The organism is Streptomyces sp. NPDC056347 (assembly GCF_042262625.1).
GTDB lineage: Bacteria > Actinomycetota > Actinomycetes > Streptomycetales > Streptomycetaceae > Streptomyces.
In genome coordinates this window covers 1-43,929 of the sequence record NZ_JBHJQP010000054.1, presented here as the reverse complement: position 1 = coordinate 43,929, position 43,929 = coordinate 1, and the positions used below count along the sequence as shown (strand labels likewise).

Here is a 43,929-nt window from a genome sequence, read left to right as displayed (position 1 = left end):
GCGGGTCGTGGTTCTGTTGGTTTATTTCGCCCGCGGGGGGGGGGGGGGGGGGGGCGGTGTGCCGCGGGGTGCCCGGGGGGCGCCCGGGGGGGCCCACCACGGAGTGACCGACCGGCTACTCGACGATCTTCAGCAGCTTGTTCGGGGTGCCCTCGGTCGCGTCGGAGATCGCGTCGGGGGTGGCCCCGTCGGTGAGCGCCGTGGCGACCTCGTCCGGTGTGGCGTCCGGGTGACCGGAGAGGTAGACGGCGGCGGCGCCGACGACGTGCGGGGTCGCCATGGACGTACCGGAGATGGTGTTGGACGCGTCGTCGCTGTCGTTCCAGGACGAGGTGATGTCCGAGCCCGGGGCGTAGATGTCCACGATCGGGCCGTAGTTGGAGAAGTACGACTGCGTGTCGTCCACGGTGGACGACGCGACCGTGATGGCCTCGGGGACGCGGGCCGGGGAGGTGCTGCTCGCGTCGGAGGAGTCGTTCCCGGCGGCGACCGCGAAGGTGACGCCGGAGGCGATGGCCTTCTGGACCGCGGCGTCGAGCGCCTCGTCCGCGCCGCCGCCCAGGCTCATGTTGGCGACGGAGGGGCCCTCGTGGTTCTCGGTGACCCAGTCGATGCCGGCGACGACCTGCTCGGTGGTGCCCGAGCCGGAGTCGTCGAGCACCCGGACGGCGACGATCTTGGCCTTCTTGGCGACGCCGTAGCTCGCACCGGCGATGGTGCCCGCCACATGGGTGCCGTGGCCGTTGCCGTCGTCGGCGCTGTCGTCGTTGTCGACGGCGTCGTAGCCGGAGCTGGCCCGGCCCTCGAACTCCTCGTGCGTGGTGCGCACACCGGTGTCGATGACGTACGCGGTCACGCCCTCGCCCGCGCTGTCGGGGTAGGTGTAGGCGTTGTCGCCCGCGGTCTCGGTCTGGTCGATCCGGTCCAGACCCCAGGACGGCGGGTTCGTCTGGGTCCCGTCGATGTGGAACTTCTTGTTCTGGACGACCTTGGAGACGGCCGGGTCGGCGGCCAGGCGCTTGGCCTCGGTGAGTGTGAGGCCGGAGGCGGAGAAGCCGTTGATGGCGGAGCTGTAGTTGCGCTTCAGCTTTCCGCCGTACTCCTTGGCGAGCTCGGCCTTGTCGGCCTTCTGGTTCAGCATGACGATGTAGCTGCCGGAGACGGCGTCCGCCGCGTCGGCGCCGTAGACGACGCCCATCGCGGGGGCGGGCTCGGCGCCTGCCGGCGAAGTGCTGAGCAGGGCGACTCCGGCCGCCGCGGCCACCGCGGTTATCGCCGCGGTGAGCTTGAAGCTGCGGGCACGCTGGTGAATAGCCATGAAGAGGGGTCTCCTCGTCATTCTTTGTGGGGGGATTCGCCCCCGGCCGGAAGATCTCCGGGGACTGGTTCGAAACCCTGACCGATTGACGAGCTCAGATCAAGACCTTCATGCGGCTGTGACTTACTCAACAAACTTTCGTAATAAGAAACCGGCCAGCGGCACCCAAGTCGGGCGCGGTCACCAGGACTTATGCCGTTCTCCCCGGAGCCGCAGTGCCACCGGCGGTCTTCGCGGACGGTGCGGCGCGCCCCGCCCGACCCCGCGGCCGGGCGGGGTCGCGGCCGGATTTGGCCCCCACGTTCACCGACCTCTCACCTGGTGGTCACATTGCGGCGGTGCGGGGCGTTCCGGTGCTCCGGGGCCGGTCCCCGGGACCTTTCGCACGGGGTCCCGGGGCCGTCCCTGGCGGCTGCGTCAGCGCTGGTAGCGGGCCAGGACCCGGTTCCCGTCGTCGACCAGACGCTTCCTCAGCTCCTTGGCTCCGATGGCCCCGCTGTAGTACTCCTGGAGCGCGGGCGTGGCCACCTTGTCCTTCCATTCCGGGTAGCCGCGCACCGACTGGGCGGGCGCCGGCCGGAGCGCCTTCGCGACGGCGACGCCGGTCGCCCAGCCGTTCTCGGCGGTGTGCAGGGAGGGGTCGGCAAGGGCCTTCGTGCCGGTCGGGAGCATCCAGTCGCCCTTGGCCAGGCGCACCGTGTTCGGCGGCCGGAGCAGGAAGTCGATGAACCGCGCGGCCGCCTTCTTGTGCGGGCTGGCCTGCGACACGGACAGGGTCTGCGGACTGACCCCCTGGGCGAGCCCCGCACTGCCCGCGGGCGCCGGGAGCACCGTCCACTCGAAGCCCTCCGGGGCCTGCTCGACGACCTGCTGGCGGTACGAGAAGCCGAGCGGAACCATCGCGTACTTGCCGCCGAAGAAACCGGGGAGGGTGTCGGAGCCGCCCATCCCGAGGGTGGTGCGCGCGGCGCTGCGGTCGGTGTTGACCTGGTCGTGAATCGTGCCGGGGACGATCCGGTCGCCCGCCTCCGCACGCAGGGTGACCCTGCCGTCGGCGCCCCGGTGGAAGAGCCGGCCGCCGTCGGAGAGGCCGAGGTTGAGGGTGACGGAGACCGGCTCCTTGAGCGGCCAGGCGACCCCGTACCGTCCCTCGCCGGTCAGCTCCTTGGTGACCTGCCGGAACTTCGCCCAGCTCCAGGGCTTCCCGGGGGTCGGGACCCGGACCCCGGACCGCTCGAGGATCTCGGTGTTGGCGATCAGGACGCGGGGTTCCTGGAGGAAGGGCACGCCGTAGACGCCGTCGCCGAAGGTGGTGGTGGACCAGCTCTGCCGCGGGATGTCGGCCGTCAGCCGGTCCGGGAGCAGCCCGCGCAGGTCGGCGAGGAAGCCGCCGTACGCGAAGTCGGCCAGGTCGTCGGAGGCGTCGTGGATGATGTCCGGTGCCTCGCCGCCCTCGAAGGAGGTGAGCAGCTGGTCGTGGACGGTGTCCCAGCTGCCCTGCACGTAGGTGACATGGATGTCCGGGTGGCTCGCGTTCCACTCGTCCACCAGCTGCTTGTTGGCGTCGACGGACTCCTTCTGCCAGGCCAGCGACTGGAAGCTCAGCTCGATCCGGCCGCGCTCGCCCCGGCCGTCGTCCGTGCCCGCGCAGCCGGTGAGGAGCAGGGCGAGCGCGGTGGCCGCGGCGGCGGCCGTCCTGCGTGGCGATGCCCGCATCAGCTCTTCACCGCCCCGGCCAGCATGGAGCCGGTGATCCGCCGCTGGATGACCGCGAAGATCACCAGCGAGGGCAGGGTGGCGAGGAAGGCGGCGGCGGCGAGCGGCCCGAGGTCGGCCGCGCCCTCCGCGCCGATGAAGTGGGTCAGGACGACCGGCAGGGTCTGTTTCTCCGGGGTCTTGAGCAGGACGAGCGCGAAGAACAGCTCGTTCCAGGCGGTGATGAAGGCGAAGAGCGCGGTGGCGACGATTCCGGGGGCCAGCAGCGGGGCGGTCACCGACACCAGGGTGCGCAGCCGTCCCGCGCCGTCTACCGCGGCGGCCTCCTCCAGTTCGACGGGCACGGCGCGTACGTATCCCACCAGCATCCAGAGCGCGAAGGGCAGCGCCCAGACGGTGTACACCATGACCAGCCCGGTCAGGGTGTTGATCAGGTGCAGGCCCTTCAGGACCAGGAAGAGCGGGATGATCAGCAGGACCAGCGGGAACGCCTGGCTGACCACCACCCATCCGGTGGCCGCTGTCGAGAGCCGGGAGCGGCGGCGGGCCATCACGTACGCCAGGGGCGTGGCGACCACGACGGCGAGGGCGGCGGCGCAGAGCGCGGCGGTCAGCGAGTTGGCGGCGGCGCGGAGCAGCGGCTGCTCGTCGAAGGCCTGGCGGAAGTTGTCGAGCGTCGGGTGCTCGGGGATCCAGGTGGGGTGGAGCGAGCCCAGTTCGCGTGCCGGTTTGAACGCGGTGGACACCAGCCACAGGAACGGGAACGCCAGGAAGGCGAGGTAGCCCAGGAGCGCGGCGTACTGTCCGGCGCGGGCCGGTGCGCTGGTACGCGTGTTCATCGGTCCTCGCCTCCCTTGAGCCGTCCGGCGAGGTACACGGCGAGGATCACGGAGATCACCGCGACCATCACACAGCCCATCGCCGCGGCGTATCCGAACTGCCCGTAGTGGAAGGCCTCCTCGTACGCGAAGAGCATCGGCAGCCGGGTACGGCCGCCGGGGCCGCCGTTGGTCAGGACGTAGACCAGGGCGAAGGAGTTGAAGTTCCAGATGAAGTTGAGTGCGGTGACGGCGAGCGCGACCGGCCTGAGCACCGGCCAGGTGACGGTACGGAAGCGGCGCCAGGCACCGGCACCGTCCAGGGCCGCCGCCTCGTGCAGCTCCTGCGGGGCGTTCTGGACCCCGGCGAGCAGGGCGACGGTGGTCTGCGGCATGCCCGCCCACACCCCGACCACGATCACGGCGGGCAGCGCGGTGGCGAGTCCGGTGAGCCAGTCCCGCCCCTCGCCGAGGCCGAGGTCACGCAGGGTCTCGTTGAGGACGCCCGCGTCCGGGTGGTAGACCAGCCGCCACATGACGCCCACCACCACCTCGGGCATCGCCCAGGGGATGATCGCCAGCGCCCGCGCCAGCCAGCGCAGCCGCAGCCGCTGGTCGAGCAGCAGAGCGAGGCCGAGTGACAGGAAGAACTGCGGGACGGTCACGCCGAACGCCCAGACCAGGCCGATCCGGAAGGAGTCCCAGAAGAGGGTGTCGTGGAGCAGGTCCTGGAAGTTCAGGGCGCCCACCCACTGGGTGGCGCGGGTACGGCCGGACTGGGCGTCGGTGAAGGCGAGCGCGATGCCGTAGAGCAGGGGGCCGACGCTGAGGACGAGGATCGGGATCAGCGCGGGCAGCACCAGGAACCAGGTGCCGGCGCTCCGGACCGCCGGCCGGGGCGGGGCGGCCTTCGGGCCGCCGGGCGGCCCGTGTCTCCCCGGACGTACGGTCGCACTCGCTAACGTCACAATTAGCCCCCTTGCGTCATTTGATCGGCTTCGTACCGTTCTGGCCGCTCAGGTGGCCCCCGTCATGGTGCTGACGGGTCGTCGGTTCGTCAAGGAGGCCTGCGCGGGTGCGAAAATCGCAGACATGAACGACATGCTTGCGCGCGAGGTGCTCGCCGCCGCCGGTCTGCCCGGCGACGCGGAACTGCTCGCGCTGGGTGAGAACGCGGTCTTCGCCGTCGACGACCTGGTGGTCAAGGTGGGCCGGGACGCCGTGCGCCACCCGGAACTGCGAGAACGGGCGGACCGTGAGGTGGCCGTCGCCCACTGGCTGGCCGGGGCGGGCGTCCCGGCCGTGCGGGCCGCGGAGCCCGAGGCCCGGCTGGTCGAGGGCCATCCGGTGACCCTCTGGCACCGGCTGCCAAAGGCCGTGCGCCCCGCCGAGCCGAAGGACCTGGCCGGGCTGCTGACCCTGGTGCACGCGCTGCCGGCCCCGGACGGCTTCGTACTGCCTCGCCGCGAGCTGCTGGGCGGGGTCGAGCGGTGGCTGCGGCTCGCGGGCGACGCGATCGACCCGGCCGACGCCGCCTATCTGCGCGAGCGCCGGGACGGCTTCGCCACGGCCGCGGCCGCCCTCGTCCCGCATCTGCCGCCGGGGCCGATCCACGGCGACGCACTCCCCCGCAACGTCCATGTCGGCCCGGACGGTCCGGTCCTGGTCGACCTGGAGACCTTCTCCGCGGACCTGCGCGAGCACGACCTGGTCGTACTGGCCCTGTCCCGGGACCGGTACGGACTGGCGCCCGGGGCGTACGACGCGTTCACCGCCGCGTACGGCTGGGACGTGCGCGCGTGGGAGGGCTGCGCGGTGCTGCGCGGGGCACGGGAGACCGCCAGCTGCGCCTGGGTGTCGCAGCACGCGCCGACCAACCCGAAGGCGCTCGCGGAATTCCGCCGCCGGGTGGCCTCGCTGCGCGACGACGACCCGACGGTGCGCTGGTATCCCTTCTAGACGGTGACCGCGGCCGGCTCCCGCAGCGGCCAGTGGCCGTCGACCACCGCGTCCGCCGTGCCCTTGCGGCGCAGGAACCGCTGGAAGTCCGCCGCCCACCGCGCGTACCACTCCACCTGGCGCTCGTGCAGCTCCGCGGCGGACAGCGCGGCCACCGAGCCGTGCCGTCCGGCTATCGCATGGGCCACCCGGACCGCGGCCAGCGCGTCCGCCCCCGCGTCGTGGGCGCCGCCGTGGACCACGCCGTACTCGACGCAGACCGCCTCCAGCGTGCGCTTGCCCTTGCGGTAGCGGTCCACGGCGCGGTCGATGGTGTACGGGTCGATGACGGGGCCGATGCCCGCCCCGTCCAGCCGGTCGCTCAGCGAGGGCAGGCCGTGCCGCCGCAGCTCGGCGGTGAGCAGGGTCAGATCGAAGGCCGCGTTGTACGCGACGACCGGGACGCCCCGGCGCCAGTGGGCGGTCAGCGTCTCGGCGATCTCGTCGGCGACCTCGCGCACCGGGCGGCCCTCCGCCACCGCGCGCTCGCTGCTGATGCCGTGGATCGCCGAGGCCTGCGCGGGGATCGCGACCCCCGGATCGGCCAGCCAGGTGCGCTCCTGGACGGGCTCCCCGCCGCTGCTGCCGACGCTCACGACGGCGGCCGTCACGATGCGCGCCTTCAGCGGCTCCGTGCCCGTCGTCTCCAGGTCGAAACCGACCAGCGGCTCCCGGTCCCAACTCATCGGGTACCTCCTTCGTGTGCTCCCCCATGTGGTGACCACCCTTGCACGCACCACTGACAGAGCGGCCGGGACCCCTCACCGGCACCCCCCGGGAGACGTCCCGGGAGCAGCCGGTCAGGAGACGGGCCGGGAGTCCGTCCAGACCGACTCGAACTCCTCGCGGTACGTCTCGAACAGGCCGTTCTCGTTCTCCTGCCCCGCGCGGAACACCGCACGCCCGCCGCCGCGCAGCACCAGCACCGGCGCCTCCATGCCGCGTGCGCGCCGCAGATAGGTCTGGACGACCCCCACAGCGTCCGTGCCGTCGCCGTCCACCAGATAGGCCGTGAAGCGCGGGGTCTCGTCGAAGACATGGATCTCGAAGGCACCCGGATCACGCAGTTTGGAGCGGACCCGGCGCATGTGGAGGATGTTCATCTCCACCGACCGGCTCAGTTCGCCCTTCTTCAGGCCCAGCTCCCGCTCCCGGCGCTTGACCGCGCTGCTCGCCGGGTTGATGAAGAGCAGCCGGATGCGGCAACCCGACTCGGCCAGCCGGACGAGCCTGCGGCCCGAGAAGTTCTGCACCAGCAGATTGAGCCCTATGCCGATCGCGTCGAGCCGCCGCGAACCGCCGAAGAGGTCCTCGGCCGGCAATTGGCGCTGGAGCCGTACCCGGTCGGAGTGGACGGACACCACGTCCGCGTACCGGTCGCCGACCAGCTCCTCGACGGCGTCGACCGGCAGCCGGTCGGCCGACGGAACCGCGGCGCCGCTGCCCAGGATCTCCAGGAGCCGGGCGGAGGCGCGCTCGGCCTGGGCGAGGACCGGCTCGTTCAGGGCGCGGTTGCGGGAGACCACGTTGCGCGCGACCTCCAGCTCGTCGAGGGCCAGCTCCACCTCGCGGCGGTCGTCGAAGTACGCCTCGAAGCAGGGCCAGTGCTGGACCATCAGCTCACGCAGCTGGGGCAGCGTGAGGAAGCTGAGGACGTTGTCGTCGGCCGGGTCCAGCAGATAGCCCTTGCGGCGGGAGACCTCCCGCACGGCAACGGCGCGCTGCACCCACTCCTGCCCGGCGGGCCCGGCGGCGGCCACCACCCAGTCCTCGCCGTGGACCGGCTCGTAGACCGGCCGGAGCACCGCGGCGACCACGGCACGCAGCCGCTGCTCCACGAGATTCAGCCAGATGTAGGCCCGGCCGGCCCGCTGGGCGCGCATCCGCACCTCGCTCCAGGCGTCCGCGCCCCAGTCCAGCTCCGCGCCGATCTCCATGGGCTGCGCAAGCGATACCGCCCCTGGGGGGACATCGGTGGATTCCCCCTCGTGACCTGGGTCACCTGGGGGCAGCTCGAAGCCTCCCGAGCTCACCCGCGCACCGCCTTCCACTCCCCCACCAACGATCAAGGAAGGGTACTCCGGGAGCGGGAGCCGGTGCAGCAGGATGCGCATGCTGCTTCGTCAACTCCCCAGTGACGCAGGCTTGTTCCCAACGGCCGGATCGGCCGGAGTGAGGGGATTCATAGTGATTAAGCACCCCATCCCGGGCCGGGTGCCGGACAGGGGCGCGGGCCCGGGGTCCGGATCGGGGCTCCGGGCGACACGCGGAGGCCCGATGTTGACCGGACGGGTGACGTCCCGGACACCTCCTAGGTCGGCGCACTTCTTTCGGGAAGGATCTGCCTGATCAGAGGTGGAGGAGTCGAGCCCATGCAGGTCTGGCCGGGACAGGCATACCCCCTCGGCGCCACGTACGACGGTGCCGGGACCAATTTCGCGGTCTTCTCGGAGGCCGCCAGACGGATCGAGCTGTGTCTGCTGCACGACGACGGCTCCGAGACGGCGGTGGAGCTCAGGGAGACCGACGCCTTCGTCCGGCACGCCTATCTGCCCGGGGTGATGCCCGGTCAACGGTACGGGTTCCGGGTCCACGGGCCGTACGAGCCGGAGCGCGGGGTCCGGTGCAATTCGGCCAAACTGCTGCTCGACCCGTACGCCCGTGCGGTGGCCGGGCAGATCCGGTGGGGGGAGGCGGTGTACGGCTATCCGTTCGGCCGCCCCGACGCCCGCAACGACCTGGACTCGGCCCCGCACACCATGTCGTCGGTCGTGGTGAACCCGTACTTCGACTGGGGCGACGACCGCCGCCCCCGTACGGACTACCACCGCACGGTGATCTACGAGGCCCACGTCAAGGGCCTGACGATGCTTCACCCCGCGCTGCCGAAGGAGCTGCGCGGCACCTACGCCGGGCTGGCCCATCCGGAGGTGATCGCCCATCTGACGGAGCTGGGGGTCACCGCGATCGAGCTGATGCCCGTTCACCAGTTCGTCCAGGACCACCGGCTGGCGGACGCGGGGCTGGCCAATTACTGGGGTTACAACACCATCGGGTTCTTCGCCCCGCACAACGCGTACGCGTCCTGGGGCGACCGGGGCGAGCAGGTGCTGGAGTTCAAGCAGGCCGTGCGGGCGCTGCACCAGGCGGGCATCGAGGTGATCCTCGACGTGGTCTACAACCACACCGCGGAGGGCAACCACCTGGGGCCCACGCTCTCCTTCCGGGGCCTGGACAACGCCTCGTACTACCGGCTGGCGGAGGACCAGCGGTACTACACGGACACCACGGGAACGGGGAACTCGCTGCTGATGCGGTCGCCGCACGTGCTCCAGCTGATCATGGACTCGCTGCGGTACTGGGTGACCGAGATGCATGTGGACGGGTTCCGCTTCGATCTGGCGGCCACCCTGGCCCGGCAGTTCCACGAGGTGGACCGGCTGTCGTCGTTCTTCGACCTGGTGCAGCAGGATCCGGTGGTCAGCCAGGTGAAGCTGATCGCGGAGCCGTGGGACGTCGGTGAGGGCGGATACCAGGTGGGGAACTTCCCGCCGCTGTGGACCGAGTGGAACGGGAAGTACCGGGACACCGTGCGGGACCTGTGGCGCGGGGAGCCGCGGACCCTCGCGGAGTTCGCCGGGCGGCTGACCGGGTCCTCGGACCTGTACCAGGACGACGGGCGCCGCCCCCTCGCCTCGATCAACTTCGCCACCTGCCACGACGGGTTCACCCTGCACGACCTGGTCGCGTACAACGACAAGCACAACGAGGCCAACGGCGAGGGCAACCGGGACGGCGAGAGCCACAACCGGTCCTGGAACTGCGGGGTCGAGGGCGAGACGGACCGGCCGGAGGTGCTGGACCTGCGGACGCGGCAGATGCGCAACTTCGTCGCCACGCTGATGCTCTCGCAGGGTGTGCCGATGCTGAGTCACGGCGACGAGTTCGCCCGTACCCAGCGGGGCAACAACAACGCGTACTGCCAGGACAGCGAGCTGTCCTGGGTGCACTGGCCCGAACCGGCCGGGAAGGCGCGCGGGAACGTGGTCGGAGCGGACGGGGCGGACGACGCGGAGGGGGGCGGCGGCGGGGCGGGCAGCGGTCTGCTGGAGTTCACCCGGGCGATGGTCTGGCTCCGCCGCGACCATCCGGTCTTCCGCCGCCGCCGGTTCTTCCACGGCCGCCCGGTGCAGGGCACCCACGACGAGCTGTCGGACATCGCCTGGTTCACCCCGGAGGGCGGGGAGATGACGCAGCGGGACTGGCAGGCCGCCCACGCCAAGGCGCTGACGGTTTTCCTCAACGGGCACGCGATCTCCGAGCCGGGGCCGCGCGGCGAGCGGATCTCCGACGACTCGTTCCTGCTGATGTTCAACGCGAGCGCCGAGACGCTGGACTTCCGGGTGCCGGTGGACCACGGGCGGCAGTGGCTGCTCGTGGTGGACACGGCGCGCCCGGTCGGGGTCATGCCCGGTTCGGGGCCGAAGGTGGCCGCGGGCGAGCGGGTGAAGCTGGTCGGGCGCAGCATGGCGGTGCTCCAGCGGCCCGCGTAGTACGCCCGGCGCGGGACCGCGGGTTCCGGGGACACCGCCGGTCGGGCCCTTTGCGGCGTTCTCTGTCACAGACGGCGCCGGGCCGGGTACGAACGATCGCATGACGCCCACCGCCACCTACCGGCTCCAGCTCCAGCCGGACTTCCCGTTCCCGGCCGCCGCGCGCGCCGTGCCGTACCTCGCCGGGCTCGGCGTCTCGCACCTGCACCTGTCGCCCGTGCTGGAGGCCGTCCCCGGCTCCCGGCACGGTTACGACGTCGTCGACCACGGCCGGGTACGCGATGAGCTCGGCGGCGAGGAGGGACTGCGGGAACTGGCCCGTACGGCGCGGTCGCACGGGCTCGGGCTGGTCGTGGACATCGTGCCGAACCACATGGCCGCCGACCCCCGGCACAACCACGCCCTGCGGGAGGTGCTGCGCGAGGGCCCGGCCTCCCGGTACGCCCGCTGGTTCGACATCGACTGGGAGGCGGGCGGCGGCAAGGTGCTGCTGCCGGTGCTCGGCGGCCGGATCGGTGAGGAGATGGGCCGGTTCCGGGTGGACGCGGACCGGGAGGTGCTGTGCCTGGACGGTCAGGAGTTCCCGCTGCGGGCGGGGACGGCCGGGCTGCCGCTGCCGGAGCTGCTGGACGCCCAGCACTACCGGCTCGGCTGGTGGCGGCTGGCCCGTACCGAGCTGAACTACCGGCGGTTCTTCACCGTCTCGGGGCTGATCGGGGTGCGGGTGGAGGACCCGGAGGTGTTCGACGCGACCCACGCCACGATCCTGGGGCTGGTCCGGGACGGGGTCGTCGACGGGCTGCGCGTCGACCACCCGGACGGGCTGGCCGACCCGGCGGCCTATCTGGAGCGGCTGTCCGCGGCCACCGGGGGGCGGTGGACGGTGGTGGAGAAGATCCTCACCGGCGAGGAGCAGCTGCCCGCGCGGTGGGCCGTCGCGGGCACCACCGGGTACGACGCGCTGCACCGCATCGACGGGCTGTTCGTCGACCCGGCGGGCGCGGCGGAGCTGACCGGCCGCTTCCGGGAGTACGCGGGTCCGGCCGCCGACCGGGGCGGCGACTGGACGGCGACGGTGCGCCGGGCCGCGTACGAGGTGGTGACGGACGAGCTGGCCGCCGAGACCGCGCTGCTGACCCGGATGGCGGTGCGGATCTGCGCGGCCGAGCCCGCGCTGCGCGACCACGCCCCATGGGCGCTGCGCACCGCCGTCCGGGAGCTGCTGGTGCGGGTGCCGGTCTACCGCCCGTACGTGAGCCCGCCGTCCTCCCGGTCGGGGGAGGAGGCGTTGCCGGAGGCGGCGGTCCGGGACGCGAAGGCGGTGTTCGCGGTCGCGGAGGAGTCGGCGGCGGTCGATGTGGTCCGGGATCTGGCGCTGGGGCGGCTGGGCGGGGGGCCGCGGCGGGCGGCGTTCTGTGCCCGGTTCGCCCAGACGGCATCGGCGCTGCGGGCCAAGTCGGTCGAGGACACGGCGTACTACCGGTACACACCGCTGGTGTCGGCGAACGAGGTGGGCGGCGATCCGGGGCGGCCGGCGACGGATCCGGACGAGTTCCATGCGTTCTGCGCCCGGCTGGCCCGGGACTGGCCGGGCACCGGCACGGTGCTGACCACCCATGACACCAAGCGGAGCGCCGATGTCCGGGCCCGTGTCGCGGTGCTGACCGAGTGTCCCCGGGCGTGGTCGGAGCTGCTGACCGAGCTGGGGCGGGCTGTGACCGCCACCGCTCCGGACGCGCAGTTCGGCTGGCTGTCGTGGCAGACGGCGGTGGGGTGTACCGGGGTGCCGGACGGGGAGCAGGCGGGGCGGCTGGAACCGGCGCTGCTGAAGGCGGTCCGCGAGGCGGGGCTCTTCACCAGCTGGACCGAGTCCGATCCGGTCTACGAACGGGCCGTGACGGACTTCGTCGCGGCGGGCCCGGCCGCGGCGGGCGGTCCGGTGCGCGAGGCCCTGGAGCGGTTCGCGCACACGCTCGCCCCGTACGTCCGGGCCAATGTGCTGGGCGCGGCGCTGGTGCAGCTGACGATGCCGGGTGTGCCGGATCTGTACCAGGGCACCGAGCGGGAGTACCTGGCGCTGGTCGACCCGGACAACCGGCGGCCCTTCCGCGAACCGGACCGGGCCCCGTACGGCGCTACGGACGGGGCTTCGGGCGGGGCGGACGAGAAGGCCGTGCTCACCTCGGTGGCGCTGCGGCTGCGGCGGGAGCGGCCGGAGGTGTTCGGCGCGTCCCGTACGTACGCCCCGCTGGGCGCCCGGGGTCCGGCGGCCGCGCACTGTGTGGCGTTCTGCCGCTCCGGCGAGGTGGTCACGGCGGTGACCCGGCTGTCGTCGCGGCTGGCGGAGTCGGGCGGCTGGCGGGGGACGGAGCTCGCGCTGCCGGACGACGGGGAGTGGGCCGATCTGCTGGCGCCGGGCCGGAAGTTCTCCGGGGGTTCGGTGGTGCTGGCCGAGCTCTTCGCGAAGCGGCCGGTGGCGCTGCTCAGCCGGGCCTGACGAGCAGGGTCCGCGGGCCCCGGGTGAGCAGCCCGGTCCGGGCCGGGCGGAAGCCGTCGGCCCAGCGGAGATCGGGCATCGCGTCGAGCAGGGCGCGCGGTCCGTGCCGGGCCTCCAGCCGGCCGAGCAGGACGGCCGGGCAGGACGCGGGTCCGGTGAGGGAGTGGCCCTGGTCCGTGCGGAGGGGGTCGAAGAGGTCGGGGGCGGCGAAGCGTCCCGGGTCGCGGCCCGCCGAGCCGGTCAGGCAGGCGACATACGCCCCGGCGGGCAGGGTGCCGCCGCTGAGGGTGACCTCGTGGGTGGTGCGGCGCAGCACGAGCTGGACCGGTGGGTCGCGGCGCAGCGACTCCGTCCAGGCCCGGTCGGCGAGGGAGGGCTCGGTACGCAGCGCGGCGAGCAGGTCGGGGGCGTCCAGCAGGTTGGCGAGGAAGGAGGCGAGCGCGATGGTACGCAGTGCGGTGTGGCGCGTGCAGGGGCTGTGGTCGGGCGGATCCGGGTACCGGTGGACGCCGGCCCCTGCGGTCGCGCCGGCGCTGGGCGTCGCACTGGTCCCGGCGATCGCGCCGACGGGCAGCCAGCGGCAGAACTCCTCGACCAGATCGGCCTGTTGGCGTCCGGCGATCCGGCGGGCGAGTACGTAGGCGGTGCGCTCCGTCCGGGCGACGGCGGGGTGGGGCGGGGTGGCGGGGCCGGGCGGGCGGGGGGTGGCGCACCGCGGGCCGCCGTGGCAGAGGCCGAGCGGCGCGGGGCCGCCGCGGGGTGCGGCGTCGTGCGGGAGGCCGGTGAACCGGGGGTCGGTGAGCGCGGTGACGACATCGGCGTACCGGCTGACCAGCCAGGCTCCGAGGAGTGCGTCGTAGCAGAGCGGGTGCGTCTCGCGCAGGACCCGGTAGAGGCGGTGCGGGTCGCGGACGGCGCCGGGGGCGAGGAGGCTGGGGCCGGTGCGGGGGCGGCGGACCGGTGGGGATATGCCTTCCGGTGCGTCGGCCTGCATCGGTTCCCCCTGGGGCTCGGGGCGCCGGGACGCGGCGCGGTTCCCTCAGGGGACCACCGGCGGTGCCGTCGCGCAGTCGGCGTACGGCCGTCGGGGTGACGGGAGGTCTCAGGCCGGGGGCACGGGGGCGGGGGCGGAGAAGCAGAAGCTCATACGGCCGAAGCTCACCTGGTCGCCGGCGCGGACCGGGACCGTGCCGGTGACCCGGCGTCCGTTGACGCAGGTGCCGTTGGTCGAGCCGAGGTCGCGCAGCAACCAGCCGCCGCCGGGCTGGGTGTGGAGCTCCGCGTGCATCCGGGAGACGGTCTCGTGGTTGAGGCGCAGCCCGTTCCCGGGGTCGCGGCCGATCAGCAGGGGATGCGGGCTCGGGGCGGGGAGCAGGAGCTTCGGGAGCCGTTCGTTCTGCCAGACCCGGCGTATCCGGCCGGGGAAACCGGAGACCCCGCCGACGACCCGGAGTATCCGCTGTGACAGGCGGCCCTCGCTCTCCAGGTCGGCGGTGAGCGCCGCCAGTTCCTCGGGGCGGCGGGCGACGAGTGCCAGCTCCATGCGACGCATGAAGGTGTCGTGGGAGAGCTTGCCCTGGGCGGCGCCGTCTCTGAGTACGCCGAGCACGCGGTCGCGCTGGGCGTCGGACAGCCGCACGGCGTGCGTGTGGGACTCGAAGGAGGACGTCACGCCGCCAATTGTCGGCCCGACCGCCCCGCAGTGTCCAGAACGGTCCGGCCCGCCGCGTTCCGGCCCGCGGCACTTCGGTCCGCCCGCGCACGCGCCCGAAAATCCCCGCGCGCGGGCGCGGCGGCATTGCTACTGTCTGCCGCCGCATGCCGCCCGGCGCACGCTGGGCGGCATTTCCGTGCCATACAGGGAGATTGCATGACACCTGCACCGCAGGAACTGACCATCCGTCCGCTCACGGGCCCGCAGGAACTCGGCCTGTTCCGGCAGCTGTCCTATGTCTTTGATCACGAGTTCGACGACGATCTCGTCTCGGGGCGGCGCCGCCCCGCGTGGATGTGGGTGGCGCTGCGCGGCGAACGGCTGGTGGCCCGGCTCGCGTGGTGGAGCAACACCGGCGAGGTACCGCTGCTTCTGGACGTCTTCGACCTCGACGACACACTGCCCGAGCCGGAGCGCGGCGAGGCCGGGCTGCGGCTGCTGGAGGCGGCGACGGCGGCGGTCGTACCGGCCGGTGCTCCGCGGCCCGAGTACGGGCGCCATGTCCCGGCTGACTGGCGCGAGGACCCGGCGGCCCGGGAGATCGTGGAGGCCCGGATCCGGGTCATGGAGCGTTCCGGCGCACGGATGCTGGTGGAGCGGCTGCGGCTGGAATGGCGGGCCGGGACGGAGGTCCCCGCGGACAGCGGGCGGCTGCGGTTCCGCCCGGTCGCCGACCGCGAGGACCTCCTCGCGCTGATGACGCCGGTGATGGAGGGCACCCTGGACGCGCACGGGCAGGCCGACCTGTCGTCCGGGCTCAGCGCCCGCGAGGCCGCCGAGAAGCACTACGACGAGGAGCTGGCGCACTACCGCACCCCGCGTGCGTGGTGGCGGATCGCCGAACTCCCCGACGGCGAGCCGGTCGGGTTCGTGATCCCGGCCCGCAACAACTACAACCCGATCATCGCGTACATCGGGGTGCTGCCCGGTCGGCGCGGGCAGGGTTACATCGACGACATCCTGGCCGAGGGCACCCGGGTGCTCGCCGCGCAGGACGACGTGGTGCGCATCCGGGCCTCCACCGACCTCGGCAACGTCCCGATGGCCCGGTCGTTCGCCCGTCTCGGGTACGTGAACTTCGAGCGCTCCTTCGACATGGTCTGGGACTGACCCGGCACGGACCGGACCGGGGTCGGGCCGGCGGCGCTCAGGTGCAGGGCCGCTCCAGGAGCGGCCCGGTGAGTATTCGTCCTCGCCCGGCAGGACCACGGGCTGCTCGCACCACGGCCCGCCCGCGTGGTGGACCGGGTCCGCCCCGCCCCGCCAACGGCTGACGTGGAGCAGGGAGTCGGGCGGCGCGAGCGGTACCTCGTGGTCCACCAGGCCCGGGTAGCGGCCGGGGAACCCGCGCACCGCGGAGACGATCATGCCGCGGAACGCCTCGCAGCGTTCCGGACGCGCACATGCCTCGTGCCTGGCTCGCTCCGACCGTCACAGCCGTCGGAGCGGCTCATGGCATGTCACATGGGACAGCACTCGCCGCGGGCGATCCGTTCCAGGTGCTGAAGCTGCCGGCCGGGGAGGGCGGCGTCCTCACCGCGCGGGCCCACGGCCAGCAGCCGCCCGCCTCCGCCGCCTCCCCCGGCCGCGGCGTCCGCCCCGGAAGGGCACGGTCCGGACGGGCACGGTCCGGACGGGCACGGTCCGGACGGGGCGTCGCGGTGGTAGCAGGCTCCGCGGCCCTCGCCGGGGGTGATCCCGTACGGGGCCCCGGCACCGGGGAGCCGCAGGGACCGCCGCAGCGGTGCGAACGGAATCGGCGGGCGGTTCATGACGCCGCGCGGAACGGCGAAGCGGTAGTAGTCGACGAGCCGGCGGACGTCGGTGTCCGTACCGGGCCAGACGGTGTCGTTCCAGAGGAGGTCGGGGCGGTAGCGGCGGATCAGTTCGCGCAGCTGGGCGCCCGCGTACGCGGGGTATCCGCCGCGCGGGACGGCCGCGAGGGCGTGTGCGCCGGTGCCTATGGGGCGGGCGTCGAAGGTCCAGTCGAGCCCGGCCGAGTAGCAGATCCCCAGGCGCAGCCCCTCGGCGCGGACCGCCTCGGCGAACTCTCCGATGACGTCGCGCCGGGTGTGCCAGCGGGCGCGGTGCGGGTTGGGGATCGCGGAGGGCCAGAGGCAGAATCCGTCGTGGTGCTTGGCGACCAGGACGGCGTAGTCGGCGCCCGCGGCGCGGAAGGCCCGGGCCCAGCCCACGGGGTCCCAGCCGGTCAGGGCGTCGTTGAAGTCGCCCCCGAAGGCGGCGTACGGGCGGTCGCCGTAGGTCGCGCGATGGTGGGCGGCCACCGGGCTGCCGGGGAACCGGAGCCCGTTCTCGTACCACTCGGGGCGCGGCGTCCAGGCCAGCGGCGCGCGACGGGCGGCCCGGGGGAGGCGGTCGGCCGGGACCGGCGACGGGGCCCAGGCAGGCACGGAGGCGGGCGTCCAGTGCACGAAGATCCCGAGCCCGGCCCGGGACCACCACGAAGCCGCCATGTCTCAGCGCCCGGAGGCGCGGGCGGGCGTCTCGTTGCCGATGCGGACCGGGCCGGGGCGTTTGCCGGCGCCCTCGGTCCGGAAGGCGGACGCGGAGGTTCTCCGGAGGGAACCGGGCGGAAACGACGGCACGGTCATCGCGGCCTCCACAGCCGTAAGAGGGAGTGCGTATTGATCACAATCCGATGGGGCAATGATCAGATGCAGACCTTAATCGCCAGTAACAGCGTCGATCCAGTGCCATGGGCCGGTGATCGTCACTGTTGGCGTGCGGGTACGGGGGCGAGGAGACGAGGAGCGTCGCATGCTGTTCGAGGTATGGGCACCACGGGCCGGTTCGGTGGGTCTGCGGCTGCGGGGTGAACCGCGCGTCATGGAGCGGGACCCCGGGCGGGACGGCTGGTGGACGGCCGAGGCCGAGGCGTCGGACGGGGACCGGTACGGCTTCGTCCTCGACGAAGGCGACGGCGAAGGCGAGGGCGAAGGCGACGACAGGGCGGACGGCGGCGTACGGGTGCTGCCCGATCCGCGCTCGCGGCGCCAGCCGGACGGGCCGGACGGCGAGAGCGCCGTCGTCGACCACACACGCTTCGAGTGGCGCTCCGAGCGGCCCGGACACCGGCTCCAGGACGCCGTCCTCTACGAACTGCACGTCGGCACGTACACCCCGCAGGGCACCTTCGACGCCGCGGCGGCCCGGCTCGGGCACCTCGCCGAACTGGGCGTCACCCATGTGTCACTGATGCCGGTCTGCCCCTTCCCCGGCACCCACGGCTGGGGGTACGACGGCGTGTCGCTCTGGGCCGTGCACGAGCCGTACGGCGGGCCGGTGGGGCTCAAGCGCTTCGTGGACACGGCGCACGGCCTCGGGCTCGCGGTCCTCCTGGACGTGGTCCACAACCACCTCGGCCCGTCCGGCAACCATCTTCCGGCCTTCGGACCGTACTTCACCGACACCCACCACACCCCGTGGGGCGCGGCCGTCAATCTCGACGCCCCCGGCTCCGACGAGGTGCGGGCGTATCTGCTGGGCAGCGCCCTCGCCTGGCTGCGGGACTACCGGCTCGACGGACTGCGGCTGGACGCGGTGCACGCCCTGGCCGACGGACGGGCGCTCACCTACCTGGAGGAGCTGTCCGCCGCCACCGACGCGCTCGCCGCCGAACTGGGCCACCCGCTCCCGCTGATCGCCGAGTCCGACCGCAACGACCCCCGGGACACCACCCCCCGCCCCCGGGGAGGCATCGGGCTGCACGCGCAGTGGAACGACGACTTCCACCACGCCCTGCACACCGCGCTGACCGGCGAGTCGCAGGGCTACTACGCGGACTTCGCACGGGCCCCACTGGCCGCCCTCGCCCGGACCATGACCGGGGTGTTCTTCCACGACGGCACGTACTCAGCGTTCCGGGGCCGTACCCACGGGCGCCCCGTCGACATCGCCCGCACCCCCGCCCACCGCTTCGTCGGTTACGCCCAGACGCACGACCAGATCGGCAACCGGGCCCGGGGCGACCGGCTCGCCGCCGCCCTCTCCCCCGGCCTGCTGGCCTGCGCCGCGGCGCTCGTACTGACCGGGCCGTTCACCCCGATGCTGTTCATGGGCGAGGAGTGGGGGGCCCGCACCCCCTGGCAGTTCTTCACCGACCACACCGATCCGGAGCTGGCGGACGCGGTACGCGACGGGCGGCGGCGGGAGTTCGCGGCGCACGGCTGGACGGCCGACGAGGTACCGGACCCGCAGGACCCGGCCACCCGGGACCGCTCCTGCCTGGACTGGGACGAGGCGGCCCAGGAGCCGCACGCCCGGCTGCACGCCTGGTACCGCGAGCTGATCGCGCTCCGCCGCTCCCTGCCCGACCTCACCGACCCCGACCTGGCGTCGGTGCGCACCGCCCACGACGAACAGGGCTGCTGGCTGGCTTACCGCAGAGGTGACCTGCGGATCGCGGTCAACCTCGGTGGGAAACCCGCCGGGATCCCGCTGGGCGGCGGCCGGGCCGGGGCGGGCCGGGTGGTCGCCGCCTGGGAGCCGGTGGAGTCCCCGGGCGACGACGGGCTGCTGCACCTTCCGCCGGAGTCGTGCGTCGTCCTGGCCGGCAGCTGAACCGGCGGGCGGACGGACCGGCGGACCGGCGGCTACTCGACGATCGCCAGCTCGCGGGCGGTGGTGTTGAGGCGCCGTCCGCCGTCCTCGGTGACGGTCACGATGTCCTCGATCCGCACCCCGAACCGGCCCGGCAGATAGATGCCCGGTTCCACCGAGAAGCACATCCCGGGCACCAGCGGGAGCTCCTCGCCCTCGATCATGTACGGCGGCTCGTGGGTGGTGACGCCGATGCCGTGGCCGGTGCGGTGGATGAAGCGTTCGCCGTAGCCGAACTCGGTGATGACGGCGCGGGCCGCGCGGTCGATCTCCTGGCAGGGGACGCCCGGCCGGACCGCTTCGCAGCCCGCCTGCTGGGCCTCCCGCACGATGTCGTGGACACGCTGCTCCTCGGCGGTGGGCTCGCCGACGTGGACGGTGCGCGAGGTGTCCGAGCCGTAGCCGTGCTTGAGGCCGCCGAAGTCGAGGACGACCATGTCCCCGCGCTCGATGGTGCGGTCGCCCGCCTCGTGGTGCGGGTTGGCGCCGTTGGGGCCGGAGCCGACGACCGTGAAATCGACCTGGGAGTGCCCGAACCTCCGCAGCAGATCCGCCAGTTCCGCCGCGATGTCGGTCTCCTTGCGGCCGGAGAACCGCACCTTGAGGATCTCGCCGTACGTGGCGTCGGCGGCGGCCCCGGCGGCCGCGAGCCGCTCCAGCTCAGGGGCGTCCTTCACCGCGCGCAGCATCGGCAGGGCCTCGGTGAGCGAGACGTACGAGCTGCCCGGCAGGGTGCGCTGGAGGCCGAGCAGATGCATCGCCCAGGCGTTGTCGCTCACCGCGAACCGGCCCCGTCCGTCGAGGAGCGGGGCGGTGACGCCGTACGGGTCCTTGCCGTCGGTCCAGTCGCGCAGTGTGAGGGCCGGGGCGCCGACGGCGTGCTCCGCGTCCGGGGCCTCCAGTGTCGGGACGACGAGCACCGGGTCCTGACCGGTCCTGAGGACCAGCAGGGTGAGGCGTTCGGTGTTCACCGGGCGGTAGCCGGTGAGGTGGACGAGGTCGGGGCCGGGCGCGACGAGCACGCCCGCGAGTCCGGCCTCGGCGGCGGCGTCGGCCGCGCGCCTCATCCGGGCCCGGTAGTCGTCGGCGGTGAACGGCGCGGGCTGGTTCTGGCTGGACATACGGGGGCCTCCTGGCGGCTCACGACACACGGCGTACAGCATCCTGCCCAAGCGCGCCGCCCGGCGCGAGCGGACGGCCCTCGACGGCTTCCCGGGGGCCCCGGCGCCGGGGCCCCCGGAGGAAGGACGGCGTCGTGGTGCCGACCGCCCGTCAGCGCGGCGCGCCGCCCTCCAGGTAGGCGAGCACCGCCAGGACCCGGCGGTGCACCGTTCCGTCGTCGGGCTCCAGGCCGAGCTTGGCGAAGATGGAACCGATGTGCTTGCTCACCGCCCGTTCCGTCACGACGAGTTCGGCGGCGATGGTGCCGTTCGCCTTGCCCTGGGCCATCAGCTCCAGCACCTCGCGTTCGCGCGGGGTGAGGCTGCGCAGCGGGGTGGCCGTCGACTTGCGGGTGAGCAGCTGGGTCACCACCTCGGGGTCGAGCGCGGTGCCGCCCGCCGCCACCCGGTCCAGCGCCTGGAGGAACTGGTCGACCCGGCCGATCCGGTCCTTCAGGAGGTAGCCGATGCCCTGGGCGCCCTGGGCGAGGAGTTCGGCGGCGTAGGTCTCCTCGACGTACTGCGAGAGGACCAGGATCGGCAGATCGGGCAGCTTCTCCCGGGCGGCGAGCGCGGCGCGCAGCCCCTCGTCGCGGAAGGTGGGCGGCAGCCGTACGTCGAGGACGGCGGCGTCCGGGCGGTGCTCCAGGAGGGCGGGCAGCACCTCGGGCCCGGTCGCGGCATCGGCCACCACCTCGTGGCCGGAGCTGGTGAGCAGCAGGACCAGGCCCTCCCGCAGCAGGGCGTTGTCCTCGGCTATCACGATCCGCACGGCAGCTCCACCTCGATCTCTGTCGGCCCCCCGACGGGGCTGCTGATGCGGGTGGTCCCGTCCAGGGCGGCGATCCGCCGCCGGATTCCGGCCAGCCCGCTGCCGGAACCGCCCAGGTGGGCGCCGCCGGTGGCGGATCGCTCCGGGAGGGTGCCGTACCGCTCGGCCGCGCCGCCGCGCCCATTGTCGCCGATGGTCACGCGCAGGGCCCCGGGGGTGCGCCGGACGCGCACGCTGGCGTCGGTCGCGCCGCTGTGCTTGCTGATGTTGGTGAGCGCCTCGGCGATGACGTAGTACGCCGCGGCCTCGATCGCGGCCGGGAGCCTGCGCCCGTCCTCGACCCCGTCCAGCTCGGCGGCGACGGGCACGCCCGCGTCGGCCGCCAGGGCCCGGACCGCGCCCGCCAGTCCGCGGTCGGTGAGCACCGGGGGGTGGATGCCGCGCACCACGTGCCGCAGTTCGGCGAGGGCGGCCTCCGCCCCGTCCTGGGCCTCGTCCAGCCGGACGCGGGCGGCGGCCGGGTCGTGGTCCAGCAGCTGCCGGGCGAGGCCGATGCGCAGGGACAGGGCGACGATCCGGGCCTGGGCGCCGTCGTGGAGGTCGCGTTCGATGCGGCGCAGTTCGGCGCCGTGCGCCTCGACCGCGCCCGCCCGGCTCTCGGTCAGCTGGGCGATCCGTTCGGCGAGCGCGCCCGACGGCGACGTCGTGAGCAGCGCCCGGGTCCAGCCCGCCGACAGGTCCGCGAGCACCCCGTGCCAGCGCAGCACCCAGCCGGTCCGCGCGGGCAGCGGGGTGCCGTACTCGTCGGCGGTTCGCCGGTCCCACAGGTGCACGGCCGTCAGCCCGATCCCGTCCACCAGCAGCCCGATGGGCCACACCACAATCGCGAGATAGCCGAGGGCGTTGCCCGCGAGGGCCTGGAGGGGCAGCCAGAGGGCGTCGCGCCAGACGGTCGGGTCGGTGAGCACCCGCCGTACCCGCTCGGAGAGTTCGCCGCCGTCCAGCGACGGATAGGGCGTGGGGACGAACGGGACGCCCAGCCGCGCGGCCGCCCGGCGCCGCTCCCACTCCGCGCACCGGCGCAGCACCTTGGCGGCCTCCGGCAGCGCGGGCAGCCCGATGAGCACGGCCGCGAACAGCAGGACGGCCACCACCAGGAAGGTGGCCACGTAGGCGAGCAGCGCGACACCGATCCCGATGCCCAGAAAGCGCGAGGCGTCCCAGGACCGGCGGACGGCCGCGGCCAGCGGAGTGGCGGAGAAAGCGGTGGTGCTGCTCATGACACGCCAGGTTACGGGGCGCCGCGGCGCGCCGGAGGGGAGCGGGCTCCCCGGTCGTGGTGGTGCGGGCTGTACCCCCGTTCCGGGATCGCGCACCCTCGTCCGGCCGCGCCCCGGTTCCTAGCGTTGACACAGGTCACAGGGTGCGCTGGTCGAAGGAGCTGGAGTAGCGGTGGAGACGATGACGACGGCGGTGCGGGGGGCCGCGCTGCGGCTGGAGGCGGTGAGCCGGCGCCACGGCCGTCCGGGCCGGGGTGCGACGGCGCTGGACTCGGTCAGCTGCGTGGTCCCGGCGGGGAGCTTCACCGCGGTGGTGGGCCCCTCGGGTTCGGGCAAGAGCACCTTCCTGCAGTGCGCGGCGGGGCTCGACCGGCCGACGTCGGGCACGGTGCGGATCGGGTCGACCGATCTCGGCGGGCTGTCGGAGGCGGCGCTGACCCGGTTCCGGCGGGACCGGATCGGGTTCGTCTTCCAGTCGCACGCCCTGAACCTGGTGCCTTCGCTGAGCGTCGAGGAGAACGTGGTGCTGCCGCTGGTGCTGGCGGGCGCCGATCCGGCCGACGAGCGGGTGCTGGTCCGGGGGCGGGAGCTGCTGGCCCGGGTCGGGCTGGCGGGGCGCGGCGGGCACGGCCCGGCGACGCTCTCCGGCGGGGAGCAGCAGCGGGTCGCGGTGGCGCGGGCGTTGGTGACCGGGCCCGAGGTGATCTTCGCGGACGAGCCGACCGCCTCGCTGGACCCGGAGTCGGCCGGGCTGGTGCTCGGGCTGCTGCGGGACGCGGTGCGCGTCGACGGCCGTACGGTCGTAATGGTCACCCATGATCCGGCGGCGGCGGGCTGGGCGGACACCGTGCTGACGATGGACGGCGGGCGGCTGCGATGAGCGCGCGGGAGGGGAAGAAGGCAAAGGAGAAGGAGAAGGCCGGAGCCGAGGTGCGGGCCGGGATGCGGCGGGCCTCGGCTTTCCTCGCCCGGCGTTCGCTCCGGGACCGGCGCGGGTCCTGGGCCCCGGTGTTCGCGGCGACGGCGGCGGCTGCCGCGCTGGTCGGCGCGTTCGTGCTGGTCGTGGGTTCGCTGCTGCTGGCAGGGCCGCCGGTGGGGCGGTACGCGGGGGCCGACGCGGTGGTGGTGGCTGAGCAGCGGGTGACGTACACCGTGAAGCCGTGGGGCAGCGAGCCGAGGACGGCGACGGCGTATCTGCCGGAGCGGGTGCGGCTGGAGCGCTCCGCGGTGGCGCGGGCGGGTGCCGCGCCCGGGGTGGCCCGTGCGGTGGCGGACGACACCGTCCCGGTCACGGCGGGCGGGGCGGGGGGCACGGCCCCGGCGCTCGGCCGTTCCTGGGCGGCCGCCGCGCTCACCCCGTACCGGCTGACGGCCGGCCGTCCGCCCCGGTCGGACGCCGAGGCGGTCCTGGACGGGGCGCTCGCGGCGGCCACCGGGAGCCGCACCGGGGACCGGGTGACCCTGCGGACGGACGGGGCGCCCCGGACGTACACCGTCAGCGGGATCGCCGACGACGGCGGCCTGGGCGAAACCCGCCCGGCCACCGTCTTCCTGACCGGACACCGTCTCACCGCGCTGGCCGGGCATCCCGGAACGGTTGACGCGGTCGGGGTGCTGGCCCGGCCCGGGGTGTCGTCGGACGCGCTGCGGGCGTCGCTGGAGCGGGCCTGGTCCGGCCGGGACTCCGGCGCCCCGGCGGTCCGGGTGCTGACCGGTGCGGAGCGCGGGCAGGCCAGGGAGCCGGACGCGCTCGCCGCCCGGGACGAGCTGCTGCCGTTGCTCGGCTCGGTCACCGGGACGGTCCTCATCGTGGCGCTGCTGGTGATCGCCACCGTCCTCGCCCAGTCGGTCCACCAGCGCTCCGGTGAGCTGGCGTTGCTGCGGGCGGTCGGGGCGACGCCCCGGCAGCTGCGGTCGGCGGTGGGCCGCGAGGCGGGCCGGGTGGCCGTCGCGGCGGCGGTGGCGGGCGGGGCCGGGGCCGTGCCGCTGGGGGTGTGGCTGCGGTCGCTGCTGGCGACGGACCCGTTGCCGCTGCCGGTGCCGTGGTGGCTGCCGCCGGTGGCGGCGGTGGTGGGCGGGGCGGTGGTCGCGCTCGCCGCCCGCCCGGTGGCGGTGCTCGCGGCGCGCTCCGGTACCGGTCTGCGGCCCGCCGCCGCGCTGAGTGCGGCCGGGGCGCCGGAGCCGGGCGAGCCGGGGAAGGTGCGGACGGTCACCGGTGCGGTGCTGGCGGTGTCGGGGCTGGGGGCGGCCGGGGCGGCCACGGCGCAGGGCGGTCAGGCGGCCGCGGTGGCCGCGTCGGGGGCGGCGACCTCGCTGGTTGTCGCGGTGGCGCTGCTGGGGCCGTGGATCGCGCGCGGGGCGCTGCGGGTGCTCGGGGCGCCGGTGCGGCGGGTGGGCGGGGCGCCCGGGTTCCTCGCGGCGCGGTCGGCCGCCGCGCACCATCGGCGGCTGGGTGCGGCGATCACGCCGATCGTGCTGGCCGTCGCGTTCGTCTGCGTACAGCTGGCGGCGGGCGCGACGCTGGAGCGGGCCGCCGCCCGGCAGGCCGCCGACGCGCTGCGGGCCGATCTGGTGGTGACGGGCCCGGCCGCCGGGCTGCCGTCCGGGGTGCTCCGGGCCGTGCGCGGGGCGCCGGGGGTGGCGTCGGCGACGGGGGTGCTGCGCTCCTTCGTGGTCCTCGCCCACCGCGAGCTGGGCGACCCGAGGATCGATCGGTTCCCGGTGCTGGGGGTGACGGCGGGCCGGACGGCCGCCACGCTCGATCCCCGGGTCACCGCGGGCGACCTGGCGGACCTCACCGGCCGGAACACGGTGGCCGTCGGCGCGGACCGCGCCGACGACCTCGGCGTCGGTCCCGGCGACACCGTACGGCTCCGGCTCGGCGACGGCACCCCGGTACGGCTACGCGTGGTGGCGCTGTACGAACGGGCCCTGGGGGTCGGCGAGTTCCTCCTGCCGCGCGAGGCGCTGGCCGGGCATGTCGACGTCCCCCGCGACCGCTCGGTGCTGGTCCGCACGGCGGACGGCACCCCCTCGGCCGCGACCGCCGCCGCGCTCCGGCGGGCGCTCGCCCCGTACGCCGGGACAACCGTCCGGCCCGCGACGGCCGACGACGTCCGGATCGCCCCGCCCTCGTCGGCGGGGGCCGACGCGATGACCGTGGTCGGGGTCGGGGTGATCGGCGGCTTCGCGCTGTTCGCGGTGGTGAGCACGTTGTCCCTGATCACGGTGGGGCGCCGCGCCGAGTTCCGGCTGCTGCGCACGGTCGGTGCGGGCCGGGGCCAGCTGCGCCGGATGCTGCTGCTGGAGACGGGGCTGGTGACGGTGGCCGGGCTCGTGGTCGGCACGCTGGTCGCGGCGGTCCCGCTGACGGCGTTCGCGGTGTCGGTGGCCGGGTCGGTGCCGTATCTGCCACCGCTGGAGTACGGGCTGCTCGCCCTGGCCGTGACGGTCGCGGCAGGGGCGGGGACACTGGGGCCGCGGGCGCGCCGACGCGGGTAGGTCACGGCGAGCCGGGCAGGAGCAGCCGGGCAGGGGCGCGCGGAGGAGGCCGGGTGTCGGGGCTCAGTGCCCGGGGCTCGAAGGCCGGGGCTCTCAGGTCCGGAGTCACGGCGACGCGGGCAGCGGCAGGGCCCCCTCCCGTACCGCGGCGGCGGCCAGGGCGTCGAGGACCGGGGCGATCAGCGGGTGCCCCGCCGCGCCCTGGCGTACCGCGGCGAAGACCCGGCGGGTCGGCGCGTTGCCCTCGACCGGCCGCACCACCACCCCGGTCAGCTCCATGCCGCGCAGCGCGGAGCGCGGTACCAGGGCCACCCCGGCGCCCGCCCCGGCGAGCGCGACGACGGCGCGGAAGTCGTCCGAGGAGTGCTCCATCCTGGGCTGGAACCCGGCGAACTCGCAGGACAGGACCACCACGTCGTGGCAGGGGTTGCCCGGGTAGGGGCCGATCCAGTCGTCCTTCTCCAGGTCGGCGATGGCCACCTGGGCCCGGCCCGCCAGCGCGTGGCCGACCGGCAGCACCGCGTCGAACGGCTCGGAGTACAGCGGCACCCGGGTCAGTCTCAGGTCGTCCTCGCCGGGGGCGCCCCGGTACTCCACGGCCACCGCCACGTCGACCTGGCGGTCCAGGACCATCGGGACGCTCGCATCGCCCTCCGCGTCCTGGACCCGGACCCGGATGCCGGGCGCGGTACGGCCCAGCTCGGCGATGGCGGGGGCGAGGACCAGGCCGATGCCCGTGGCGAACGCGGCGACGGTCACCGTACCGGCGTCCCCCGCGCTGTAGGCGGCCAGTTCCGCCTCGGCCCGCTCCAGCTGGGCCAGGACCGCGTTGGTGTGGGTGAGCAGGATCTCCCCGGCGGGGGTGAGCCGGGCGCCGCGCGCACCCCGCTCGACGAGCCGGTGTCCGGTCTCCTGCTCCAGCGCGGCGAGCTGCTGGGAGACCGCGGAGGGGGTGAGGTACAACGCGGCGGCGGCCGCGGTCACCGTGCGGTGGTCGGCCACCGCACGGAGGATACGCAGCCGCCGTGCATCGATCATGTACCCATTGTCCCAGGTCACGGCGGATGCCCCGACCTGGCCGGGCCTACTCTCCCAGCGCGGCCCGCGCGTCGACGAACGCGTCGACGGCCCGGTTCACGTCCTCGGTGGAGTGCGCGGCAGAGAGCTGCACGCGGATACGGGCCGCGCCCTGCGGGACGACCGGGTACGAGAAGCCGATCACGTACACCCCGCGCTCCAGGAGCAGCTCCGCCATCCGGCCGGCCTTCGCCGCGTCCCCGATCATGACGGGGGCGATGGCGTGGTCGCCGGGCAGGACGTCGAAGCCCTCCGCGGTCATCCGGGAACGGAACAGCTCGGTGTTGGCGTTCAGCCGCTCACGCAGGTCCCCGGCGGCCTCCAGCAGGTCGAGGACCTTCAGGGAGGCGGCCGCGATGACCGGGGCGAGGGAGTTGGAGAAGAGGTACGGCCGGGAGCGCTGGCGCAGCAGGGCGACGATCTCGGCGCGGGCCGCGACGTAGCCGCCGGACGCGCCGCCGAGCGCCTTGCCGAGGGTGCCGGTGATGATGTCGACCCGGTCCATCACGCCGTGCAGTTCGGGGGTGCCGCGGCCGCCGGGGCCGACGAAGCCGACGGCGTGCGAGTCGTCGACCATGACCATGGCGTCGTAGCGCTCGGCCAGGTCGCAGATCTCGCGCAGCGGCGCGACGTATCCGTCCATGGAGAAGACGCCGTCGGTGACGACGAGCCGGCGGCGGGCCCCGGACGCCTCCTTGAGCTGCTTCTCCAGGTCGTCCATGTCGCGGTTGGCGTAGCGGTACCGCTTCGCCTTGGAGAGGCGGATGCCGTCGATGATGGAGGCGTGGTTGAGGGCGTCGGAGATGACCGCGTCCTCCGGGCCGAGGATGGTCTCGAAGACGCCGCCGTTGGCGTCGAAGCAGGAGGAGTAGAGGATCGTGTCCTCCTGGCCGAGGAACGCGGAGAGGCGCTGCTCCAGCTCCTTGTGGACCTCCTGGGTGCCGCAGATGAAGCGGACCGAGGCCATTCCGTAGCCCCAGCGGTCCAGCGCCTCGTGGGCGGCGGCGATGACCTCGGGGTGGTCGGCGAGGCCCAGGTAGTTGTTGGCGCAGAAGTTGAGCACCTCGCCGGGGCGGCCGCCCGCGGTGACGGCGACCGACGCGGACTGCGGGGTGCCGATGACGCGCTCGGGCTTGTGGAGTCCGGCGGCCCGGATCTCGTCGAGGGTGGTGCGCAGGTCGTCGCGTACGGAGTCGAACATGAGGGGTGTCTCCCGGCTCGTTGGCTGGATACGGGTGGTCAGGAGGTCCAGTCGAGGATGACCTTGCCGCCGCGGCCGCTCGCCGCGTCGTCGAAGGCCGCCTCGAAGTCGCGGTAGCCGTACCGGCCGGTGATCACGGGGGCGAGGTCGAGGCCGCCCTCCAGCATGACGGACATGGCGTACCAGGTCTCGTACATCTCCCGGCCGTAGATGCCCTTGATGGTGATCATCGAGGTGACGATGCGGGACCAGTCGACGGCGAACTCCTCGGACGGCAGTCCCAGCATGGCGATCTTCCCGCCGTGCGTCAGGTTCGCGATCATGTCGCGCATCGCCTCGGGGCGGCCGGACATCTCCAGGCCGACGTCGAAGCCCTCGCGCAGTCCGAGCCGCTTCTGGCCGTCGGCGATGGTCTCCTCGGCGACGTTCAGGGCGAGGCTCACGCCGAGCTTGCGGGCCAGTTCGAGGCGGGCCTCGCTGACGTCGGTGATGACGACGTGGCGGGCGCCGGCGTGCCGGGCGACGGCGGCGGCCATGATGCCGATCGGTCCGGCGCCGGTGATCAGCACGTCCTCGCCGACCAGCGGGAAGGACAGGGCGGTGTGCACGGCGTTGCCGAACGGGTCGAAGATCGCGGCGACGTCGAGGTCGACGGGGGTGCGGTGGACCCAGACGTTGGACGCGGGCAGCGCGACGTACTCGGCGAACGCGCCGTCCCGGCCGACGCCGAGGCCGAGCGTGGAGCGGCACAGGTGGCGGCGGCCGGCCAGGCAGTTGCGGCACTTGCCGCAGACCAGGTGGCCCTCGCCGCTGACCAGGTCGCCGACGGCGATGTCGACGACGTCGGCGCCCGTCGCGGCGACCTCGCCGACGAACTCGTGGCCGAGGACGAGCGGGGTGCGCACGGCCTGCTGCGCCCAGCCGTCGTAGTTGCGGATGTGCAGGTCGGTGCCGCAGATGCCGGTGCGGAGCACCTTGATCATCACGTCCGAGGGGCCGATCTCCGGCTCCGGCACGTCCATCAGCCAGAGTCCCGGCTCGGCCTTCTGCTTGACGAGTGCCTTCACTGCGGTGACTCCCTGTGCTGGTGCGGCGTTGAGTACCCCGGGCCGGGGGCATGCCGAACGGAAGCCTGCGGCCCGGGGAGGATCGTGGGGACGGGACACCTGCGGCAGCGCGCGTCGGTCGGCTGCCGCGCACCATCCTCGGCCGTCACGGAGAAATCTGCCGCACCCCGCGCCACAGGTCCATCGAGGTTTTCTTAAGCACGCCCGAAGATCCGCTTCATGCCGTCGTACGGTTCGCCCGTCCGGCCCATCCGGGTCTCCTCGCCCCGCCGGTCCGGCCGGCCGGTCAGGTGTTGGCGAGGGGCGTTTGGAAGAAGCGGGCGCGGCCCTTCTCGACCCGGTGGAGGAAGAGGCCCTTCTTGTAGATCACCGTCCGGGTCCGGTCGAACTCCAGGGTGCGGCTGATGCCCTTGTGGGTGGTGCGGAAGAGGCGCTGCGTGATGCCCTCGCGCAGGGCCCCGGTGGCGCTGGTGGTGCGGGCGGCGTCGGCGATCAGCCCGACCGCGTCGTACGCCTCCGCGGCCCAGCGGGCGGGGGCGGTGCCGAAGCGCTCGCGGTAGGCGGCGGTGAACGCCTTGGCCGCGGGCATCGCGGAGGGGTCGCCGTACGCCTCGGCGAACACCCAGCCCTCGGCGGCCTCCCCGGCCCCGTCGAGGAAGGCGGGCGCGAGGACCGGGCCGGTGGACGCACGGGCGCCGGTGAACCCGGCGGCGGCCAGGGCCACCGCGCAGCGGGCTCCCCGGGCGGGCGAGGTCCCGGCGAGGACCACGGCGTCCGCGCCCGCGTCGAGGGCCGCGCGGGCCGCCGGGCCGAAGTCGTCGACGCCTCCCTTGACCTGGTGCACGATCAGCGCCGTGCTCTCGGGCGTGATGGCCGTGAGGGTGTTCCTGATGGCCCAGGCGCCCATGAGGTCGGCGTCGTCCTCCACGACCATCACCCGCTTCGCCCGGCGGGTCAGGACCAGGTAGTCCACGAGGCCGTTGGCCAGTTCGTCGTCCAGGACCCGGAGCAGGCAGAGGTTCTGGGTGGCGGTCGTGTCGACGGTGGTGGACCCGGCCGAGACGACGACCTGGGCGAGGCCGGTGCGTTCGTAGCGCTGGACGACGGCGGCGTCGATGACGTCGTGGGTGGGGCCGACGACGGCGAGCACGTCCGGGTCGGCGGCGATCCGGTCGGCGACGCCCGGCGCGCGGGCGGCGTTCCCGGCGTCGTCCTCGGCGCGCAGGGCGAGCCGGAAGGGGACACCGGGGCGGGCGTTGTGGTCGTCGACGGCGAGCCGCATGCCGCGCTGGTGGGCGAGGCCGAGGGCCCGGCCCGGTCCGGTGAGGTCGGCGTGCAGGCCGATGGTGTGGGTGGGGACGGCAGGGGCGGGCTTCCCGGCCCCGGTGGTGCGCCGGTCCGCCGCCGTCCAGGCAGCGACCGCGCCGCCGCCGAGCAGCACCGCGGCGGCCCCGGCGGTCATGACGGCGCGCCGGGAAAGGCGGTGCGGGGCGGGTGCCCCGGCCGAGGTGGGCGGCTTCGGGGACGGGACGGGGGCGGGGATGTCGAGGGCGGCAGCCGAGCGCGCGGCGATCAGGGCGGACAGGCCGGGCGGCGCCCAGGCGGCCGGGTCCTCGCCGGGCGGGGCGGCCAGCAGCCGGGCCGTCTCCCGGGCGGTGGGCCGGTCCCCCGGCTCCTTGGCGAGGCACGCCTCGACGAGCGGCAGCAGGGCGGGCGGCAGCCCGTCCAGGTCCGGCTCCTCGTGCACGGTACGGAAGAGCACGGACGCCGCCCCGCCGTCCCCGAACGGGCGGCGGCCGGTGGCCGTGTACGCGAGGACGCAGCCCAGCGCGAAGACGTCGCAGGCGGGCCCGGCCGGTCTCCCCGTGGCCTGTTCGGGGGCGAGGTAACCGGGGGTGCCGAGCAGCGCGTCGGGCTCGGTGAGGGTGGTGGAGCCCTCGTCGCGGGCGATGCCGAAGTCGATGAGGCGGGGCCCGTCGAGCGCGAGCAGCACGTTGGCCGGTTTGAGGTCGCGGTGGACGAGCCCCGCCGCGTGCACCGCGTCGAGCGCGTCGGCGAGCCGGGCCCCGAGCGCCCGGACGGTCGCGGGCGGCAGCGCGCCCTCGGCGACGACGACCTCGGCGAGCGAGGGGCCGGGCACGAACGCGGTGGTGAGCCAGGGTTCGTGGGCCTCGGTGTCGGCATCCGTCACCGGTACCACCCAGGGGCCGTCGACGCGGCGGGCGGCCCCGGCCTCGCGCCGGAACCTGGCCCGGAAGCCGATGTCGGCGGCGTGTTCGGCCCGGATCACCTTCACGGCGACGAGCTGTCCGCCGCCCGTGCGGGCCAGGTAGACGACGCCCATGCCGCCGGCGCCGAGCCGGGCCAGGAGCCGGTTGCCGCCGACGCTTCGGGGGTCTTCCGGGAGGAGCGGTCGCACGCCGGGTCAGCCCGTCGCCGCGGGGGCCGCGCCGAGGTGGCGGAACGCTCCGTCGCGGACGCCGTGGAGGTGGCCGTCGAAGCTCTTGAGCCGGTAGCCGTCGGTGAAGGCGTAGGTGCGGGAGATCCCCCGGTACGTGGACGAGGAGATCTTCGCGACCAGCGCGGACCGGGCGGGCGGCCGGTTCTTCCGGGCGAGGGCGGTGACGGCGTCGAGGACCATCCGGGTCGCGTCGTACGCCTCGACGGCCCAGGGGGCGGGGGCGGTGCCGTATTTCGCGCGGTGCGCGGCGGCGAACTCCTTTACCGCGGGGGCGGTGGCGCCGATCCAGGGCGCGACGAACTCCCAGCCCTCGGCGGCGTCCCCGGCGTCCTTCAGGAAGCGGTCGCCGATCGCCGACTGCATGGCCATGCGGGGGCCCTTGTAGGAGGTGGCGGCGAGCGCCCGTGCGGCGCGGGCGGCCCCGGCCGGGTCCCCGGCGTGGAAGAAGGCGTCGCTCCGGTGCGTGAGCATGTCGTCCACGACCGGGGCGAGATCACGGGTTCCGGCGGGCACCACGCGCGGGTAGGTGGTGCCGTCCGTGGTGCTGACGACGGTCCGGTTGAGGTAGTGGCCCAGCAGGTAGGCGGACTGGCCCCCGGCCCGGTCGACGAGCACCCCGAGCCGCTGGACGTCGGGCCGGAGCACCAGCCGGTTGCGGATCGGGTACACGAGCGCGAGGTCGGACGGGACGGCCTGGAAGAAGGACCTCATCGACCGCACGGCGAAGGCGATCTGCTGGGACGACACGGTCACGATCGGCAGCATCGCCTCGTCGTAGGTGTCGAGCACGGCGGTGGTGACGGGGTCGTCGGTGGGGCCGATGACGGCGAGCACGTCGCGGTCCCGGACGAACCGTTCGGCGGCCCGCTTGCCCGCGGCGGTCCCGCTGCGGTCGTCGGCGGCCTTCACCCGCAGCGTGAACGGCTTGTCCGTACGGGCGTTGAACCGGTCGACGGCGAGCCGCACCCCGCGTTCCTGGGCCCGGCCGATCGCCGCCCGGGGCCCGGACAGGTCGGCCTGCACGCCGATCGCCCAGGTCCGGGGGCCGGTCGTGCCCGAACCCGCCGTGTCGTCGTCGCGGAGCCATTCGCGTACGGCGAAGGCGGCGCCGCCCGCGACGGCCACCGTCCCGGCGCCCGCGAGCAGGAGCAGCCCTCGCCGGGAGGGAGCCGGGGTGTCCGGGGTGTCGACGAGGGTGGCGTCGATGCCGGGCAGGGCGAGGATCTCGGCGGACCGCTCGGCGATCAGCCGTACGACGTTCTCGGGCAGCCAGTCGACCGAGCCGTCCGGGGCGTCCTCGGTGATCCGGCCGTCGAGCGCGGCGGCGGTGGGGCGGGCGGCCGGGTCCTTGTCGAGCAGGGCCACGAGCAGGGAGCGCAGTTCGGGGTCGTCGACCCCTTCGAGCTCGGGCGCCTCGTGGACCGTGCGGTAGAGCAGGGCGTCCACCGCACCGCTCCCGAAGGGGGGCCGCCCGGTCGCGGCGTACGCGAGGAGGCAGCCCAGCGAGAAGACGTCACCGGCGGGGCCCACGGCGTCGGCGCCCCGGACGGTCTGTTCGGGGGCGAGGAAGCCGGGGGTCCCCACCACCAGGTCCGCGGCGGTCAGCGCGGTGGCGTCGGTGACCCGGGCGACGCCGAAGTCGATGAGCCGCGGCCCGTCGGCACCGAGCAGCACATTGCCGGGTTTGACGTCGCGGTGGACGAGCCCCGCCTCGTGCACCGAGGCCAGGGCCCGGGCCAGCAGCCGGCCGAGGACCCGGACACTGCGGGCGGGCAGCGGCCCGCAGCGGGCGACCGCCTCGGAGAGCGCCGGTCCGGGGACGAACTCGGTGGCCAGCCAGGGCCGTTCCTCCTCCGTGCCGGAGCCGGTCACCTGGACCGCCCAGGGGCTGACGACCCGGCGGGCGGCCCCGGCCTCGCGGCGGAAGCGGAGCCGGAAGCCGGCGTCCCCCGCGTGTTCGGGGAGGATGACCTTGACGGCGGCCAGTGCCCCTTCGGCGGTCCGGCCCAGGTAGACGACGCCCATGCCGCCGGCGCCGAGCCTGCCGAGCAGCCGGTGCCCGCCGATCCAGGACGGGTCCGAGGCCCGCAGCTCTTCCATGTGGCTCAGCCCTTCCTGCCGATGGCGGCGCCCAGCCGGTTCATCATGGCGGCCTGCCCCCGGACGGCGACCTCGTCGATCTCGCCCCTCGCCCACCCCTCGCCTCCCCTGGCGGTCACGGCGTAGGTGAACCGGAGGGTCTGGCTCTGCATCCATACGTACGGGTACGGGCCGCCGAGTTCGGCGCTCCGGTACTGGCCGTCCTCCATCAGCGAGTCGTCGGACGTGACCTGGCCGCCCTCTCCCAGGGCCAGGGCGGTCGCGCCGACTCCGCTGATGGACTCGCCCTGCCGTAACTGCTGCGTGGGGCAGCGCATCGTCTCCTCCAGCGACTCGGCCATCTCCCACCGTGCCCCGTCGTCGGCGCGATGGACGGTCATGACGGCGGCGAGCCGCAGCGGCCCCTTGCCCCGGGCCGCGGGTATCTCGAAGGAGCGGGCGAGCGTGGCGAGGATCCCTTGCCCCGGCGGCCGTTGCTGCCATACGCAGTCGGTGCCGAGCACCGGCCAGGTGTCCGGCCCGGATTCGTACGGGGTGCGGGCGACGACGCCGGGGCCGAAGTCGTCGGGGCCGGCGATGGCCTTCCCGATCAGGGCGAGGGCCGCCTTCCGTGTGGCGGGCAGCCGCGCCGGGTCGGCGTCGACGACGGGTCCGTCCGTGGCCCCGGGCGCCGCCCGGCCTGTGGCGGTGGCTCCGGTGGCGGTGGCTCCGGTGGCGGTGGCTCCGGTGGCGGACGGGGACGTCTTCGCCGGTCCCCCGCCGCCCCCGCCGCACGCGGTCGCCAGCAGCAGCGGCACCGCCGCCAGGACCCCGTACCCGCGCCATGTGCGCACCGGACCGCCGCGCGCCACGATCGACCACCCCCGTATCCCCGAAGTCGCGTCGATCCTATGAGTACGGAAGGGCGGCGGCCGGTTCCCGGAGAAACTGTCGTACCGTCAATTTCCTTCCGGACGCGGGTCCTTGGCGAGCCGGGCGTGCAGGTGCTCGTCGTGGTAGTCGCCGTCTCCGAAGCGGAAGGACTCGCGCAGCACGCCCTCGGAAAGGTAACCGCAGCGGTCGGCCACCCCGCAGGACGCCTGGTTGCCGACGGCGTGTGCTATCTCCATGCGGCGGACGCCGACGGTGTCGAAGCCCCAGTCCGTGACCGCGGCAACCGCCCTGGTGGCGAGCCCCCGCCCCCGGGCGGCGGGCAGCAGCAGATAGCCCATCATCGCGAGCCCGTCCGCGCGGTCGGTCCAGCGGAGGGTGACGTTGCCGAACAGAGCCCCGTCGGTGGCGTCGAGTACGGCGAAGGAGGCGGAGGTGCCGCGTTCCCACCCGCCGTGACGCGCTTCCACCCAGGCCCGGGCGGCGTCCCGGTCGGTCGATGTGATGGGGTTCCAGAGGGCGATCGCCGGATCGGCCGCGGCGGACACCAGCGCGTCCAGCAGGGGTTCCGAGTCGGCGTCCGCCGGGGCCCAGGGGCGCAGCACCGCGTCCCCCAGGTCGAATTCGGCGTGGCTGAAGGTCTTGCGGTCGACGGGGGCGGTGGCGGTTGCCGCGGCAGCGGAGGAGGCAGTCATGCCCCCCTTCCTACCGAACCTGCCACCCCCTGACCAGCGATTTTCCCGGCCCCGCGGTGCGTACGCCCCCCGCACGCCCCACCCGTACGCCCCGCCAGAACGGCGCCGCGCCGCACACCGAAGTCGGCACCGGTGTGCGGCGCGGCTGTCCTGGCCGTTGGGCAACAGGCGTTCAGGAGAGGGCCAGCTCCGTGACGTCGCTCGCCTCCAGGACCCAGGCCGCGTTGAGCGCGCCGCCCTTCACCCGTGCGTCGCCGTCGCCCTTGAGGACGCCGACCCGGCTGCCGGACAGCGCGATCTGGATGGCGTGGTCGTACTCGTGGACCCAGGTCGCGCTGAGCCCGCCCTCCTTCACGTACGCCTCGCCGTTGTCCTTCAGGACGCCGACGCGGTTGCCGGCCAGTTCGAGCTGGATGACGTCGTCGGCCTCCCGCACCCACGAGGCGCTGAGCCCGCCCTCCTTCACCCAGGCGACGCCGTTGCCGACGAGGACGCCGACGCGGTTGCCGGACAGGGCGATGTCGACGACGTTGTCGGACTCCTTGACCCAGGAGGCGCTCAGCCCGCCCTCCTTCACCCAGGCCACCCCGTTGCCGGTGACGACGCCGATGCGGTTGCCGGAGAGTTCGAGTTCCTTGACCTTGACGGACTCCTTGACCCAGGTCGCGCTGAGCCCGCCCTCCTTCACGTACGCCTCGCCGTTGTCCTTGAGGACGCCGATACGGCTGCCGGACAGGGCGATCCGCTTGACGTCGGTGGCCTCCTTGACCCAGGAGGCGCTGAGCCCGCCCTCCTTGACCCAGGCGACCCCGTCGCCGGTGACGACACCGATGCGGTTGCCGGAGAGGGTGAGCTGCTTGATGCTCCCCGACTCCTTGACCCAGGCGGCGCTCAGCCCGCCTTCTTTCACATGGGCGACACCGTCGACCCGCAGTGTGCCGATGCGGTTGCCGCCGTCCCCGGAGACCGTGCCGGGCGCCGCACCGGCGGCCGTGGACGACCCGGCGAGACCGGCGAGTGCCAGGGCGGCGGCCGCCGCGGCGAGAGCATTGCGCTTCATGGAGCAACTCCTCTGCTCGGATGGCCCCTCGGGCCCGACGAGCGGCGCCCTCGGGGATGTGAACAATCCGAGACGATCAACGACCACCGGGTCTTCCCGGTACGTGCGCCATTGAGGTGAGCCGGACGCTCCGGGCCCCGGGGGGACGGCGCGGTCAGCTTCCGCCGGCGCGCGAGCCCGAAGGGCGAGGCAGTGGCCGACGCCATTCGCCCACCGTCCCGAGGAGGAACTTCCGGGCAGCGAGGCGCACTTCGCCCCAGGCCGGATCCGCGACCAGGAAACCGGACCAGGGACCGCTGCTGTCGGCGGCGGCCATCTCGCCCAGGCGGCGGTCGATGTCCTCGAGATGAAGCAGGTTCTCGGGCTCGACGACTCCGCGCTCCGCGAGTTCCTGGCCGACGCGGCAGAAGAGCTGGACCTCCTCGATGAGATCCTCCGTGCTCACTCCGTGCTCCGCCGACCAGGCGAGCTGGTCCCGGGGCTCGCCCGCGAGGAGCGTCATGAGCCGCAGCGTGAGGGTGTGCAAGTGCTCGGCTCCGAGATCATTCATGTGTGCAGCGTCTCACCTGGCGAAGGGCCTTTGGGCTCGATCCGGTCGCTTCCCGGGGGCGATCCTTGGGCATGGAGTTCCTCTGTTACCACCGAGACCGGTCCGCCTCCCTGCCGCTGCGCTACGAGTTGCAAGAAGAACACTGGTCCTACATGGACCAGTACGCGAAGGAGATGATCGCCCGGGGCCCGACGTTCGCCGACGACGGCGACACACTCACCGGAAGCGTGCACATCGTCGACCTGCCCGATGCCGCCGCAGCCCGCGCCTTCGCCTTCGACGAGCCGAACTACCAGGCCGGTGCCTACCGGGACGTGCTGCTGCGGCGATGGCGCAACACGCTGGGGCGCACCATGTGGGACTTCCCCGACGACGGGACCGGCGGCAGCCGGTATCTGGTGCTCGGCCTCGGCTCGGGGCAGGCCGCCGACCTCACGGTGCCGCCCGGCCGGAACGGGCTGATCGCGTACGGGCCGCTGCTGTCCGACGACGGCGGTACCTGGCTGGGCACGGCGGCGCTGGTCCAGGCGCCCGACCCGGGCGCGGCCCGCGCCGTCCTGACCCCTGACCGGTACGCCGACATCGAGGTGCACAACTGGCAGTTCGGCGGGCGCCCGTCATAGCCGACGACGCCCACACGTCGGGGTCCGTGCCCACGGCGTCCGTACGGCAGGGTGCCGTTCAGCGGCCGGCCAGTGCGTCGAGCAGAGGTGTCCCGACGTCCGCCGCGGGACGTGTGAGATGCAGTGCGGTGTGGAAGTGGCCCGCCGCTTCCTTGCCGTCCGGGTCGTGCCCCTGGGCGGTCACCGCGTCGATGGCGTAACGCTGTTCGGCGGCGCCGGTGAAGCGGCGCTGGACGAAGGTGCGTCCGGTGTACGCCTCGGTGACCAGGCCGTGTTCGGACAGATGCTCGGCGATGGGCGCGTAGGAGCCGGTACGCAGGACGAAGGCGGCGACCCATGGCGGTGTCCGGGCGCCGTGCAGGAGTGGCTGGAACGTGGCCCGGGACAGGAAGCTCGCGCCTCCCGTGATGGTGATGAGCCGGATGTTCCGGGCCGCGTCCAGCAGTTCCCGGCTCGGCGGGGCGGTCTCCAGGTTCTCGGTGAACCCGTCGTCGAGGAGGCCGACCGCTCGCGCGTAGGCGATGGCGTTGGGCGCGATGTCGAGGCCGATCACCGGGACGGCGTCGGGTCGGCGGCGGGTGCGGTAGAAGGACCTGTCGTGCTCGGCCAGTTCCTTGGTGGTCATGGCCGCCACCCGCGGCGACGAGTAGTGGGCGTACAGGTCGTCCAGCGTCACTTCATGGTTGAGCAGGGCGGCGTTGATCCCGTACGAGCAGCACAGGTCCAGCACCGCATCGCCCGGGGCGCGGAGCCGAAGTGCCGCCAGACGGCGGAAGACGCGCTGGGCGTGATGCGGGGTCCGGTAGCCGAACGCACCGAGTTCGCGGAAGAACGCGCGGGGGTCGGCCTGGTCGTAGATGTCGTCGAACGGAGTCATCGCCCGCTGCGCGGGCACCGACGCGTCGTCTTCCCCAGCCTCAGCCATCACAAGCTCCGTTCCGCCGGACGGGCCGCGGACCACGGCCGCGCCACAAGCCTCCCGTACGGGGCGGGTCGTGAGAACGGGGCCCTGCCGGATCCGGCCATGCGCGGCCGGGGGGCGGCAGGGCGCCCGCGCGCGACGGCGGCTCGACGGTGGTGGTTCGACGGTGGCGGTCCGGTGACGAGCCCGGAGAGACCGCTCCCGCGTCGGGCCGATCTTCCTGCCGATCCGCGGATCACGGCCGAACCGGATCGATTCCGAGTTCGCCGCCCTGCGCGGCTTCGCCCCCGACTCATCGATCCGCACCCGGACCGACCACCCGACGAGGACAGCATGAGAGCCGGGCCGCGGATCACGAAGCCCGGGAGGTCGGTCCAGCCTCCAAGGCGATGCCCGAGCAGGGATTAACGATCACTGGGCAAGAGTTCCACAGCTCCACCCCGGCCCTGCTCAACTCCAGTACCGCGCGTCGTTCATCGGGAGTCCACGTGGCGCACTCGCCTTCGAACAGCTTCTCGTACGCGCTGTTCTGCACTGTTCCCTGCTGCGGCAACCGGTGGACCGCGTCGAGACCTCGGGCCAGATCCTCGAAGAAGTTCCAAGCATCCAGCACCGCGCCCGACGGGACCTTTCGGCGCACCGGATCCTCCAGCCAGTGCTGGACGCGGGAGAGCTCAAGCGTGTTGGCCTCGGAAGTGGCGAGCTCCCGGCCCCGTCGGCGTACATACGCCCTCGCCTGCCGAACAGTCACAAACACCGGCACGTGCCGGCGCCCTGCGTCCGGCAACGCAAACACCCGGTCGGGTTTGTCGCCCAACCCACCGATCCACAGAACTACGGCGCTGCGTCCGCGTCCACGCACCCGGTACGCATGAAGACTTCCGCCTCCATCGCGGCGTCCGGTCGCGAACACATCTGTCATCTCGATCCTTGTCACGCCGTCACACTGACATGACCCGCAGGAATCCGTCGCGGCACTTCTCCGCGGAGCTAGCGGGTCTTGCGCACCAGCGTGGTGTCGGCGTCGAGCGGGGTGCCGTCGGCGCCCGTCGCCACGACCTCCGGCACCGGCGTGCCGTGCTGGTCGAGCAGGGTGGAATGCGGCTCACCGGGATTGAAGGCATGGCGCTCCCCCCACTGCCGCAGGGCGAGGACGACGAGGAAGAGGTCGCGGCCGGCGTCCGTGAGCACGTACTCCTGACGACGGCCCGAGGGTGCGGTGCGCTGGGCCAGGACTCCGTGAGCGGCGAGCTTGCGGAGGCGGTCGGTGAGGATGTTGCGGGCGACGCCGGTGCGCCGGTGGAACTCGGTGAACGACCGGGCCCCGTCCATCGCGTCACGGACCACGAGCAGGCTCCACCGGTCGCCGACGAGGTCGAGAGCGCGCGCGACCGGACAGTCCGGGTCGGTCCAGTCCGGCTCGGCCCGGTCCGGGTCGGTTCGGTCCAGGTCGGTCCGGTCCTGATTGGCCTCTCCCGCACCGGTCCGGTCCGGGTTCGCGGCACGCGAGTCGATACGTGACATGGCACCTCCCGTTTGGTTGCGGATCAAAACCATCATGCCGTACGGTCAAATCGGTTGCATTTCGCTACTGATTTGAATCGGGGCACGATGAACACATGGCGGCGCACGCTGTTGGCAATGGTCTGCGGCGTTGCGGTGGCGAGCATCTACGCCGCCCAGCCGGTCCTGGAGCCGATGGGGCGCGACCTGGGCGTACCGGCGGAGCTCACCGGGTGGATCGTCGCGACCGGCCAGTTCGGCTATCTCGTCGGGCTGGTGCTGCTGGTGCCGCTCGGCGACGTGGTCGACAGGCGCCGGCTCATCGCCGTGCACCTGGCGGTCACCGCGGCAGGCCTGCTCCTGACCGCCTCGGCGCCGGGGGCGTCGGCGGCGTTCGCGGGGCTGGCGCTGTCGGGGCTGTTCGCGGTCGTGGTGCAGACCACGGTGGCCTACGCCGCGTCGGTCTCGTCGCCCGCCGAACGCGGACGCACCATCGGTACGGTGACCTCGGGCGTCGTGATCGGCATCCTGGGCGCACGGGTGGTCACCGGGGCGCTCGCCGAGCTCTGGAGCTGGCGGTACGTGTACGCCGCGCTCGCGGCCCTGTGCTTGGGACTCGCGGCCCTCGTACGTGCCGTACTGCCCGCGGAGGAGCGCCCGTACCGGCCCTCGGGGTACCGGCGGGCCGTGGCCTCGCTCGGCGGACTGTTCGGGCAGCGGCTCTTCCTGGTCCGCGGGCTCGTCGCGTTCTTCCTGTTCGCCTCCTTCGGCACCCTGTGGAGCGGGCTGTCCCTGCCGCTCGCCGGTGAGCCGTGGCAGCTGGACGAGAGCCGGATCGGGCTGTTCGGGCTGGTGGGCCTGGTCGGCGCGCTCGGCGCGGCACGTGCGGGGCAATGGGCGGACGCGGGACGAGCAGGGCGGGTCACGGGGCTGGCGCTCACCCTCCTCATCGCCTCATGGGCGGCGATCGGGCAGCTGTCGTGGTCCCTGTGGCTGCCCGTGGCCGGAATCGTGCTCCTCGACTTCGCGGTGCAGGCCGTGCACGTGAGCAACCAGCACCTGCTCACCACCGCGCATCCGGACCGCATCAGCAGTGTCATCGGCAGCTACATGGTCTTCTACTCGCTCGGCTCCGCGCTCGGCGCCGCCACGACCACCGCCGTCTTCACCGCCCACGGCTGGGCGGCGTCCAGCCTGCTCGGCGCCGGGTTCGCGGCCTGCGCCCTGGCCGTCTGGGCCGCCGACCGGCGACGTTCCCGCAGAGTGCCTTCGCCGGCCCCCGCGTGAGCGGGCCGCCGCACCCGACCGCACCCGCCTCCGACGGCATCCGGACCGGCCCCGGGGACCAGCGGCCGGAGCGCTGACCGACGAGACCGTCCGCAGTGGCCGCCGTCCGGACCAAGACGCACCGGAGCCACCGGAATCACTTCGACGGCCCCGGTGCGTGCGTTCGGGACGATCAGCCGGTCACTTCGACCCACAGGTTGACGGCGCCGCCACCCATGCCGCACTCGAGAATGGAGGCGGCCTCCTTGCCGGAGTTGCGATAGCCCACGGTGCCGCCGTAAGGGCCGTTGACGCCACCGACGTTGGCGCAGTAGCCGTGAACCACCCAGGTGCCGTTGCCGAAGTCGCACCAGCCGACACCAGCACCGTCAGCCCGGTTGTACGCCTTGCAGCCGGATGCGGCACTGGCGCCGGGAGCGGCGAACAGCATGACACCGGCAGCGAGGGCCAGGGCGCTCGAGACGACACCGAAGGAACGCATACGAGACATGAGTATCTCCATGTTTCCGGAGAGCCGGACACCTATGCGGAATCCACTTCTCCATTAGAGGTCATCTCATTTGGCTCGATAGGCTGTTGGCTGTGGTGGGGATCGTTGAGCGTCTGGTGCCGGATGAGTTGTGGGAGCTGTTCCAGTGCGTGGTGCCTGAGGCGCCATCGCGGCCTCAGGGCGGCGGCCGGCGCCGGCACGGTGACCGTGAAGTGCTGGCCGCGATCGTGTTCGTGGCCACGTCCGGCTGCACGTGGCAGCAACTGCCCTCGGCGTCGTTCGGGCCGTCCGGGGCAACGGCCCACCGCAGGTTCACCGAGTGGACGAAGGCGCGAGTGTGGGCCAAGTTGCACCGCCTCGTCCTCGACGAACTAGGCTCGCGCGGTGACCTGGACTGGTCGAGGTGCGCAATCGACTCGGTGAACATGCGGGCCCTGAAAAAGGGGATCTGACAGGTCCGAATCCTGTGGATCGGGGCAAGTACTGCTCGAAGATCCACCTGATCACTGAGCGGACCGGTCTGCCCCTGTCCATCGGGATCTCGGTGCCAACGTTCATGACAGCCAGGCCCGGATCCCGCTCGTGAAGGGAATACCGCCTGTCCGCTCCCGGCGAGGCCCCCGCCGGCGCAAGCCCGGCAAACTCCACGCCGACAAGGGATACGACTACAACCACTTGCGGCGATGGTTGTCCCAGCGGGGTATCCGGCACCGCATCGCCCGCAAGGGCGTCGAGACCTCGCAGCGACTCGGACGACACCGGTGGACGATCGAACGCACCATGGCCTGGCTCGCCGGCTGCCGCCGTCTCCACCGTCGCTACGAGCGCAAGGCCGACCACTTCCTGGCCTTCACCAGCATCGCCTGCACCCTCATCTGCTACCGCCGACTCACCGCATGAGGCCAACTCTTAACTCTCTCGGCCGTCCTCGATCACCTCCACCCGCGGTGCTCGCAGGTTTCTCGGGTCGGCGCGGAGTGTGTGGAGGTCTGTGTTCCGCATCGCGATGAGGTGCTCTTCCCACCGCGCTTCGCGTAGCTCGGCATAGGTGAGGAGCAGGTCCGGGTCCGGATTGTGTCGCCCGGTGGCGGCCAGGTGGCCGACGTAGCCGAGTGGCAGCCGCTCGACGCGCCATCCCAGCCAGACGGCGGCCATGCGGGCGGTGAGACTGGGAGGTACGAAATCCGTGGTCCAGTAGCGCAGTCGACGCGCGGGGAGGTCGATGACCACGCCGGCCTTGACGGTCTCTTCCATCGGCATGGGGTACGGGGCGTGGGCGGGCAGCATCTCGGCAAGGGACTCGCCGTACCAGGCCAGCCACGGTCCGACCTTGAGGATGTTCAGGTGGTAGTCCAGCACCGTGTGATCGGCCCCGATGAGACTGACCACCGCTGCGGCGGGAGCGACAAGGTCGGCGATGATCTCACTGTGGAGCACCGAGATCCGCCACTCGTCGGGGTCCCAGCCGACGAACCAGTCCTCCCGTGAGGTCAGCGGCACCGCGTCGGGAAGTGTTGGGCCCGGCAACTCGATCTCGGTGAAGACCAACTCGGTCTCCGCCACTAGGTCGGCGAAGTCATCACATCCACCCCAGGCGTACTCCACGTCCCAACCATCCCAGTCCGATTCCGTCGCCCGTCGCCGCGCGTGGCAGTCGAGGTAGTGGACGCCCGGCTGGCCACAGCCGTAGTAGCGGTAGCGGCGTGCGACCAGGTCGAGGGCGGCGCCACGACAGAAGACACCGTCCAGGAAATCGCGGGCACCGGCGTCGTCCACGCGCATGCCGCCGCGAAGCACCGCCTCGACGAGGCCCACGCGGTCGGCCGCGTCGGCAAGGTCCCACATGCCCCACTTTTCCCCCATGGCCCAGCTCGTGCCGTCCTCGGCCCGCAGTGCATACGCCGTCCAGCACCCCATGTCGGCACGATAGAGGAATGGGCAGGCTATGCCTCCATCAAGCGAGCACCAAATCAGATGAGCTCTTAGAGGTCCTAACAGAAGCTGTTGGTCATGTGACTGTCGGTTCGGTTGCTCGTTGGTCCGTTCGTGGCGAAGAGGAACTCCCGGCCGTGGGTC

At 73.4% G+C, this 43,929-nt stretch carries 35 protein-coding genes and 1 pseudogene; 10 read left to right on the top strand and 26 right to left on the bottom strand.

From position 1 onward, the window contains the following. Positions 1-115: 115 nt before the first annotated feature. The 4 genes from ACFCV8_RS15185 to ACFCV8_RS15170 all read right to left on the bottom strand — a co-directional run bounded on the left by ACFCV8_RS15185 (position 116) and on the right by ACFCV8_RS15170 (position 4,820). A complete protein-coding gene (locus ACFCV8_RS15185) occupies positions 116-1,318 on the bottom strand; it encodes a S8 family serine peptidase (RefSeq protein WP_376685794.1) in 1,203 nt (400 codons plus the stop codon). A 417-nt stretch (positions 1,319-1,735) separates the two neighbouring features. Beyond that, positions 1,736-3,034, bottom strand: coding sequence for an ABC transporter substrate-binding protein (locus tag ACFCV8_RS15180; RefSeq protein ID WP_376685793.1), 1,299 nt, complete (start codon positions 3,032-3,034; stop codon positions 1,736-1,738). Next, complete coding sequence (locus ACFCV8_RS15175; RefSeq protein WP_376685792.1) at positions 3,034-3,873, bottom strand: carbohydrate ABC transporter permease; 840 nt, start codon at positions 3,871-3,873, stop codon at positions 3,034-3,036. Before ACFCV8_RS15175 ends, ACFCV8_RS15180 begins: the two co-directional genes overlap by 1 nt. After that, complete coding sequence (locus ACFCV8_RS15170; protein ID WP_376685791.1) at positions 3,870-4,820, bottom strand: carbohydrate ABC transporter permease; 951 nt, start codon at positions 4,818-4,820, stop codon at positions 3,870-3,872. The genes ACFCV8_RS15175 and ACFCV8_RS15170 overlap by 4 nt, the downstream gene beginning before the upstream one ends. Positions 4,821-4,944: 124 nt before the next feature. Here ACFCV8_RS15170 and ACFCV8_RS15165 point away from each other — a divergent pair, with 124 nt between their 5' ends. After that, positions 4,945-5,811: a phosphotransferase enzyme family protein gene (locus ACFCV8_RS15165; RefSeq protein WP_376685790.1), complete on the top strand. Its 867-nt coding sequence runs from the start codon at positions 4,945-4,947 to the stop codon at positions 5,809-5,811. Here the strand turns inward: ACFCV8_RS15165 and ACFCV8_RS15160 are convergent. Continuing rightward, a complete protein-coding gene (locus tag ACFCV8_RS15160) occupies positions 5,808-6,536 on the bottom strand; it encodes a 3'-5' exonuclease (protein WP_376685789.1) in 729 nt (242 codons plus the stop codon). The two genes, ACFCV8_RS15165 and ACFCV8_RS15160, sit on opposite strands and share 4 nt — an antisense overlap. Positions 6,537-6,650: 114 nt before the next feature. Further along, complete coding sequence (locus ACFCV8_RS15155) at positions 6,651-7,883, bottom strand: SAV2148 family HEPN domain-containing protein (RefSeq protein ID WP_376685788.1); 1,233 nt, start codon at positions 7,881-7,883, stop codon at positions 6,651-6,653. A 339-nt stretch (positions 7,884-8,222) separates the two neighbouring features. Between ACFCV8_RS15155 and glgX the strand changes: the two genes are divergently transcribed. After that, positions 8,223-10,403, top strand: coding sequence for a glycogen debranching protein GlgX (gene glgX / locus ACFCV8_RS15150; RefSeq protein WP_376685787.1), 2,181 nt, complete (start codon positions 8,223-8,225; stop codon positions 10,401-10,403). A 100-nt stretch (positions 10,404-10,503) separates the two neighbouring features. Then, positions 10,504-12,900 (top strand): malto-oligosyltrehalose synthase, encoded by a 2,397-nt coding sequence (gene treY / locus ACFCV8_RS15145; protein WP_376685786.1) that lies wholly within the window; start codon positions 10,504-10,506, stop codon positions 12,898-12,900. Here treY and ACFCV8_RS15140 read toward each other — a convergent pair. Beyond that, a complete protein-coding gene (locus ACFCV8_RS15140) occupies positions 12,887-13,894 on the bottom strand; it encodes a cytochrome P450 (protein ID WP_376685785.1) in 1,008 nt (335 codons plus the stop codon). The genes treY and ACFCV8_RS15140 overlap by 14 nt on opposite strands. A 108-nt stretch (positions 13,895-14,002) precedes the next feature. Further along, entirely contained in the window at positions 14,003-14,572 is a 570-nt protein-coding gene (locus ACFCV8_RS15135) for an FHA domain-containing protein (protein ID WP_376685784.1), read from the bottom strand. 198 nt (positions 14,573-14,770) lie between these two features. Between ACFCV8_RS15135 and ACFCV8_RS15130 the strand changes: the two genes are divergently transcribed. After that, entirely contained in the window at positions 14,771-15,724 is a 954-nt protein-coding gene (locus ACFCV8_RS15130) for a GNAT family N-acetyltransferase (protein WP_376685783.1), read from the top strand. Between the two features lie 350 nt (positions 15,725-16,074). Here ACFCV8_RS15130 and ACFCV8_RS15125 read toward each other — a convergent pair whose 3' ends face one another. Continuing rightward, positions 16,075-17,088: an alpha-L-fucosidase gene (locus ACFCV8_RS15125; protein WP_376685782.1), complete on the bottom strand. Its 1,014-nt coding sequence runs from the start codon at positions 17,086-17,088 to the stop codon at positions 16,075-16,077. A gap of 304 nt (positions 17,089-17,392) precedes the next feature. Here ACFCV8_RS15125 and treZ point away from each other — a divergent pair, with 304 nt between their 5' ends. Beyond that, the gene (gene treZ / locus ACFCV8_RS15120) at positions 17,393-19,195 is read left to right on the top strand and encodes a malto-oligosyltrehalose trehalohydrolase (protein WP_376685781.1); all 1,803 of its coding nucleotides are present in this window, start codon (positions 17,393-17,395) and stop codon (positions 19,193-19,195) included. 32 nt (positions 19,196-19,227) lie between these two features. Here the strand turns inward: treZ and ACFCV8_RS15115 are convergent, their stop codons facing one another. The 3 genes from ACFCV8_RS15115 to ACFCV8_RS15105 all read right to left on the bottom strand — a co-directional run bounded on the left by ACFCV8_RS15115 (position 19,228) and on the right by ACFCV8_RS15105 (position 22,446). Beyond that, the gene (locus tag ACFCV8_RS15115; RefSeq protein ID WP_376685780.1) at positions 19,228-20,355 is read right to left on the bottom strand and encodes a M24 family metallopeptidase; all 1,128 of its coding nucleotides are present in this window, start codon (positions 20,353-20,355) and stop codon (positions 19,228-19,230) included. A 151-nt stretch (positions 20,356-20,506) separates the two neighbouring features. Then, positions 20,507-21,166: a LuxR C-terminal-related transcriptional regulator gene (locus tag ACFCV8_RS15110; protein WP_376685779.1), complete on the bottom strand. Its 660-nt coding sequence runs from the start codon at positions 21,164-21,166 to the stop codon at positions 20,507-20,509. Then, the gene (locus ACFCV8_RS15105; protein ID WP_376685778.1) at positions 21,154-22,446 is read right to left on the bottom strand and encodes a sensor histidine kinase; all 1,293 of its coding nucleotides are present in this window, start codon (positions 22,444-22,446) and stop codon (positions 21,154-21,156) included. The genes ACFCV8_RS15110 and ACFCV8_RS15105 overlap by 13 nt, the downstream gene beginning before the upstream one ends. A 181-nt stretch (positions 22,447-22,627) precedes the next feature. Between ACFCV8_RS15105 and ACFCV8_RS15100 the strand changes: the two genes are divergently transcribed. Then, positions 22,628-23,326, top strand: coding sequence for an ABC transporter ATP-binding protein (locus ACFCV8_RS15100; RefSeq protein ID WP_376685795.1), 699 nt, complete (start codon positions 22,628-22,630; stop codon positions 23,324-23,326). Beyond that, positions 23,323-25,947 carry an ABC transporter permease gene (locus ACFCV8_RS15095; RefSeq protein WP_376685777.1) on the top strand — a complete coding sequence of 875 codons (2,625 nt, stop codon included), beginning with the start codon at positions 23,323-23,325 and terminating at the stop codon, positions 25,945-25,947. Before ACFCV8_RS15100 ends, ACFCV8_RS15095 begins: the two co-directional genes overlap by 4 nt. 105 nt (positions 25,948-26,052) lie before the next feature. Here the strand turns inward: ACFCV8_RS15095 and ACFCV8_RS15090 are convergent, their stop codons facing one another. From ACFCV8_RS15090 to ACFCV8_RS15050, 9 genes are all read right to left on the bottom strand, one after another. Further along, positions 26,053-26,985: a LysR family transcriptional regulator gene (locus ACFCV8_RS15090; protein ID WP_376685776.1), complete on the bottom strand. Its 933-nt coding sequence runs from the start codon at positions 26,983-26,985 to the stop codon at positions 26,053-26,055. Positions 26,986-27,031: 46 nt separating this feature from the next. Then, positions 27,032-28,225 carry a glycine C-acetyltransferase gene (locus ACFCV8_RS15085; RefSeq protein ID WP_376685775.1) on the bottom strand — a complete coding sequence of 398 codons (1,194 nt, stop codon included), beginning with the start codon at positions 28,223-28,225 and terminating at the stop codon, positions 27,032-27,034. Positions 28,226-28,263: 38 nt separating this feature from the next. After that, entirely contained in the window at positions 28,264-29,292 is a 1,029-nt protein-coding gene (gene tdh / locus ACFCV8_RS15080) for an L-threonine 3-dehydrogenase (protein ID WP_376685774.1), read from the bottom strand. 286 nt (positions 29,293-29,578) lie between these two features. After that, entirely contained in the window at positions 29,579-31,711 is a 2,133-nt protein-coding gene (locus ACFCV8_RS15075) for a bifunctional serine/threonine-protein kinase/ABC transporter substrate-binding protein (protein ID WP_376685773.1), read from the bottom strand. A gap of 6 nt (positions 31,712-31,717) precedes the next feature. After that, on the bottom strand, positions 31,718-33,853 hold the full coding sequence (locus ACFCV8_RS15070) for a bifunctional serine/threonine-protein kinase/ABC transporter substrate-binding protein (protein ID WP_376685772.1): 2,136 nt from the start codon (positions 33,851-33,853) through the stop codon (positions 31,718-31,720). A gap of 5 nt (positions 33,854-33,858) precedes the next feature. Beyond that, complete coding sequence (locus tag ACFCV8_RS15065) at positions 33,859-34,704, bottom strand: hypothetical protein (RefSeq protein ID WP_376685771.1); 846 nt, start codon at positions 34,702-34,704, stop codon at positions 33,859-33,861. An 87-nt stretch (positions 34,705-34,791) separates the two neighbouring features. Next, on the bottom strand, positions 34,792-35,418 hold the full coding sequence (locus ACFCV8_RS15060) for a GNAT family N-acetyltransferase (RefSeq protein ID WP_376685770.1): 627 nt from the start codon (positions 35,416-35,418) through the stop codon (positions 34,792-34,794). Positions 35,419-35,590: 172 nt separating this feature from the next. Further along, positions 35,591-36,478 (bottom strand): peptidase S1, encoded by an 888-nt coding sequence (locus tag ACFCV8_RS15055; RefSeq protein ID WP_376685769.1) that lies wholly within the window; start codon positions 36,476-36,478, stop codon positions 35,591-35,593. Between the two features lie 154 nt (positions 36,479-36,632). Beyond that, the gene (locus ACFCV8_RS15050) at positions 36,633-37,028 is read right to left on the bottom strand and encodes a hypothetical protein (protein ID WP_376685768.1); all 396 of its coding nucleotides are present in this window, start codon (positions 37,026-37,028) and stop codon (positions 36,633-36,635) included. A 71-nt stretch (positions 37,029-37,099) separates the two neighbouring features. Between ACFCV8_RS15050 and ACFCV8_RS15045 the strand changes: the two genes are divergently transcribed. Next, positions 37,100-37,651 carry a YciI family protein gene (locus tag ACFCV8_RS15045; RefSeq protein ID WP_376685767.1) on the top strand — a complete coding sequence of 184 codons (552 nt, stop codon included), beginning with the start codon at positions 37,100-37,102 and terminating at the stop codon, positions 37,649-37,651. A 58-nt stretch (positions 37,652-37,709) separates the two neighbouring features. Here ACFCV8_RS15045 and ACFCV8_RS15040 read toward each other — a convergent pair whose 3' ends face one another. From ACFCV8_RS15040 to ACFCV8_RS15030, 3 genes are all read right to left on the bottom strand, one after another. Next, the gene (locus ACFCV8_RS15040; protein ID WP_376685766.1) at positions 37,710-38,576 is read right to left on the bottom strand and encodes a hypothetical protein; all 867 of its coding nucleotides are present in this window, start codon (positions 38,574-38,576) and stop codon (positions 37,710-37,712) included. A gap of 349 nt (positions 38,577-38,925) precedes the next feature. Next, positions 38,926-39,495 carry a hypothetical protein gene (locus tag ACFCV8_RS15035; RefSeq protein WP_376685765.1) on the bottom strand — a complete coding sequence of 190 codons (570 nt, stop codon included), beginning with the start codon at positions 39,493-39,495 and terminating at the stop codon, positions 38,926-38,928. A gap of 68 nt (positions 39,496-39,563) precedes the next feature. Further along, on the bottom strand, positions 39,564-40,097 hold the full coding sequence (locus ACFCV8_RS15030; RefSeq protein ID WP_376685764.1) for a winged helix-turn-helix transcriptional regulator: 534 nt from the start codon (positions 40,095-40,097) through the stop codon (positions 39,564-39,566). Between the two features lie 87 nt (positions 40,098-40,184). Here ACFCV8_RS15030 and ACFCV8_RS15025 point away from each other — a divergent pair, with 87 nt between their 5' ends. Continuing rightward, a complete protein-coding gene (locus tag ACFCV8_RS15025) occupies positions 40,185-41,363 on the top strand; it encodes an MFS transporter (protein WP_376685763.1) in 1,179 nt (392 codons plus the stop codon). 172 nt (positions 41,364-41,535) lie between these two features. Here the strand turns inward: ACFCV8_RS15025 and ACFCV8_RS15020 are convergent, their stop codons facing one another. Further along, the gene (locus ACFCV8_RS15020) at positions 41,536-41,853 is read right to left on the bottom strand and encodes a hypothetical protein (protein WP_376685762.1); all 318 of its coding nucleotides are present in this window, start codon (positions 41,851-41,853) and stop codon (positions 41,536-41,538) included. Between the two features lie 101 nt (positions 41,854-41,954). On the opposite strand from ACFCV8_RS15020, the pseudogene ACFCV8_RS15015 reads away from it, so the two are divergent. Further along, a pseudogene (locus tag ACFCV8_RS15015) lies at positions 41,955-42,753 on the top strand (IS5 family transposase). A 9-nt stretch (positions 42,754-42,762) separates the two neighbouring features. On the opposite strand, the gene ACFCV8_RS15010 reads toward ACFCV8_RS15015, so the two are convergent. Further along, entirely contained in the window at positions 42,763-43,770 is a 1,008-nt protein-coding gene (locus tag ACFCV8_RS15010) for a hypothetical protein (protein ID WP_376685761.1), read from the bottom strand. Positions 43,771-43,929 lie beyond the last annotated feature (159 nt).

Excerpts from the sequence above, each read along its gene's own strand:
- ACFCV8_RS15165 (WP_376685790.1), top strand. The coding sequence starts at position 4,945 with ATGAACGACATGCTTGCGCGCGAGGTGCTCGCCGCCGCCGGTCTGCCC.
- ACFCV8_RS15070 (WP_376685772.1), bottom strand. The coding sequence starts at position 33,853 with ATGGAAGAGCTGCGGGCCTCGGACCCGTCCTGGATCGGCGGGCACCGG.
- ACFCV8_RS15090 (WP_376685776.1), bottom strand. The coding sequence starts at position 26,985 with ATGATCGATGCACGGCGGCTGCGTATCCTCCGTGCGGTGGCCGACCAC.
- ACFCV8_RS15030 (WP_376685764.1), bottom strand. The coding sequence starts at position 40,097 with ATGTCACGTATCGACTCGCGTGCCGCGAACCCGGACCGGACCGGTGCG.
- ACFCV8_RS15115 (WP_376685780.1), bottom strand. The coding sequence starts at position 20,355 with ATGTCCAGCCAGAACCAGCCCGCGCCGTTCACCGCCGACGACTACCGG.
- ACFCV8_RS15035 (WP_376685765.1), bottom strand. The coding sequence starts at position 39,495 with ATGACAGATGTGTTCGCGACCGGACGCCGCGATGGAGGCGGAAGTCTT.
- ACFCV8_RS15140 (WP_376685785.1), bottom strand. The coding sequence starts at position 13,894 with ATGCAGGCCGACGCACCGGAAGGCATATCCCCACCGGTCCGCCGCCCC.
- ACFCV8_RS15050 (WP_376685768.1), bottom strand. The coding sequence starts at position 37,028 with ATGAATGATCTCGGAGCCGAGCACTTGCACACCCTCACGCTGCGGCTC.
- ACFCV8_RS15130 (WP_376685783.1), top strand. The coding sequence starts at position 14,771 with ATGACACCTGCACCGCAGGAACTGACCATCCGTCCGCTCACGGGCCCG.
- ACFCV8_RS15100 (WP_376685795.1), top strand. The coding sequence starts at position 22,628 with ATGACGACGGCGGTGCGGGGGGCCGCGCTGCGGCTGGAGGCGGTGAGC.
- ACFCV8_RS15040 (WP_376685766.1), bottom strand. The coding sequence starts at position 38,576 with ATGGCTGAGGCTGGGGAAGACGACGCGTCGGTGCCCGCGCAGCGGGCG.
- ACFCV8_RS15095 (WP_376685777.1), top strand. The coding sequence starts at position 23,323 with ATGAGCGCGCGGGAGGGGAAGAAGGCAAAGGAGAAGGAGAAGGCCGGA.
- treY (WP_376685786.1), top strand. The coding sequence starts at position 10,504 with ATGACGCCCACCGCCACCTACCGGCTCCAGCTCCAGCCGGACTTCCCG.
- ACFCV8_RS15180 (WP_376685793.1), bottom strand. The coding sequence starts at position 3,034 with ATGCGGGCATCGCCACGCAGGACGGCCGCCGCCGCGGCCACCGCGCTC.
- ACFCV8_RS15020 (WP_376685762.1), bottom strand. The coding sequence starts at position 41,853 with ATGTCTCGTATGCGTTCCTTCGGTGTCGTCTCGAGCGCCCTGGCCCTC.
- ACFCV8_RS15045 (WP_376685767.1), top strand. The coding sequence starts at position 37,100 with ATGGAGTTCCTCTGTTACCACCGAGACCGGTCCGCCTCCCTGCCGCTG.
- ACFCV8_RS15060 (WP_376685770.1), bottom strand. The coding sequence starts at position 35,418 with ATGACTGCCTCCTCCGCTGCCGCGGCAACCGCCACCGCCCCCGTCGAC.
- ACFCV8_RS15185 (WP_376685794.1), bottom strand. The coding sequence starts at position 1,318 with ATGGCTATTCACCAGCGTGCCCGCAGCTTCAAGCTCACCGCGGCGATA.
- treZ (WP_376685781.1), top strand. The coding sequence starts at position 17,393 with ATGCTGTTCGAGGTATGGGCACCACGGGCCGGTTCGGTGGGTCTGCGG.
- glgX (WP_376685787.1), top strand. The coding sequence starts at position 8,223 with ATGCAGGTCTGGCCGGGACAGGCATACCCCCTCGGCGCCACGTACGAC.
- ACFCV8_RS15055 (WP_376685769.1), bottom strand. The coding sequence starts at position 36,478 with ATGAAGCGCAATGCTCTCGCCGCGGCGGCCGCCGCCCTGGCACTCGCC.
- ACFCV8_RS15025 (WP_376685763.1), top strand. The coding sequence starts at position 40,185 with ATGAACACATGGCGGCGCACGCTGTTGGCAATGGTCTGCGGCGTTGCG.
- ACFCV8_RS15085 (WP_376685775.1), bottom strand. The coding sequence starts at position 28,225 with ATGTTCGACTCCGTACGCGACGACCTGCGCACCACCCTCGACGAGATC.
- ACFCV8_RS15125 (WP_376685782.1), bottom strand. The coding sequence starts at position 17,088 with ATGGCGGCTTCGTGGTGGTCCCGGGCCGGGCTCGGGATCTTCGTGCAC.
- ACFCV8_RS15175 (WP_376685792.1), bottom strand. The coding sequence starts at position 3,873 with ATGAACACGCGTACCAGCGCACCGGCCCGCGCCGGACAGTACGCCGCG.
- ACFCV8_RS15010 (WP_376685761.1), bottom strand. The coding sequence starts at position 43,770 with ATGGGGTGCTGGACGGCGTATGCACTGCGGGCCGAGGACGGCACGAGC.
- ACFCV8_RS15105 (WP_376685778.1), bottom strand. The coding sequence starts at position 22,446 with ATGAGCAGCACCACCGCTTTCTCCGCCACTCCGCTGGCCGCGGCCGTC.
- ACFCV8_RS15160 (WP_376685789.1), bottom strand. The coding sequence starts at position 6,536 with ATGAGTTGGGACCGGGAGCCGCTGGTCGGTTTCGACCTGGAGACGACG.